This window comes from Streptomyces sp. NPDC054849 (genome assembly GCF_053610945.1).
On sequence record NZ_JBSGZI010000072.1, the window covers coordinates 1 to 41,980 of the forward strand.

Below are 41,980 nucleotides of genomic sequence, written 5' to 3' on the forward strand. Positions count from 1 at the left end.
CCCCGCCACCCCGCGCGTCTGTTTCCGGGCCGTTCCCCAGCGCCGCCGCCCGCTTCGGTGGCAGTCTGCTCAACACCAGGCACGCAGAGAGACAGCTGCTGCACGACAGAAGAAGGCGGAGGTGCCGTTCACGTGGCGTCCAATGTCAATCCCACCGTCCGACGCCGCCGACTGGGCATGGAGTTGCGCAAGCTCCGCGAGGACAAGGGCATGACGGCCGAACAGGTCGCCGAGCGCCTCCTCGTCTCCCAGTCGAAGATCAGCCGGCTGGAGAACGGCCGCCGTTCCATCAGCCAGCGCGACGTCCGCGACCTGTGCGACGTGTACGAGGTCGAGGACCGCCGGCTCATCGACTCCCTCATGCAGATGGCGAAGGACTCCCGCCAGCAGGGCTGGTGGCACGCCTTCGGCGACATCCCGTACAGCGTCTACATCGGCCTGGAGACGGACGCCGCCAGCCTGCGCACGTACGAGCCCCTGGTGATCCCCGGACTGCTCCAGACCACGGAGTACGCCCAGGCCCTCGTCCGCGGCGCGTGGCCGGAGACCGCCCCGGCCGACGTGGACAAACGGGTCCAGGTGCGCATGCACCGGCAGAAGCGGCTCTCGGAGACGGACAACAACAACCCGGAGCTCGGGCCGCTGCGCCTGTGGGCGGTCATCGACGAGGCCGCGCTGTGCCGGCGGGTGGGCGACGCCCAGTTGATGATCCGGCAGCTGGAGTACCTGATAGAGCAGTCGGAGCAGCCACACGTCACCGTGCAGGTGATGCCCTTCTCGCTGGGTGCGCACCCGGGCGTCAACGGTCAGTACGCGATCCTGGAGTTCCCGGACGCGTCCGACTCGACGGTGGTCTACATCGAGGGCGTGACGAGCGACCTGTACCTGGAGAAGGCCAACGACGTGCAGAAGTACAGCGTGATGTACGAGCACCTGCGGGCGCAGGCCCTCAACGTCGACGACACGCGTCAGTTCATCTCCGGGATCATCGAGAAATATGCAGACAAGCACGCATAAGCCCCTGATGCACGGGGCCGGAGGCGAAGGGGCCGGTACGGTACACCGTCACTCCCCGGCCACAGAAGGCCTGAATGGAATATGCCACTCGGTCGGGTGAATGCTTCCTTCACCCGTCAGGAGCTGCCGGTAGCGTCGATCAGGTCAGCCGGAGCAATGGCCGACAAGACACCGGAACTACTCGCTCACCGGAGAGAAACATGGCTATTCGCCAGGGCGCCACGGACAACTGGATCAAGTCCTCCTACTCTGCCAACGGCGCCTGCGTCGAGGTCAAGTCCCCCGTCGTGGAGGCCATCGCCGTCCGCGACTCGAAGGTGCAGGACGGCCCGTCCCTCACCTTCGCGCCCGGCTCCTGGACCTCGTTCGTCGCCGACGTCACCGAAGGCCGGCTGGGACGCCTCGCCTGAAGATCACGACGCGCCCCAACCGTCTCGCCCTCACCTCCGGCAACGGCAGGCCCGGCAGAACGATGTGCCGCACGACCTGCACTGCCAGCATTACCCGAATCACCTGCACCGCCGGCATTACCCGTATCACCTGCACCACTGACTGGAGCCCTCTCGACCGGTCCGCCGTCTTGGCCGAGGGGGCTCGGCCATGTCCGCGTACGGCCGTGATCGGCAGCGCCCGGCCTCCGGTCTCCGCGAAGGTGGCCGGCGCAGGGCCCGCCCTCAGCGCAGTTGGTCGACGTAGCGGTCGGTCCCCGGCACCGTCGGGATGAACGGCGCCACCAGCTCCACCCGCCCCAGTCCCGCCGCCGCGACCTCCGCGTCGAGCCCCAGGAAGCGTTCCCAGCAGGTCCGGGGGTCCTCCTGGAGGAACCACAGCAGCGTGAGGCGGGTGTCCACCCCCTCCACCTGCTTGACGTACGTCATCCGGTCACCGGGCAGCGGGGTGGGCCGGAAGAGCGTCACCATCGCGGCCGGGGATCCTTGCAGCCGCTTCGGCAGGGCGCGTGAGCGCAGCCACTCCAGCAACTCGGCCCGCTGCTCGGGGCTCTCGGCGTCGACGACCTGGACCACGAGGCCGGCGTACGGGTGGTCGAGGGCGTGGAAGTCCCGCGGGCCGGCCGCGCCGTCGCGGTAGACGGTGGCCGCGTGGTCCTGGAACGACGTGAAGACGTGGGTGCGGTCCTGGCAGACCCGGCCGTCGCGGTTCAGGCGCTGGTTGATGCCGACGGTCCACTTCATGTGCTCGTCGTAGCGGCCCTCGGTGACCCAGTACGTGGACAGGTAGCAGCCGGCGGTGACCGGCTGGGCTACGGCCGACTGCTCGGGGTAGCGCAGCTCCTGGAGTTCGCGGGTGGCCACCCACCGGCGCCCCGCGTACATCCAGGGCATGGCCATGGCGCCGGCGTAGTAGTGGTCGTCCTCGTACCAGCGGTTGTACGCGTACTCGTGGCCCGGGTGCGGTTCCACCATGGTGATCAGCGCATGGCCGGGGCGGACGCCGTAAGGGCCGACCGCCGCGAGTGCGGCGTAGTCGTCGACGCGGGTGCCGCGCGGCGGATTCTGCCGGGTGTCCTGCCGGGTGTCCTGCGGGGCGTCCTGCGGGGCGTCCTGGCCGGGGGCCTGCTCTCCTGTCGTCATGGGAACGGTCTAGCTGATGTCGCGTCAGATCGGGAGGGGTCGGGAAGCGGCAGACACGAAAGGGCGGACGGGCAAGGGCGGAGAGGAAAGCGGGGCGAAGCGCGAGGAGGACCGGTCCACCACCTGACATATAGGTGTCGCCTACAACGATGTCTCGCTACGATGCGCGCACCCGTCTCCCGGAGGAGCTGCCCGTGTCTGCTGTCGCCGCCGCTGCCCTTGTGCCGCCGCCCGCGTTCGCCACCCGCGCCACCTCGGTGGAGGGCTCCCCGGTACGCGAGATCCTCGCGCTCACCCAGCGCCCCGGGATCATCTCCTTCGCCGGCGGCCTCCCCGCGCCCGAGCTGTTCGACACCGAGGGCCTGCGGGCCTCGTACGACGCCGCGTTCGGCGTGTCGGCGCGGCGCGCGCTCCAGTACTCGACCACCGAGGGCGCGCCGGAACTCCGCGCGGCCGTCGCGGCCCGGGCGACGGCCCGCGGCCTGCCGACGGACGCCGACGACGTGCTCATCACCTCGGGCTCCCAGCAGGCCCTCACCCTCATCACCGGCACCCTGATCGAACCCGGGGACGTGGTGCTGGTGGAGAACCCCACCTACCTGGCGGCCCTCCAGTGCTTCGGGCTGGCGGGGGCCCGGGTGGTCGCCGTGCCCTGCGACGAGCAGGGCATCCTCCCGGACGCGCTGGCGGAACTCGTCGCTCGGGAGCGGCCGAAGCTGCTCTACACCGTGCCCACCTTCCAGAACCCGACGGGACGCACCCTGCCGGCCGCCCGGCGGGCCGCGGTGGCGGAGATCGCCGCGCGCCTCGGTCTGTGGCTGGTCGAGGACGACCCGTACGGCGACCTCCGCTACGAGGGCTCCCCCATCCCGTGGCTCGCGGCGCATCCGGGTGCGGAGGACCGTACGGCCCTGCTCGGCAGCTTCTCGAAGATCATGGCGCCGGGGCTGCGCCTGGGCTGGCTCCGGGCGCCGGCGGCGCTGCGCGGGGCCGCGGTGGTCGCGAAGCAGGCGGCGGACCTCCACACGTCCACGGTGGACCAGCTGGCCGCGGCGCACTACCTCGCGACGGTGGACCTGGACGCCCACATCGCCACGGTGCGCGCGGCGTACCGCGAACGCCGGGACGCCCTGCAGACGGCCCTGAGCCGGACCCTCCCGGCGGACTGCGAGTGGAACCTGCCCGCGGGCGGCATGTTCGTCTGGGCCCGCCTCCCCGAGGACCACGACGCGACGGCCCTCCTCAAGACGGCCGTGGCCCACGACGTCGCCTTCGTCCCGGGAGCCCCCTTCTACACGGACACCCCCGACCCCCGCACGCTGCGCCTGACCTTCACGACGCACACCCCGTCCGAGATAGCGGAGGGCGCCGCCCGCCTGGGGCGGGCGCTGTCGGAGTACGGCGGACGGCAGGGGACGTGACGGGTGACGGAAACGGGCGGCGGCGGGCGGGGGCCGATCAAGACTTCTCGGCGGTGAGCCCGCGGCACGGGGTGGCGTAGGACTCCGTGACCACGGCGGATCGTCTTCGGCTTGGGGCGCGGGCTGCGCGGCGAAGGTGACCGACAGCTGGAATGCCCTGGTGGTGGCGGGTCATCGCCGATACCTTCCCCTGATCATCCACACCTCAGGAGGACGGTTCCATGCATGAGCGGCGCGCGAGACCGGCGGTCGGCCTCCGTCTCGTTGTGGGGGCAGTCGGCATCGCGCTGACCGTGGTCGGGTGCGCCGCGGGATCCGGGCGGTCTTCGGCCGGGGACGCGGGTGCACCGTCGGCCTCGACTTCGGCCTCGACTTCGGCCTCTTCTTCGGCCTCGGCTCCGGCCTCGCCGTCCGGCTCCCCGTCCGCCCCGGGCGTCACGGGCCGCTGGCTGACCCCCGACCAACTGGTGGCGGCCGCAGTGCCGGACGCGGACGTCCCCGATTCGTATGGGAACCCGGTCGACATCCGGAGGCCCGCGAAGCCGGACCCGCGGTTCAAGCCCCCGTCGGACCTCGCCTGCGGGCGCGTGCTCGACGCCGCGTACGCGCAGATGAACGTGAACACCGCCCCGACCGTGGCCGAGCAGATATTCAACTGGAAGAACGACGCGTTCTCCAGCAGCAGCTTCCTCGCCTCGTACAAAGAATCCCGTGCGCAGATCGTCTTCTCGCTGCTCCGGGACGGCCTGACCACCTGCCGGTACTACGAGCAGGAAGGTCCTTCCGGGATCCAGAAGAACACGGTGGCCGTCGCGCCCGCCCCGCCCCTCGGCGACGAGGCCGTGCAGTTCGAGATCTCGATTCCGACGGAAACGGGCCGGCACGTGACGCAGTACACGATCGTCCGGACGGGGCACTGCGTCGCGACCTTCACCAAGAGCTCGGACGGCCAGGTGGGGCGGGCCTTCCCGCCCGCCGTGATCGCACGGCAGATCGCCCTGCTGGAGGAGGCCCAGCGCTGAGGGGTGGCGGCCGCCCGACCCGTTCGGCCGCCGGTCCCGCGCTCCTCGCGAGCCCTTCCCAGCCCACCCCCTCGCGAGCCCTTCCCAGCCCACCCCCTCGTGGGACCCTTCCCAACCCACCTCGCCTCCCCTAGCCTGACGGCCCGTCAGATACGCCGCGTGCTGGAGGCCGTCATGCTGCTGCAAGGGAAGACCGTCATCGTCTCCGGCGTCGGGGCCGGGCTCGGGCATCAGGTGGCCGCCGCCGTCGTGCGGGACGGGGGGAACGCCGTGCTCGGGGCGCGGACCGAGGCGAATCTGGCCAAGTCCGCCGCCGAGATCGACCCCGACGGGGTTCGTACCGCCTACCGGGCCACCGACATCGGTGACGAGCGGCAGTGCGAGGCGCTCGCGGCGCTCGCACGGGAGCGGTTCGGGGGTGTGGACGCCGTCGTGCACGTCGCCGCCTGGGACTCGTACTTCGGGGGGCTGGAGGACGCCGACTTCGGGACCTGGCAGCAGATCATCGACGTGAACCTCCTGGGGACCTTGAGGATGACTCGGGCCTGCCTGCCCGCGCTCAAGGAGGGTGGTGGAGGCTCGGTCGTGGTCATCGGGACGCAGTCCGCCGTTGCCGCGCCCAACGAGGTGCAGCAGGCGGCCTACGCCGCCAGCAAAGGGGCCCTGACGTCGGCCATGTATTCCATGGCCCGCGAGCTCGGCCCCCACCGGATCCGCGTCAACACCGTGCTGCCCGGGTGGATGTGGGGGCCGCCCGTGCAGGCTTTCGTCACCTTTACCGCCCATACGGAAGGCGTTCCCGAGGCCGAGGTGCACGCCCGCCTCACACAGCGGATGGCCCTGCCCGACCTCGCCACCGACGGGGACGTGGCGGACGCCGCTGTGTTCTTCGCCTCAGACCGGGCGCGGGCGATAACCGGCCAGTCCCTGCTGGTCAACGCCGGTGAGCTGATGAGGTGAGCCACACCACCGCCGGAACATCGGATCGTATGCTCGCCACATGACCACTCCGAGTGACGCTCCGACCGAAAACGCGATGCGCCGCGCGCTCCGGCGGGCGCGAGACGGCGTCGCGCTCGACGCGACCGAGGCGGCCGTGCTCCTCCAGGCGCGCGGCGAGGCCCTGAGGGATCTCGCCGCCTCCGCCGCACGGGTAAGGGACTCCGGGCTCGCCGCCGCAGGGCGGCCCGGCGTGATCACGTACTCGCGCAAGGTCTTCATCCCCCTCACGCGCCTGTGTCGCGACAAGTGTCACTACTGCACCTTCGTCACCGTCCCGGGCAAGCTCCGCAAGAGCGGCCACGGGATGTACCTCTCCCCCGACGAGGTCCTCGACATCGCCCGCCAAGGCGCTGCCATGGGATGCAAGGAAGCGCTCTTCACCCTCGGCGACCGCCCCGAGGACCGCTGGCCCGAGGCGCGCGAGTGGCTCGACGCGCACGGGTACGACGACACCCTCGCCTATGTGCGCGCCATGGCGATCCGGGTCCTGGAGGAGACGGGGCTGCTGCCGCACCTCAATCCCGGGGTGATGTCCTGGTCGGATCTGCAGCGCCTGAAGCCGGTGGCGCCGAGCATGGGCATGATGCTGGAGACCACAGCCACCCGTCTGTGGTCCGAGCCCGGCGGTCCCCACCACGGCTCCCCCGACAAGGATCCGGCGCTGCGGCTGCGAGTGCTGGAGGACGCGGGCCGCTCCAACGTCCCCTTCACCACCGGTGTGTTGATCGGGATCGGCGAGTCCTACGACGAGCGGGCCGAGGCGTTCTTCGAGCTCCGGCGGATCCAGCGTGCCTACCACGGCATCCAGGAGGTCATCGTCCAGAACTTCCGCGCCAAGCCGGACACCGCCATGCGCGGCATGCCGGACGCGGAGCTGGAGGAGCTGGCGGCCGCCATCGCCGTCGCCCGCCACATCCTGGGCCCGAGCGCCCGGATCCAGGCCCCGCCGAACCTGGTGGACGCCGAGTACGCCCTGCTCATCGGGGCGGGCATCGACGACTGGGGCGGGGTCTCGCCGCTGACCCCCGACCACGTCAACCCCGAGCGCCCCTGGCCGCACATCGAGGAGCTGGCCGAGCGCACCGCCGCCGCCGGCTTCGAGCTGCGCGAACGCCTCACCATCTACCCGGAGTTCCTGCAGCGCGGCGAGCCGTGGCTGGACCCCCGGCTGCTGCCGCACGTACGGGCGCTGGCGGATGGCGGCACGGGGCTGGCGGACGAGTCCGCGAAGGTCGAGGGGCGGCCCTGGCAGGAGCCGGACGAGGGGTTCGCCGCATACGGGCGCACCGATCTGCACGCCGCCATCGACACCGAGGGCCGCACCGGCGACCGCCGCGACGACTTCGACGAGGTGTACGGCGACTGGGAGGCGCTGCGGGAGGCGGCGGCTCCCGGGATGGTGGCCGAGCGCATCGACACGGACGTGCGGGGCGCCCTCGCGCAGGCCGCGGACGATCCGGTGAAGCTGACCGACGCGCAGGCGCTCGCGCTGCTGCACGCGGACGGGCCGGCCCTGGACGCGCTGTGCCGGATCGCCGACGACCTGCGCAGGTCGGTCGTGGGCGATGAGGTCACCTACATCGTCACGCGGAACATCAACTTCACCAACGTCTGCTACACCGGCTGCCGCTTCTGCGCCTTCGCACAGCGGCGTACGGACGCCGACGCGTACACGCTGTCGCTGGACCAGGTCGCCGACCGCGCCGCCCAGGCGTGGGACGTCGGCGCGGTCGAGGTGTGCATGCAGGGCGGCATCCATCCGGACCTGCCCGGGACGGCGTACTTCGACATCGCGCGCGCGGTGAAGCAGCGGGTCCCGGGCATGCACGTGCACGCCTTCTCGCCGATGGAGGTCGTCAACGGCGCCACGCGTACGGGGATGTCCGTACGGGACTGGCTGACGGCGGCCAAGGAGGCCGGCCTGGACTCCATCCCGGGCACGGCGGCGGAGATCCTCGACGACGAGGTCCGCTGGGTCCTGACGAAGGGCAAGCTCCCGACGGCGGACTGGATCGACGTGATCACCACCGCGCACGAGCTGGGGATCCGCTCCTCGTCCACGATGATGTACGGGCATGTGGACCAGCCGCGGCACTGGCTCGGCCACTTCCGCACGCTGGGCCGGATCCAGGAGCGGACGGGCGGCTTCACCGAGTTCGTGACGCTGCCGTTCATCCACACCAACGCGCCCGTGTACCTGGCGGGCATCTCCCGGCCCGGCCCGACGGTCCGCGACAACCGCGCGGTGACGGCGATGGCCCGGCTCCTGCTCCACCCGCACATTCCCAACATCCAGACGAGCTGGGTGAAGCTGGGCGCGGAGGGCGCCGCGGAGATGCTCCGGTCCGGGGCGAACGACCTGGGCGGGACGCTGATGGAGGAGACCATCTCGCGGATGGCGGGATCGAGTTACGGCTCGTACAAGTCGGTCCAGGACCTGATCGCCGTCGCCGAGGCCGCCGGCCGGCCCGCGAAGGCCCGTACGACGCTGTACGGGGAGGTGCCGCCGGAGCGGCAGGACGCGGCCCGGGCCTCGGACGGCCACCTGCCGGAGCTGCTGCCCGTACTGGACTGAGCACTGCGGAGGGGAGCCGCGACGGGCTCCCCTCCGTTCGACTGACAAAGCATGTATGCCATCGGCCAGGTCGTGGCCGGAAGTGTTCGGATTCTGGTCGATCTCCGCCCACTTACCGCCCACTTACCGGCCGCTTGGCGAACCACTTCCGAATCCGATCGAAGCTGTCCACTACAGTGCGGATTTCGCATGCGCGGCGGGTACGAGTCAGCTGGGGGCGCGGTGCCGGGGGTGGACGAAGTGAGCGGTACGAACGGCACGATGGGCGGAGCCGGTGGAGCGGGCGGTCCCGGCTCGGGCGCCGGCACGGCCACCGGACCCGCGGGTTCGGCATCCGCCGCGGAACCCGCACCGACGGCCGGCCCCGCAGCCCCGGCCACACCCGCGGCACCCGCCACCGCCCCCGCCACAGCCGCGGCCTCCGCCGCCCCACTCGCACCAGGCGCCGCCCCGACCGCCGCACCCGCCGCCGCGGCCCGCGCCCTCGGCCGGAGTGTCATCACCGGCCTCTGGGGCCGCGTCGAGCAGCAGGACTTCCGCAGCCGCGTCCGCGGCGCCCTCCTCGGCTCCGCCCTCGGCGACGCCCTCGGCGCCCCCCTGGCCGGCCTCTCCCTCGACGCCGTCCGGGCGGCCCACGGCCCGGAAGGTCTGACCGGACCCGCACCCGCGCACGGGCGCCGCGGCAGGATCACCGCCGCCACCCAGCTCACCCTGTTCACCGTGGACGGGCTGATACGGGCCCACGTACGCCGCGACACCGGTGTCTGGCACCCGCCCACCGACATCCACCGCGCGTACCGGCGCTGGGCCGCCACGCAGCACGACTGGGGCCCCGACGAGCGCCGCAAGGACAACGGCTGGCTCGCGCAGGAGGAGTGGCTCTACGCCCGCCGCGGGCCGGAGCGCGCCTGCCTGACCGGCTTCGCCGACGAGGTGCTCGGCACCCTGGATCAGCCCAAGAACCCCCACGCCCGTGATGCGGCCGCCGCCTCGCGCTCGGCCCCCTTCGGACTGCTGGTCGGCTGGGAGCCCGCCCTGGTCCTCCAGCTCACCGTCGAGTGCGCCGCGCAGAGCCACGGCCACCCCTGCGCCACGCTCTCGGCCGGCGCGCTGGCGGTCATCGTCCACGGCCTGACCCGCGGCGACTCCCTCGACTCCGCCGTCCAGCGCACCCTGGGCCTGCTGGGCACGCGCCCCGGCCACCAGCCCGTCACGGACGCCCTCCAGCGCGCGCTGGCCGCCGTGACCCGGGGTCAGCCGGGCGCCGACGCCGTCGAGGCCCTCACCCCGGGCGAGGCCGGTGCCGAACACGCCCTCGCCGTCGCCGTCTACTGCGCGCTGGTCGCCGAGGACGTTTCGCACGGCCTGCGCCTCGCCGTCAACCACGGCGGCGACTCCAGCGCCGCGGGCGCCCTGTGCGGGGCGCTGCTCGGCGCCCTCCACGGCGAGACCGCCCTGCCGGCCGCCTGGCTCGCCGAACTCGAAGGCCGTGCCACGCTGCTGGAGATCTCCGACGACTTCGCCCTGGAGATGACCCAGGGTCCGACCCTCCACAACCCCGCCCAATCCGCGCCGGGCTGGCTCACGAGATATCCCCCGCTCTAGGGCGGTCTTCGGGATCGTGCCGGGCCCGCGCTGCCCGGCACGACCGGAAGGACACGCCCCAGCCGCACTCCGGTCGAAAGCCAATACCGGTCCCTATCAAGACCTTACGGACTTCAGGGTGATTCCACTCATGTCACTCCGCACGCAAGTTCGTGATAAAACGATCGGCACACAAGTGAGTCGATTCGCCGTAACGGGGCGGCGGAATGCGACGCAACATTCCTTGACAGAGAAACGCATGACCGGGCGGAGTTCATGACCACCTCCACACAGCACGTCGCGGCGCCCGGAACCCGACGCGCCGGCAGGCTGATGCGGCGTCAGGCCTCCTGGAAGCCCAGTCTGCTCCCGTTCTTCATCACGGGCATAGCCGCCTATCTCGTTTCATCCTGGCTCTATTACGACGAGAACACCCTCATGGGATGGGCCGTCACCATTCTCTGGACCCTCCCCGTCGCGAGTTCCCTCGTCGGCATCGCCGGAGCCGTGCTGACGCGCCGCCGCATCAAACGCCAGCGCGACTGGGCACCCCCGGAGCCGGTGACGCAGGACCGCCTGATCGTGCTCGTGCCCACCATCGGACGCCACGACACGTATCCCGCCCTCGAACGTTCGGTCCTGTCGTACTGCGAGTTCATGCCCGCCTGGTTCCGGGACCTGCGCATCGAAGTGCTGACGGAGGAGGGGTGCGAGGCCGCCGAGCGCATCGACGCGCTCGCCGCCACGCACCCCCTGATCCGCGTGGTCACCGTCCCCAAGGCGTACAAGACGCCGAACGGCACGCGGTTCAAGGCCCGGGCCAACCATTACTCGCACGAACTGCGCATCGCCGAGGGCGAGGCCCTGGACGACGTCTGGGTGCTGCACATGGACGACGACACCGGGGTGGGCCCCGACACCGCCCAGCAGGTCGCCCGGTTCATCAACGCCCAGCGCCGTGCGGGCGACGACGCCAAGCACCTGGCCCAGGGGATGCTCACCTATCCCCGCGAGAACGCCGTCAACCGCCTCACCTGGCTCGCCGACGCCATCCGCCCCGCCGACGACATCGCACGCTTCGCGGTCCTCACCGGTGGCGGCACCCCGCTCGTCGGCCTCCACGGCGAACTGCTGCTGATCCGCTCGTCGATCGAGGCGACCATCGGCTGGGACTTCGGCCCCGACTCCATCTGTGAGGACGCCCACCTCGCCCTGGTCTTCTCCAGCCGGTACAAGGGCCGCAGCGACTGGTTCTCCGGCCGCAGCTACGGCGCCTCGCCTTCCAACATGCGCGACTTCCTCAAGCAGCGCGAGCGGTGGTCCTGGGGCCTGGTCGGCCTGGCCTTCAACAAGACGCTGCCGCGCCACTCCCGCGCCCTGCTGATGTACAGCGTGACCACGTGGGTCATCGGCCCCTTCCAGCACGTCGCCGTGGTCCTCGCGGCCGGCGCGCTGATGGGCGACGTCAACACCTCGCCCGTCAGCCCCTGGATCCTGCCGCTGTGGGCCATCACCATGGGCTACGCCGTGTGGATGTACTGGGAGGGGCTGAAGATCAACGCCTCCGTGTCGGCCAACGGCCGCCGCCTGTGGTGGGAACCGCCGGCCGTGCTCCTGCTCATGCCCTTCTTCGCGATCTGGGAGGCGTGCGGCTCGTTCAAGGGCCTGCTGCGCTACCTGCGCGGAACCGAGAACCAGTTCGTCGTCATCGCGAAGCCGGCCTGATGAGAGCAGCCATGCGCCCTTCCCCGTACGCCCGCTCCACGTCCCGCGTCGCCGGTCTCGTCGCCGTCCTCGTCCTGGCCCTCACCTCCTGCGGACTCCTCGACGACACGCCGGCCTCGCCCGGGGCCGAGGGCTCGGGCTCCTCCCGGGGCTCCGCGTCCGCCTCCGCGTCCGCGCCCTCGTCCGTTCCGCAGGTCACCAAGCCGTGGAAGGAAGGCGACCCGGAACTGGGCGTCCAGGTCCTCTGGTACGCGGACCCGGCCGAGAAGGACAGCACCGTACGGGCCAAGGCCCGCAAGGTCGTCGACTACGTCGTCGGCCGGGACATGAACTCGCTCTCGGTCTCGTTCCCCTTCGTCACCAAGGGCGTCACGTCCAGCAAGGTCGAGGCCGGACCGATCACGCCGAGCACCGCCCATCTGGCCATCCTGCTCGACGAGGCCGCGGCCAGCGGGCTGCGCCTGACCGTACGACCGCTGCTCGACGAGCAGTCGATCATGGCGCAGGATCGGCTCGCCTGGCGCGGCAAGATCAAGCCCGCCGACCCGGCCGCGTGGTTCGCCTCCTACCAGCAGTTCCTCAAGCCGTACCTGGAGCTCTCCGCCCAGCACAAGGTGAAGACCTTCGTGATCGGGACGGAGCTCTCCTCCCTGGAGACCGACGCCCGGTGGAAGGGCGTCGTCGACACCGCGCAGCAGTCCTTCCCCGGCGAGATCACCTACGCCGTCAACTGGGACATGTACGTCGAGCGCGATCTCACCATGCCGGTCAAGGCCGTCGGCGTGGACGCGTACTTCCCGCTCAAGGAACTCAAGGACGACGCGCCGGTCAGCGCGATCGTCGACGGCTGGCAGAAGTGGCTCGACAAGAAGAAGGCCACCGCGAAGCCCGCCGGCAAGGTCCTGCTGTACGAGGTCGGCGCACCGGCCGAGAACGGCGCCTACGGGCATCCCGGCGCCTGGGCGGGGAAGACCGCCCCCCTCAACCTCCAAGTCCAGAAGAACTGGTTCGACGCCGTCTGCCAGGTGGCCCGCGCCCGCGGCATGTCCGGCCTGTACTGGTGGAAGCTCGACTTCCACCAGGACCCGGCCGCGTTCGACGCACAGGACGACTCCCACGACTCCTTCCTCGGCCGGCCGGCCGAGGAGTCCGTCACCGCCTGCTTCCGGCAGTGGTCGGGCCTCAGCTGAACCGCCGCGCATCGCGCGCCACCCCTGCGCCGCTCCTCTCCTCTTTCCTTTCCGCTCCATAGGAATCAGCACATGAACGAAGCGATCCTCCTGGTCGGCGGCAAGGGCACCCGGCTCCAGCCGCTCACCCTGAGCCGGCCGAAGCCGATGGTGTCCGTTGCCGGCGTCCCGTTCCTCGCCCATCTCGTCGCCCGGGCCCGCGCGGCCGGCATCGAGCGCCTCGTCATGGCCACCTCGTACCTCCCCGAGACGTTCCGCGCGTACTTCGGCGACGGCTCCGCCTTCGGGCTGCGGCTCGAATACGTCACCGAGACCGAACCGCTGGGCACCGGCGGCGCGATCCGTAACGCGGCGCGGCTGCTGACCGGCGGCCCGGACAGCCCGGTGGCCGTGCTCAACGGCGACATCCTGAGCGGCACGGACATCTCCCTGCTCGTCGAGCGGCACCGCGCGGCGGACGCCGACGTGACCCTTCACCTCACCCGCGTCGACGACCCGCGCGCCTACGGCCTGGTCCCGACCGGCCCCGACGGCCGGGTCCTGCGCTTCCTGGAGAAGCCCACCACGGCGGCCGACATCGTCACCGACCAGATCAACGCCGGCTGTTACGTCTTCCGCCGCTCCGTCATCGACTCCATCCCCGCCGGGCGGCCCGTCTCCGTCGAGCGCGAGACGTTCCCCGCCCTGCTGGCCGCGAACGCCCGGGTCCTGGGGGTCACCGACGATGCCTACTGGCTGGACCTGGGCACGCCGCAGGCCCTCGTACGCGGCTCCGCCGACCTCGTCCTCGGCCGGGTCGCGTCGGCCGCGCTGCCCGGGCCCTGCGGTGAGGCGCTGCTGCTCGAAGGCTGCCGGGTCGCCCCGGACGCGACGGTGGCCGGCGGCAGCACGATCGGTCCGGGCGCCACCGTGCACAGCGGCGCCCACGTGAGCGGGAGCGTCCTGCTCGACGGCGCCGTCGTGGAGGCCGGGGCCGTCGTGCGCGACAGCGTCATCGGGGCCGGAGCCGTCATCGGCGCGGGCACGGTGCTGGACTGCGCGGTCATCGGCGACCGTGCCCGGGTCGGCAGCGGCAACGAGCTGACGACCGGCCTGCGCCTGTGGAACGACGCCGTCCTCGCCCCGGACTCGGTCCGCTTCTCGCCGGACCCGCGTTCCTCGATACCCGCCCAGAGCGGAGTGCGCCATGCAGCGGCCCTCTGACGACCGCGCGGCGGACGAAACGTTCCAGCTGCGCGTGGTGCAGCAGCCGCACCCGTACGCCGACAACGAGTGGACCCGGTACGAAGCCCCGCAGCCCCCGACCGCGGAGTGGTACGACCAGTTCACCGAGCCCGCCCCGGCCTCCGCCGGGCAACCCGACGGGCCGGCCCGGCCGGCCGCAGCCCCCGCCTCCGTAGCGGCCGACGTCGCCGCACCCGGCGCCGCACCCGGCGCCATCCCCGTCCCCGCTCCCGCCCGTCGCTTCGCCGCCGTGGACGGACTGCGCGGCGTCGCGATCATCTCCATCCTGCTGTACCACACGAGCTGGTTCGCCAACGGACTCTTCGGCGTCGACGCCTTCTTCGTCCTGTCCGGCTTCCTGGTCACCCTGCTCCTCGTCCGCGAGGTGGAGCTCTCCGGCCGCATCCGCCTCTTCCGCTTCTACAAGCGGCGTTTCAAGCGCCTGATCCCCGGCCTCCTGGTGGTCCTCACCGCCGTGGTCGCGCTGACCTACCTGCTGGGCACCCTGCGCGAGGCCAAGACCGTCTCCCAACAGGCCATCACCTCCCTGTTCCAGTACGCCAACTGGGCCCAGCTCGCGAACGGCAACGCCTACTGGGAGGGCAACGGCACGATCGACCCGCTCGCCGCCATGTGGTCGTTGAGCGTCACCGAGCAGTTCTACGTCGTCTGGCCGCTCGTGCTCGCCGCCCTCTTCCTTATCTGCCGCCGCCGCGTCGAGGCCGTGACCGTGTGCGTCGTCCTGATCTTCGCCGGCTCCGCGGCCGTCGCGCCCCTGCTCTTCACCGGGACGAACACCGACGCGCTGTACCTGAGCACCCACTCCCGGGCCGTCGCCTTCATGGCGGGCGCCGCCGCCGCGTGCATCGTCCACCTCGTCCACCGCAGGGCCGACCGGCGCGAGGCCGCGTCGGACGCGTCCGGTCCAGCCGGCGCATCCACCCCGTCCGGCGCGTCCCCTCCGTCCGGCGCACTCACCACGGTCCTGACCGCGACCGGCATCCTCGCCCTGATCGCCGTCATCGCCCTGAGCGTCCTGGTCGACAGCTACCACAAGCCCTGGCTGTACCAGGGCGGACTGGCCGTCGTCGCTGCCCTGATCGCCCTGCTCGCGAGCGTGCTCTGCACGGATCGCGGTCCCCTGGTCAAGCTGCTCTCCGGGAAGATCATCACCGAGATCGGCCAGCTCTCGTACAGCATCTACCTGCTCCACCTGCCGATCTACTGGCTGCTCCAGAAGGGCCAGCCCGACGTCAAGCCCTGGGCCCTGCTGATCGTGGGCGGCGGCCTGACCTGGTTCCTCTCGCTGCTGCTCCACTACGTCGTCACCGAACGCCTCCGGCTGCGCGACTGGCGGCCGCTGCGCGCGGTCCCCCTCCTCGCCGTCACCTGCCTCGCCGTCACCGCCGGCGCGTACTACCTGCCGACCGTCACCGAGCAGGGCATGCGCCCCGACGGCAAACCGCTCGTCGTCACGGCCGGCGACTCGCTCGCCAACGACCTCGCCACCTCGCTGAGCCGGCACGGAAAGGGCTTCGCGGTCATCGACGGCGGCATCGCAGGCTGCGGCCTCATGGGCGCCGACCGGGTCAAGGACCGGCAGAACCTCGTCGTCGAGAACTCCGACGAATGCCGCCGGTCCGTCGAGACCTGGGCCGGCCTGCTCAGGGAGCACCAGCCGCAGAGCGTGGTCGTCCACGTCGGCTGGGACGCGACCCTGCAGGACATCGAGGGGGACGGTGTGTGGATGTCCCCCTGCGACGCGGGCTTCCGCAGCCGCTACACCGAGCGCCTCAAGGACGCCGTCGACCAGTGGCGGGAGGCGGGTCCCGACGTCACGATCCTGCTGATGAACGAGCGCACCGGTACCGGCGCCACCACCCCCGAGTGGGCGCGCTGCTTCAACGCCGTCGTCGGTCAGTACGTCGCCCGCGCCAACGTGCCGCAGCTCAAGCTGGTGGACTTCGCCGGATACCTGTGCCCCGAGGGCGGCCCGTGCCGGGAGGAGACGCCGCGCGGCAAGCGCATGTACCCGAAGGGCGACGACGTCCACCTGACGCCCGACGGCATGCGGTACGTCGTGCCGTGGCTGGAGGGGGAGCTGCGCAAGGCCGTAGGCGGGGAGGCCGCGTCGTCCTGACACCCCCTCAACATTCGTGGGTCCAGCCCGTACCGTTGCGGGTCCCACGTCTCGGAGGTGCCAGAACACATGCGGATCGCCACGACCATCTTCCTCACCGACCGCACCGTCTCCCCCGTACGCCTGGCCCGCAGCCTCGAGGAACGCGGGTTCTCCGGCCTCTACCTGCCGGAGCACACCCACATCCCGGTCGACCGCGTCACCGCCGCCCCCATGGGCGGCGACCTCCCCGACATGTACGGGCGCACCCTCGACCCCTTCGTGGCCCTCGGCCAGGCCGCCGCCGTGACCGAGCGGCTCCACCTCGGCACCGGCATCACGCTGGTCGCCCAGCACGACCCGATCAACCTCGCCAAGCAGGTCGCCACCCTGGACCACCTCTCGCACGGCCGCTTCACCCTGGGCATCGGCTACGGCTGGAACGTCGAGGAGGCCGCCGACCACGGCGTCGAGTGGCGCACCCGCCGCGAACTGGTCCGCGACCGGATGGCCCTCATGCGCGCCCTCTGGGCCCCCGAACCCACGGCGTACGTCGGCCAGTACTCCTCCGTCCAGGCCAGCAGCGCATACCCCAAGCCGGCCCAGGCTCCGCGCGAACTCGGCCCCGGCGCACCCCTGTACGGCCCCCGCACCCTGATCGGCGGCGCGGCGGGCCCCAAGCTCTTCGCGGCCATCGCCGACCACGCCGACGGCTGGCTCCCGATCGGCGGGGGCGGCCTCGGCGAGTCCCTGCCGGTGCTGCGCCAGGTATGGGAGACCGCAGGGCGCGACCCGAAGTCCCTCCAGGTGGTCCCCTACGCCGTCCGGCCCACCCCCGGCAAGCTGAGCCACTACGCCGACCTCGGCATCGAGGAGGTCGTCCTGCAGCTCCCGTCGGCGTCGAAGCCGGAGGTGCTGCGCGCCCTGGACGACTTCGCCCAGTACCTCTGAGCGGGCCCGCGGGGTCGTCTGCGTACGCTGGGCGGCACTGCACGCGGGAGCTCGGATGGAGAGCGGTATGGACACGGCCCGGATACCCGGACCCATGGGCAAGCCGTCCCCGACGGGGGCCCGGCGCACCCGGAACTCCCTCTTCTGGGCCGTGCTCGTCGCGGGCGGCGGCGTGCTGGGCGGCCTCATCTCCCAGTTCCCGTACGCCATGTACGTCGGCGTGCTCATCATCCTCGTCGCGGCCGGGCTCGGGGCGGGCGTCGCCGGCTCGAACTGGAACCGGGCGGGAGCCGCCGCCATCGTGGGCTTCGGCACCATGGCGCTCGGCATCTTCGCCGGAGTCAACCTGAACGAGTCGTACCTCAAGCTGATCGGCGAGCGGGTGGACGCGGTGGTGATGGAGTCCCGCCAGTACACCAACTCCAAGGGCGACGACCGGTTCTTCTGCCGTGTGGTCGACAGCACTGGCGAGAGCCACGAACTCGACCACGTCCAGAACTGCCACGCCGACGTCGAGCCGGGCGGGCCCGTCGTCCTCTTCAAGGACCGGCTCGGGGCCCTCGACCCGTGGATGGAGACCACCGGCAGCCGCGCCCTCGACCCACTGGCGCTGGGCATCACCGGCGGCCTCTTCCTGCTCATCGGCGGCACGATGTTCACGGCGGGCCAACGCCGCCGCACGGACCGGGACCTCTATGAGGAACACCGCCGCAGGCACGGCCCGCCGTGGCGCTCCCGGCGGTAGCCGGATCCGCCCGCCGGACTTCGCGGCTCACGCCCGCGCCCGACGAGGCCCTGGTCCAGCGCCTCGTCGAGCACGGCGGGACGCGCGTCGCCTCGCACAACCCCTACTGGGACGAGTACGGCGTCACCGTCGCCGACCCCGACGGCTACCGGCTCGTGCTCTGCTCCCGCGCCTGGGGCCAGGCCTGAGGCCTGAGTCGCCTCTAGCCGGCGGCGGCCCAGAACTGCGCCAGGGCCGCCTCCTTGTAGGGAGCCGGGCTCACGCTCAGGTCTCCCGCGAAGGGCCGGTCCAGTGCCACCACCAGGAGCAGGCTGAAGCCGATGAGCCCGGCCACCGCCGACACGAACAGCAGCTGCATCTTCAGACTGCGCAGCCCGAACAGGAAGGTGAGCGGGACGATCACGAACGCACCCCCGTACACCAGCACCTGCAGCAGGATCGGCAGCGAGGTCTCGGCCATCGTGATGCGGGCGCGGCGCTGCGCGGCGACGTCGTTGAGGCGGGTGACCGCTTCGGCGTAGAAGGTCTCGGCCCGGACGCCCTTCGGCTCGTACGCCTGGAGGGCCTCGTACAGGGCGTGTGTCTGGGGCCCGGTGGCGTCGTAGCTCGGCCGCCCCTCGCGCATCAGCGGCCACTGAACCTCGACGACGGCGTGCGCGTACGCGCTCACCGCCTCGTGCACCCTCGCGCGGTCGGCCGGCGGGAAGGCGTCGGCGCTGCGCACGACGAGGGCCAGGTCGGTGGCCTCGGAGGCCACGATGTTCTGGGTGTTCTCCAGCTGCGTCCAGAGCGTGACGACGACGAAGGCGAGGATGATGCCGTAGATCGCCCCGAACATGCCGAGCGCGACCCCGACCATCTCGTTGTGGTCCCCCTGGGCCAGGTGCGGGAAGCGGCGGCGGGCCGCCATGCTGCCGAACACGGCGAGGGCGGTGAGGCCGCCCACGAGGAGGACGGCGATGAGGAACGTGCTGACGTGATTGAGCAACCAGAGGATCATGCGCTGCTCAACGAGCGCCGCCGCCCCTCAGCCGCGCCTTCCGGGCGTCGATGAGCTCGTCCCGGTGTTCGCGCGTCCACTCCCGGGAGCGACGGCCCGCGGGATCCCGTCGGCGCTGGTCACCCGTGCCGGCCGAGGTCACTCGACCTTCGGGGTCTTGGGGAGGTGGTGCAGAGCCGAGCCGGCGCCCGTGACGGCGGATCCGGCGGATCCGGCGGCCGATGTGGTGACCTTGACGGCCGTCTTCGTGTCCTGAACGGTCTGGGCCGGGTGGTCGACGATGCCGACGACACGGCCGACGACCGGGGGCGCCTGACCGGCCGGCTCGTCGGCGTGGGCGGCTACGGGGGTGAGTGCGAGGGCGGCGCCGCCGGAGACGACCAGGGCGGCGAGGGTGCGCTTCATGGCGTTCATGCCCGGCCCAACGACCCGGCCACACCCCGGGTCACCACCCGCCCCCCACTTTGAACGCCCGGGGCCCCGGATCGGGGGATCGATCCGGGGCCGCGGGGGTGACTCGGCAGGTGGGGCGGAGGGGACGGTCAGTCCTCGACCACCAGGGCCGGGGTGGACTTCGTCAGGACCTCGCCCCGGAAGAAGGCCGGGCTGCGGCGCTCGGTGACGAACATGATCACCAGGCCGAGGGCCAGCAGGCCGACGCCGATCACGAAGACGTTGCCGACGCCCACGCCGGGGAGGGTGGAGCCGGATCCGTAGGACGGGTCGTAGGCGTCGTACAGGGTCTTGAAGAAGACCGCGGCCAGCAGCAGCCCGCCCAGGACCGGGAAGACGCCCTTGAAGAACAGGTCGCGTGCGGAGCGGCGCAGGTCGCCCCGGAAGTACCAGACGCAGGCGAAGGCCGTCAGCGAGTAGTAGAAGCAGATCATCAGGCCGAGGGCGAAGATCGTGTCGGTCAGGACGTTCTCGCTGACCAGGGTCATCACGGTGTAGAACGCGCCGGTGGCGACGCCCGCCATGACGGTGGCGCGGCCCGGGGTCTTGAACTTCGGGTGGACCTTGGCGTACGAGGGCGGCAGGGCCTCGTAGGTCGACATGGCGAGGACCGTGCGGGCCACCGGGATGAAGGTGGTCTGCAGGGACGCCGCGGCGGAGGCCAGGACGGCCACGAAGAGCAGGATGCCGAGCATCGGGCCCATCACAGGGCCGGCGAGGGCCGCGAAGACGTTGCCGGAGGTCTCCTCGTTGGCGAGGCCGAGGCCTTCGCCGCCCGCACCGACGGCCATCTGGGCGGCGATGCCGGTGGCGAGGTAGGAGCCGACCAGGACGACCATCGCGATGAGGGAGGCCCGGCCCGGGGTCTTCGTGGAGCCGGTGGTCTCCTCGTTGGTGGCCAGGCATGCGTCCCAGCCCCAGTACATGAAGATCGAGAGCGAGAGTCCGGCGGTGAAGGCCGCCATGGACTCGACCGCGAACGGGTTCATCCAGGACCAGGAGAAGTCCAGGCCGGTGTCGAAGGTGCCGGCGGAGGCCTTCTGGAAGGCCATGACGACGAAGACGGCCAGCACGGCGAGTTGGAGGCCGACCAGCGCGTACTGGACGCCCTTGGTCGCGGTCATGCCGCGGTAGCTGATGGCGGTCGCGACGGCGATCAGCGTCAGGCAGGTGGCGATGTGGACGAGCTTGTCGTCGTCCAGGGCGGCGATCGACGGATTGTTCGTGATCTCGCCGGCCAGCAGCCAGAAGTAGGAGGTGGCGACGCCCGCGAGGTTGGAGAGCACGATGATCGTGGCGATCACCAGCCCCCAGCCGCACATCCAGCCGATCCGCGGGCCGAAGGCCTTGACGGTCCAGGTGAAGGAGGTGCCGCAGTCCGGCATGGCCTTGTTGAGCTCGCGGTAGGCGAAGGCGACCAAGAGCATCGGCAGGAAGCCGGCGAGGAAGATCGCGGGCATCTGCATGCCGACTTCACCGGCGGTGGAGCCGAGGGTCGAGGTCAGGCAGTAGACGGGGGCGACGGTGGAGATGCCGATGACGGCGCTTCCCACCAGTCCGACGGACCCCTTGCCGAGGCCCTTGCCGCGAACGTCGCCCTCGGCAACGCCGCTTACCGTGTCTCCGGCCTGAGGCCGAACGTCCAGCTGAGTCATGAGTCAGGACGTTAGATGCTGCGTATTCCACATCTGGAGGATCGAAGTCCGGAAAGAGAGGCCCCAGAACGCCTTGGAATCTTGAGGCCGAGGCGGTTCACGGGCGCGCAATACAAGGTTCACATAGGGATCGGCCCGCGCTTCAGCAGGCTCCAGAGGGAAGCTTTCGGCATGCGGAAACCGCAGGCGTGTCCGTTTTGAGAGTTTTCAAAGTTTCCCTCGTGACTTTGCGGTGACCACTGGTAACCGCCGCCGAGCGGGCAGCCGCGGCCACATACGGATCCACATCCACATCCACATCCACATCCGCAACACTGTCCCCATGCCCACGGCCGATGAGCTCCTCAGCGCGGAAACCGTCCATACCCTTGCCCGGCTGCTCGCCCAAGCCGGTGGGCGCCGGTCCGCGCCCGCCCTGACCGCCCGCGCCGACGCCCTCGACGGGCTGACGTACAGCGGCCGGGTCGCCGCCGTCCGCGACGCCGTGCTCGCCGACCTCCCCGCGCACTGGCCCGCCTTCGAGGCCGTTGTGCGCACCGCCCTCGCCGACCCCGCATTCGAGGGGTGGATGACCTTCCCCGTCAACGAGGCCGTCGCCGTCCGCGGGCTGGAGGTGTTCGAGCCCGGGCTGGCGCTGCTGCACGACCTGACCTCCCGGCTGACCGCCGAATCCGCCGTACGGCCCTTCCTGCGCGCCGACCCGGCCCGCGCCCTGGCCGTCGTACGGAAATGGACGGACGACCCGGACCCGCACGTCCGCCGCCTCGCCAGTGAAGGCACCCGGCCCCGGCTGCCGTGGGCCCCGCAGCTGCCCGCCTTCGTGGCCGACCCGCGCCCGGCCCTGCCCGTCCTGGACGCCCTCCGCGGCGACGAGTCCGAGTACGTGCGCCGCTCCGTCTCCAACCACCTCAACGACATCAGCCGGGACCACCCCGCTCTCGCCGTCGAGACCGCCGCCCGCTGGCTGGCCGGGCCGACGGCCACCACGGACCGCGTCGTACGGCACGGGCTGCGCACCCTGATCAAGGCCGGCCGGCCCGAGGCGCTGACCCTGCTCGGCCACTCCCCGGACGTACCGGTCACCGTGCGCGGGCCGTCGGTCACCACCCCGCGAGTCGCCGTCGGCGACTACCTCGTCTTCGACTACGCGGTCACCAACACCGGCGAACTGCCGGCCGAGTTGGTGGTCGACTACGTCGTGCACCACACGAAGGCGAACGGCACCCGCACCCCCAAGGTGTTCAAACTCGTCACCCGTGCCCTGGCACCCGGTGAAACCCTCACCGGCACCAAGCGCCACTCCTTCAAGCCGATCACCACCCGCCGCTACCACTCGGGCGAACACCTGGTGCAGCTGCAGATCAACGGCCGGGTGCGCGGAGAGGCCGTTTTCTCGCTGGACGCGTCCTGACCCCGCCTGGCAGGCTCCTCCCATGATCTACGGAATCGAGTCCCACCCCGCCCGATGAGCGTCCGCGACGAGCGCGAGCCGCTCGCCCCCCGGACGACCTCTCTGTACGACTACGCCCTCTTCCGGCACGGCATCGAGCCGGAGGGCCGGATCCCCTCCGGCGGCTTCCCCCTCCCCGAGGGGTTCCCCGACATCGACGAGGACGACGAACTCGACTACAGCCCCGCCGAAGCGGCGGTCACCGAGGCCCTCGCCCCGCTGCTGGCCGACCCGGACACCGACCGGGCCGCCGAATCCGCAACACTGCGGCTGGCCGCGCTCCCCGTCGAGCCCGGAACCGTCCACCGGATCACCTACTGGATCGGCCGCCGCCTCACACCGGCCGACCCGATCACCGGCACCGCCCGGTGCCTGGCCCGCCGACTGGCACGCACGAGCAGCCACCCGGCCGCGGTCAGCGCCGGTCTCGGCCTGCTGACCTGGCTCGGCGGGCCCGAGGACGTCCCCTGCATCCGCACCCTGGGCATGCTCGAAGGCTTCGCCGACCCGGCGGTCGAGGCCCTCGAACGAATCGACCGCCATGCGGCCGCGCTGCTGTGGCTGACCCGCCGCAATGACGAACCCTCCGTCCAGCAGCTGATCGAAGCGGTGACCAGCGAGGACTCCGACGCCGTACGGGCCCTGCTGCTCCCGCCGGCGGACCCGCCGCCCGCACCCTGGCCCATACCCGTCGCCCGGCTCGCCGAGGTCGTCCGGCTCGACTCCCTGCTGCATGCGTACCCGCAGGACGGGCGGCTGGTCGGACTGGCCGGACGCATGCTCGCCGTGATGGCCGACCCCTACGTCCAAGGGCCGCGGTTCCCCGACTACTCACGTCCCGTGCCTCTGTACGAGGCGGTGGTCGCCGGGGCGCACCGGCTCACCCCGGAGCTGGACGCCCACGCCATGCTGCTGTCGCTCGCCATCGACCTGTACAGCGGTGCGGGCGCGGTCCTCCACTGGCCCCCGCGGCGCCGCGAGGAGCTGCTCGACACCCTGGGCCGGCTGCTGGCGCGACCCGCCTGGTCGGCCGTGACCGGAAAGGCGGCGGACGGCGAGGGCGGCGCCGGGCTCCGGGCCGGCTGGATCCGCCGCACCGGGCGGCGGCCGTTCGCCCGCCCCGGCGGGCCGGACCGGTTCCGCCTGGAGGTCGTCGTGACGGACCCGGCCGTCCGGAGCCTGGTGGAGACGCGCATCCTGGTCGACGGACTCCCCGTGGTGGCCGCGCTGTTCCCCGTAGGTGTCTGCGAGGGTCCGGGGGCCCTGCTCGACAACGGCCTACTGCGGGCCGGGGCCGAGCCCCGCGAGGTGCAGCTCGCCTGGCCGCACTGCGGCGAGTCGTGCTGCGGCGCGCTCCACGTCACCATCCGCCGGGAGGGCGACCAGGTCGTGTGGGACGGCTGGCGGGGCGCGGAGGGGCCGCAGCCCGCAGCGCTGCGATTCGACGCCGCCGCCTACGACGCCGAGATCACCCGAGCCACGCAGGACCGGGAGTGGGAGTGGCCGGCCCACACGACCGCTCTGCTCATCGCCAGAGGTCTGCGGGACCGGCCCGAGCTGCTCTCCGCGTGGGACTGCGGGGAGGTCCGGGCGCACCCCTCGTGGGCCGATCCGGGGACGGTCCTGGTCTCGTTCGCCCACGAGCGCGGCCTGGGGGCCGGAACGCAGGTCCCGGACGGACCGCGGCTGCACTTCGAGTGGCTCGTCCCGGACGACGGCTCCCCGCCGCAGGCGCAGGCAGCCGCAGCGCTCCGGCGGCTCGCGGCCGGCGATCCCCGGTTCCTGGCCAGTCTGCGTCATGCCCGCCGGGAGGACGCCGAGGCCCTCGGTTTCCCCTGGCCCGAGGAGGAAGAGGAATAGGGGGTCGGGCGGGCGGCCTTCCCGGGTGCCCGCCCGCAGTCCGCGGGTGCGGGACCTACGCCGTCCAGACGATCGACTGCGTCTCGCTGTACGCGTGCAGGGCGTACGAGCCCACGTCGCGCCCCACGCCGCTGCGCTTGAAGCCGCCGAACGGGGCCTCCATGTTGCGGCCGATGGTGTTCACGCCGACCCCGCCCGCCCGCAGCCGCCGCGCCACGCGGAACGCGCGCGCCGAGTCCCCGGACCACACGTAGGACAGCAGTCCGAAGTCGCTGTCGTTGGCCAGCCGGATCGCCTCGTCCTCGTCGCCGTCGAAGGGGACGACCACGACGACCGGGCCGAAGATCTCCTCCCGCACCACGCGCATGTCGTTCGTGCAGTCGACGAGGAGGGTCGGGGCGACGTAGAAGCCGCGGCCGTCCCCCACCACCGGGCGCTCGCCGCCGTGGGCGATCCGCGCGCCCTCCTTCTTCCCCAGCTCGATGTAGGACTCCACCCGGTCCCGGTGGGCCGCCGAGATCACCGGCCCCACCACCGTCCCGGCCTCCGCCGGGTCGCCGACCTTCATGAAGGCCAGATAGCCGGTGAGCTTCTCGATCAGCCGGTCGTAGACCGACCGGTGCGCGATCACCCGCGTCGGGGCCGTGCAGATCTGTCCGGAGTAGAAGGAGAAGGTGGTGCCGATGCCCATCACCGCCGCGTCCAGGTCGGCGTCCTCGAAGACGATCGCCGCGCCCTTGCCGCCCAGCTCCATCAGCTGCCGCTTCATGGTCCGCCCGCACACCTCGGCGATGCGCTGTCCGACGGCCGTGGAGCCGGTGAAGGACACCATGTCCACGTCCGGGGAGTCCACGGCGGCCTCGCCGACCTCCACCGACCGGCCGTTCACCACGTTCACCACGCCCGCCGGCACCCCGGCCTCCGCGAGCGCCTCGGCCATCTTGAACACCGACAGAGGGTCCTGCGGGGCCGGTTTGACCACCACCGTATTGCCCATGGCCAGGGCCGGGGCCACCTTGCCCGCCGGGTTCGCCCACGGGTTGTTGTACGAGGTGATGCAGGTGACGACCCCGACCGGCTGGCGCACCTCCAGCGCGCCCAGGATGCTCGCCTTCCCCATCGGGCCGGCCTCGGTGACCTGCGGGGGCAGGCCCCTCTCCACGGGTTCGAGGGCTCCCCTCGCGTACCGCCGGAAGCGGGCGACCCCGACCCCGACCTGCATGCCGCGGGCGATCCCGGTCGGCGCGCCCGTCTCGGCCCGGGCCAGCGCCGTCCACGGCTCTAACTCCCGCTGCATGACGTCCGCGGCCCGGTCGAGGATCGCCGCCCGCGCCTCGGGCTTCGTACGTGACCAGCTCTCGAAGGCCTCGGCCGCGGCGCGGGCCGCCTCCGCTACCTGTGCGCGCGAGGCCTCGGGTGCGAGCCCGACCACCGACTCGTCCGCCGGGTCGACCACCTCGTAGTGGCCGCCCGCCGGCTCCACCCACTCCCCGCCGATGTAGAGCCTCTGTACCGTCATCGGGTGCTCACCGTCCTCGTGTCACGGCCCGACCGGAGCACGATTCCGGGGATCGCCCCCGTGATCTCGTCGTCGCGGATGGTCTCCACGCCGTTGACCCGTACGGAGACGATGCCGACGGCCCGTGCGTCGAGCCGCGGGCTGTCCCCGGGCAGGTCGTGGACCAGGGTCGCCGGGCCCGCCTCGATGCGCTCCGGATCGAAGAGGACCAGGTCGGCGTGGTAGCCCTCGGTGAGACGGCCGCGCTCGCGCAGCCCGAACAGCCGGGCCGGGTCGTCGGTGAGCATCCGTACCGCCTGCTCCAGCGGCACCAGCCTGCGGCCGCGCAGGCAGTCGCCGAGGAAGCGGGTGGTGTACGGGGCCCCGCACATCCGGTCCAGGTGGGCGCCGGCGTCGGAGCCGCCCAGCATGACGTCCTCGTGCTGCCAGGTCTCGGCGCGCAGGGCCCAGCTCGCCGGGTCGTTGTCGGTGGGCATCGGCCAGAGCACCGTGCGCAGGTCGTCGTGGGCGCAGATCTCCACCAGGCAGTGGAAGGGGTCCTGGCCGCGCTCGGCCGCGATGTCGTTCACGACCCGGCCGGAGAGTCCCTCGTTCTCCTTGCTGTACGTGTCCCCGATGACGTACCGCCCGAAGTTCGCGAGGCGCCGGAAGACTCCGGCCTCCTTGCTGTCGGCGCGGCGCAGCATCTCGGCCCGTACGCCGGCGTCGCGCAGCTTCTCGATCCGCTCGGGGACGGGCAGGCCGAGGATCTCGCCCCAGCCGGGGATGAGGTTGAGGGCGCAGAAGGTGCCGAGGGACATGTTCATGGGGGTGAGGATCGGCATCGTCAGCGCGACGATCCGGCCGCCGGCCTTGCGGGCGCGCTCGCTGGGGACCAGCTGGCGCGGGACCCGCTCGGGGACGGAGGCGTCGATGGTGAGGACGTTCCAGTTCAACGGCCGTCCGGCGGCCGCGCTCATGCCGACGAAGAGGTCGATCTCCTCGTCGGAGAACTGGTCGAGGCAGCCCGCGACGATCGCTTCGAGCTGCGTGCCCTCGTGTTCGGCGACCGCCCGGGAGAGGGCGAGGAGTTCGGCCGGCTCGGCGTGCCGGGAGGCGACGGGGGCGCCGGAGCCGTCGGAGTGGGTGGAGGACTGGGTGGTGGACAGGCCCCAGGCGCCCGCGTTCATGGCGTCGTGGAAGAGGTCGAGCATCTGCTGCATCTGCTCGGACGTGGGCTGCCCGCCGACGGCGTCCTCGCCCATGACGTGGCGGCGCAGGGCGCAGTGGCCGACCATGAACCCGGCGTTGACGGCGATCCGGCCGTCGAGCGCGTCGAGGTACTCGCCGAAGGTGGACCAGGTCCAGTCGACGCCCTCTTCCAGCGCCTTGAGGGCCATGCCCTCGACCCTGCTCATCATGCGGCGCGTGTAGTCGGCGTCCTGCGGGCGGTCCGGGTGGAGCGGGGCCAGGGTGAAGCCGCAGTTGCCGCCGGCGACGGTGGTCACGCCGTGGTTCATGGAGGGCGTGGCGTACGGGTCCCAGAAGAGCTGGGCGTCGTAGTGCGTGTGGGGGTCGATGAAGCCGGGGGTCAGGACGAGGCCGGTGGCGTCCTCGCTGGTGCGGGCCGCTTCGGTGACGGTGCCTGGTTCCGCGATGACGGCGATCCGCCCGTCCCGTATCCCGACGTCTGCGATGCGGGCGGGGGCGCCGGTGCCGTCCACGACGGTCGCGCCCTTGATCAGGTGGTCGAGCATGACGTCCCTTCGCGCTGGATTGGGCTCGTGCCCCGGCCGGAGGCCGCCGGGCCGGCCGCGGCCTCGGCACGGCCTCCGGCCGGGGCGGGTGCGGGACGGCGGTCCGGGAAGGCGCCGTCCCCGTACGGGGGTTCCGGGTCCGGGGCGCCGGGCCGGGTGCGGCCGGGGTCGTCGCCTGTCACCCGTCACCCGCCACCCGTCACCCGTCACCCGTCACCGGGGCAGCAGCTAGGCGGATTCCCGGAAGCGGGTCGTGCGGTGGACCGGGTCCGTGTCGATGTGCGGGATCACGTGCTCGCCGATGAGCTTGACCGTGGTCATCGTGTCCTCGTATGACACGCCGGTCGGCAGACCGAAGGAGAGCTGGTCGGCGCCCGCCTGCTCCCAGCGCTTGCACTGGGCGCGGACCTCCGACGGGTCGCCGCAGATCAGCAGTTCCTCGGCGATCAGCAGCTCGATGATCTCCGCGTTGTACTCCGGCAGGGTCTCGGGCCACTGGGGGATCGCCTCGGGCCGCGGGAAGGTGTCGTGGTAGCGGAAGACCAGCGACTGGAAGCGGTTCATCTGGGCGTTCACGGCGATCTCGACGGCCTTGTCGTGCGTCTCGGCGCAGATCGCGGTCGAGGTGACCATGACGTTGTCGTTGACGAAGGCGCCTATGGCGTTCGCCTCCCGGATGGCCGTCTTGTACTGGTCGAGGACCCACTCCATGTCGGAGACTTTCTGCACGCTGAAGCCCAGCACGCCCAGGCCCTTCTTCGCCGCCATGGCGTAGGAGGACGGGGACCCGGCGGCGTACCACATGGCCGGGTGCGCCTTTCCGTACGGCTTGGGAAAGATCTTCCGCGGCGGCAGCGACCAGTGCTTGCCCTGGAACCCCTCGTATTCCTCCTGGAGGAACATCTTGGGGAACTCCGCGATGGTCTCCTCCCAGATCTCCTTGGTGCCGTTCATGTCCTCGATGCCGGGCAGGAACCCGAGGATCTCGTGGCTGCCGGCCCCGCGGCCGGTGCCGAATTCGAAGCGGCCCTTGGAGAGGTGGTCGAGCATGGTGACCTTCTCGGCCACCTTGACGGGGTGGTTCACCGGGGCGAGCGGGTTGAAGATGCCGGAGCCGAGGTGGATGCGTTCGGTGGCGTGGGCGAGGTACCCGAGGAACACCTCGTTCGCCGACAGGTGCGAGTACTCCTCCAGGAAGTGGTGCTCGGAGGCCCAGGCGTACTTGAAGCCGGACTTGTCCGCCTGGATGACGTACTCGGTCTCCTCGATCAGCGCCTTGTGCTCTGCCTCGGGGTCGACCTTGGACCGCGCCTCAGGCACGTATCCCTGCACAAAGAGCCCGAATTCCAAGGGGTTCACCGTCCTTTGGTTTCTGACGTAGCGTCAGATTTGATGCCCCGACTGTTCCACCGCGGGGGCGGGAGCGTCAATACCTGACGCCTCATCAGATAGCGCAGGACGGCTACAGCACGCTCACGCCCGCCATCCAGCCGCCGTCGATCACGAACGGCTGACCGGTGATGTACGAGGAGTCCTCGCCGGTCAGGAACAGCGCCAGCCTGGCGATCTCCTCCGGCTGCCCCACCCGCCCCATCGGGACCACACGCTTGTAGAGCTCCGCCATCGCGTCCCTGGCCTCGTCGGTCATGTTGGCCGGGTCCAGCAGGCCGGGATTGGCCATCGGGGTGTCCACGGCGCCCGGGCACATCGCGTTGACCCGGATCCCCTTGCCCGCCAGCTCCAGTGCTGCCACCCGGGTGAGGCCGAGAATGGCCGCCTTGGTCGCGGCGTAGGTGCCGACGTACGCCATGCCCGTCAAGCCGGTGTACGAGGAGGTGTTGACGATGGTGCCGCCGCCGGCCGCCTCGATCTCGGGGGCCACCGACTTGATGCCGAGGAAGGCGCCCACCTGGTTGACCTGGACCACCTGCTGGAACTCTTCCAGGGGGGTCGCGGTCAGCTCGTTGAAGCGCAGGATGCCGGCGTTGTTGACCAGGCCGTCCACCGGGCCGAAGGTCTCCTTCGCGGCGGCGATCGCCGCCGCCCAGTCCTCCTCGCGGCTCACGTCCATCCGGACGTACCGGGCCCGGTCCTCGCCGATGTCCTTGGCCACCGCGGCGCCCTGCTCGTCCAGCACGTCGCCGAGCAGCACCCTGGCGCCCTCGGCGGCGAAGAGGCGGGCCTCCTGCTCGCCCTGACCGCGCGCCGCGCCGGTGATGATGACGACGCGCCCGTCCAGCTTGCCCATGTCCGTGCTCCTAGTCGCTGGTCACTGATCGTGGTCCTCAGTCGTTGAGGTGGGGGGCCACATCGGCCCCGAACGCGGTGATCTGATCGACGAGCTCGGTGCGGTCGCGGCTGCGGAAACGGACCTGGATCTGGTCCACGCCGAGCATCTTGTACTCCCGCAGCGACTCGGCGAGCGCCTCCGCCTTGCCGGTGAGGGTGCGCCGCCCGGTGTCCCAGCCGGGCTCGCCGACGTACAGCGCCTCGGTGATCGCGCCGAACTCGATCGGGCCCGCCACCCCGGCCTCGGCGCGCAGTTCCCTGATACGGGCGATCTGCGCCGGAAGCCTGTCCCTCGGGTCGCCCTGCGGGAGCCAGCCGTCCCCGCGGACCGCGGCCCTGCGGACGGCGGCGGGCGAGGAGCCGCCGACCCAGACGGGGACCCGCTCCTGGACGGGGCGCGGCAGCTGGCCCAGGTCCTTGAAAGAGAACAGCTCGCCCTCGAACTCCGGGTACTCCTCGGGACCCAGCGCCGCCCGCAGCGCGTCCAGGGTCTCGTCGAGGACGGCCCCGCGGCGCGCGAAGTCCACGCCGAGGACCTCGAACTCCTCCTGGACGTGCCCCGCGCCGACGCCGAGGATCAGCCGGCCGCCGGAGAGGTGGTCGAGGGTGGCGTACTGCTTGGCGCTGATCAACGGGTGGCGCAGGCCGAGGATCGCCACGTGGCTGAGCAGCCGCACCTGCTCGGTGACCCCGGCGAGGAAGGACAGGGTGGCCACCGGGTCGTACCAGACGGTGCTCATGGGCCCGGCGAGCCGCCGCGGGATGGCCACGTGGTCGCAGGTGGCCACGTACCCGAAGCCGGCCCGGTCGGCGGCCCGCGCGACCGCGGCGAGGTCGGATGCGGTGGCCGACGCCTCCCAGGGCTCGGCGTAGAGGGTGCTCTGCGACTGGACCGGGAGCTGCATCCCGTAAACCAGCCGACCTTCCGGAAATACGCGCGCCATGCCGGGCCCGCCTCGCCTTCGTCTGCCGATGCGTATGTCGGTGCCGGGCCATCGTCGTAGCTGACGGTCAGTCAGACAAGGGGGAGGGCCGGTCCGGTCGGACGAAGGTTGCGGGTACGGGTCCGTACCGAGAGCGAGTTGGACCGGGGCGCCTGGCGGAGGCGAGGAACCGGTGACGGAAACGCACATCGTGCTGGATGAGACGGCGATGCCGGCAGCAGGGCAAGGCAACATCCTCGCCTCCCGCCTCATCCACCGCGCGCACGCCGAGGCCGGCTGGTATCCCTACGCGCCCTCTTGCGCGCTGGTCGAGGCCGACCGCGCCCGGCCCGGCACCGCTGAGCACCTCGCCGCCCTGCCGGGCATCACCGTCCTCGGCCTGGACCTGCCCGCCGCACCGGCCGTCGCACGGCAGGAGACCTGGGCCGCGGCACACACCCGGCACGCGGCCCAGCCCACGCCCGAGCGTCCGGAAGGCGCCGTCATCGCCAGCACGCTCCCCAAGCGGTGGGAGTGCGAGCCGGTCCGCGTCCTGGACCTGGGCGGCGTCTGACCGGCACTCCGGTCAGAATCCCTCCGGACCCATCACGATGACCGGCTTCGCCGCCGGGTCGAGGGTCTCCAGAACCTTCTTCATGGCCTCCTTCGGGATGCCGACGCAGCCCTGCGAGGGGCCGTCGTGGTCCACGTGCAGCCAGATGTTGCCACCCTTGCGCTCCCCCTCCGGCTTGACCTGGTTCAGCGGGGAGGTGCCCGGTTTGCGGTTGTAGTCGATGGCGACCACGTAGTCGAAGGAGCCCGCCAGGGACTCGCCGTTCACCCCGCGGCCCGTGGCGACGAAGGAGGCGTTCTTGTCGTACGGGAGCCGGGTACCGGGCGGCTTCGGCAGCAGACCGCCCGCGTCGCTCAGCGCGAAGACGCCCTGGGGGGAGGTCAGATCGCCGTACGTGCGCTCCGTGGACCAGCCCTTGGCCCCGTTGCGCGCCGGCCAGCTCTCGCCTCGGACCCAGTCGGCGCCGGCCGCGGGACGGGTGTAGAAGACGGCGGTGGACTCCGAGGACTCCCTGCCCTTGCCGGTGACCAGGATGAGCTGGCGGGACTCGGCCGGGATCCTGGCCCGGGTCTGCCCGCTGATCCCGGTCAGGCCCTGGAGGGCGGCCGGGGCAGAGTCCTGGGCCGCGTCGCGGGGGGCGCCCTGCGGTGCGTCCCGGGGGGCGTCGCGCGCGGCTCGTTCCGCGGCCGGCGGGCGGGAGTCGGCGCGCGCCTGCGACGCGGTCCCGACGGCCTTCTCGTCGAGGGCGTACACCCAGCCCGCCGCGAAGGTCAGCAGGCCGAGGGTGGCGGCGAGGGCCACCCGACGGGATGCGGGCGCGGACGTACGCGTGCGTCCCGGACGGCGCGTACGCGACGTACGGAGGGTGCGGGAGCGGGCTCGGCGGTGCTTGCTCATTGAACCGACCGTACAGCAGCCGCCCTTCACTCCGGCTGAACGCTGCCCTGCAGCCGGGAGCGTGCCACCGGGAAGCGGACGCGGACCGTCAGGCCGCCGGGCGGGGCCGGGTTGGCTTCGGCCGCCGGCTCCGCCCCGTGCGCCGGTGCGATCGACGCCACGATCGAGAGCCCCAACCCGGCGCCCTCACCTGCGGCGTGCTGCCGTTCGGCGCGCCCGCGGAACGGCTCCAGGAGCTGCGGCACGTCCGCCGGACCGATCACCGGGCCGGTGTTGGACACCGTCAGTTCCCCGTCGGGAGAGGTGGCCACGGCGATCCGGCCTCCGGCGCGTTTGTGACGTACCGCATTGATCAGCATGTTCCGCAGGAGGTGGCCCAGCAGGGCCCGGTCACCCGTCACGGTGAGCGGCGCGAGGGTCCGTACGACGGTCAGCCCCTGGTGCGGGCAGGCCGCCGGCTCTGCCGCCGCGAGCGCCGCCAGGTCCACCGGCACCGGCTTCGCGTCCAGCCTCGTGATCGGCGCGCTGGCCGGCCTCTACCCGGCGGTCCGGGCGGCCCGGCTGTCGCCGACGCTGGCACCGTCGGCGGCGTAGGGCGGGGCGGGGCGGAAGAGGCCGTCGTACCGGACAGGCAGGGACGATCGAGGCGCGGTGAGCGGGCCTCGGTGAGCAGGCGGCGGTGAGCAGGCCTCGGGGAGCGGGCGGCGAAAGGCCAGGTGCAAGCCCATCCCCCGGATCCGATCACCGGCGTACTCTGAATCGATGAGGCGAACTCCACGTCACGCGGCGCGCGTTGTCATCCTGTCCCCGGCCGGATCCGTGTTCCTCTTCCGCGAGGACAACGTGGAGGTCGGCATCCACTGGCTGCCGCCCGGCGGCGGCATCGACCCCGGCGAGAGCCCCGAGGAATGCGTGCGGCGCGAGCTGCGCGAGGAGACCGGGTGGACCGACTTGGAGCCGGAGCGGCTGCTGTGCACCTGGGAGCACGACTTCACGCATCAGGGAGTCCCGGTCCGCCAGCACGAGCACATCTACCTCGCCCGGGGACCCCACCGCGAACCGGTGCTGGAGGCACCCGGCATCCACTGGCAGTGGCTCCCCGCGGAGCGCCTGGCCACACTCGGCGAACCGCTGTGGCCGCCGAGCCTGCCGGACCTCCTGGCGAACGCCCCGGCGGAGCCGGTCCACCTGGGACTGCTGGCCTGACAGCCGACGGGCGAGAGGGAGTGTCGTCGCAGGCGCGCCGGCCATCCGCAGGGCCGGCCGGACGGTGCTGTGCCCGACGGCCGGACGGGTCCGTGCCGACGGGCCGACCCGTATCGTGCCGACGGCCCGACCGGACTGTAGCGATACGACCTAGCGAGCCGCGCCGGAGGAGGCCTTCGTGTACAGCGAGGCCGCGTACTCGCCGAGGACCGTACTGGTCGACACATCGTCGGTGTCCCCGCCCGTGAGGATGCCGACGATCTTCCCGTCCCGGGCGATCCACGCACTGCCGCTGGTACCGCCCGGGAAGTCGGCGCAGTCGAAGCGCTGTTGGGTCGCGCTCAGGCGGACGGCCACCGACGTGCAGGTACGGGGAACCTTGCGGTCGGCGGGGTAACCGGTGACGGTGACCTCCTCGCCCGCGCGACCGCTGGTGTCCAGCGAAGCCGCACCGGTCACGTCCTCGATGGTGCGGCCCTTGGCGTCGGGGGCGAGGCGGGCGAAGGCGAGGTCGTAGTCGTCGTCCGTACCCTCGGCCCAGCGGTCGTCCTCGAAGACCTCCTCGATCTTCCATGTGCCGTACGGAGCAACCCCATTGGCGTACGCGGGTGCGAAGACGGCCGTTCCATCGCCCTGCCGGCCGTCGAGCAGGCAGTGTCCGGCGGTGATGATCAGGTTGCGGCCGGGGCTGCTCACCACGGTGGCGGTGCAGAAGTGATCACTGTCCAGGCCGTTCGTGAACAGGGCTCCGGTGAAGGCCGCGGGCCCACCGGGCGGAGGCGTGACGGCCAGCGGCAGCGTGGTCGCGGGAGGGGGGGAGAGCTGAGGCTTCGCCGCTTGCGATCGCGAGGGAGCCGTCGGCGACAACGTCGGCGCGGCCTGCGCCCGCGCGGCCGGAACCTCCCCGGGCGGCGGCGCCAGCTTGGCGACCGCGGCGGAGGCCCCGAGAGCCGCCGCAGCACACAGCACCGCCGTCACGGCGGTCCGCTTGTCCACCGGCATGATGATCCTCCTGCTTTGCCCCGGCGAAGCATGCCTCGGGGGCGGGGGCGGGTGCAAGGGGAGGGCCCCGCCCGCCCGCCTACGGCCGTCAGCTGCCCGGTTGCACCGCGGCGGCTTCCCGCAGGCGGCGTACGAAGCCGACGCCCGGGCGCCCGTCCACTTCGACGTCGCCGGCCGGCGTGAAGCCGGTGCGGGCCAGTACGGCGCGTGAGCCGGGGTTGTCGAGCGTCGTGACCGCCCGCAGCGCCGTCAGGCCGTACTCCGCGGCAGCCAGTGCGCAGACCTCGTGGACGGCGGCCGTGGCCAGTCCCCGGCCGGCGGCCTTCTCGGCGATCCGGTATCCGAGCTCGGCCGAACCGTCCGCCACGTCGACGAGGTTGACCCGCCCCACGACCTCGCCGCTGACGTCCACCAGGACGTGGAAGAGGCACGACCCGGCGGCCTGCTCGGCCATCAGGGCGTGGTGCCGCTCGTCGAAGTGGGCGAAGTAGTGATCGCCGCGGTCGGGGACGGATGCGGCGAAGTAGGCCCGGTTCTCCCGTTCGAACGCAAGCAGGGCCGGAGCGTGGTCGAAGCGCAGCAGCTGGAGTTGAGGCACGGCTCGATGCTAAGCGCCCGAGCCGGCGCCGCCCCTACGCCAACTGCGGCTTGGAGATGTGCATTTGGCGTATTGATCTATCATCGCTTCGATTTCCGCCGCCCCTGCCATCGCCGGGCCGGTGGGAAGTGATCTCCGACGAGAGGCAACAAGCACGTGCGACTGACAGGCAAGCACCGGATATCCCTGGTTGCCGTGGCGGCCGCGGCCGCGATCGTGGGAAGTCTGCAGCTGCCCTCCACCGCGTTCGGCACCGAGGACACCGGGAGCACCGTGCCGCCGGCCGCGGAGGCGTCCGACTCCCCTGCACAGGCGCCGGGCTCCCCCACCGAGGCGCCCGATGGCCACACGGAGGACTCCGCCACCTACGGCAGCGACGGCACGGCCTTCAAGGACGGCGTCATGTCGCTCGGCGCGGAGCCTGCCCGGACCGCCGCGAGGACGGCCGCGGCCGCCGCGGCCGCACCGCCCCAGGGCGAGGGGTGGAAGCTGAGCGGTGCGACCAAATGGCTGCAGACCGGCTACACGATCAAGTTCTACGACCAGAAGTCCGCCGACTGGCTGGCCCCCTACGTCCAGGCGTCCGCCGCCGACCTTCGGCGCATCACGAACCTGCCGGTCACCGTCGACACCAAGCCCGTCGGCTGGGACTACGTACGGCCCAAGGGCGAAGTGATCGTCGGCGTCCTGCACCGCCCCTGCCTGCCCCCCGCCGGCGAAGGCAGCATGGGCAGCACCGGCTGGAAGGTGGTCCGCGACGGGTCGGGCAGCGCGAACCTCAGCTGCGGGTTCACCAACTCGTCCGTGGCCGAGACGGTGACCAGCGGCCACGCCTACATCGACAGCGAGTTCTTCACCTCGGCCGGCAAGCCCACCGCCGCCATGGGCGAGACGTACATGCGCAACCACATCAGCCACGAGCTCGGGCACACGCTGGGCCTGACGCACGCCAACCGGAGCCTCAACAAGAGCGACTGCGTCAAGGGGACCGACTCCGGGCAGTTCCCGGTCATGTGCTCGCCGGCGTACGCCTACCAGGACAAGCGCGCCGGCACATACGTCCAGCAGTTCGACGTCCAGGGCCTGCGCCGCCTCGCGGCCGGTGCCGGAGCCGCGCTCTCCCCGCAGGGCCGGGTGACCGGAATCGGCGCCAAGTGCCTGGACGTCAAGGGCGGCAAGGCGGCCAACGGCACGCAGATCCAGCTCTACACGTGCAACGGCTCCGCGGCCCAGTCGTGGATCCTGGGCAAGGACGGCACGTTCCGCGCGTTCGGCAAGTGCCTGGACAACGCGCGCAACGCGAGCACCGACGGCAACAAGATCAGCCTCTACGACTGCAACGGATCGGCCGCACAGCGCTGGTCCGTCAACGCCAAGGGCCAGATCGTCCACGTGGCGTCGGGCAAGGTCCTCGACGTGACCGGCGGCGCGACCGCCAACGGCACCGTGGTCCAGCTCTACACGGCGAACACGAACAAGCGCCAGGTCTGGGTCACCCCGAAGTAGCCCGGCCCCGCGCACCCAGAACGGGCGGCTCCCCCACGTCGTGGGAGCCGCCCGTGCGCCGGATCGTGCGCGGCGGAGCCGGGCGGGGCCTACGGGCTCAGGTCCCCGGACCCGCCCACAGGCCGTCCGGCGTGAGCCCCAGCAGGTCGATCGCGTTGCCGCGCACGATGCGGTCCACGACGTCCGGAGCCAGGTGGCCCATCTGGGCCTCGCCGACCTCGCGGGACTTCGGCCAGGTCGAGTCCGAGTGGGGGTAGTCCGTCTCGTAGAGGACGTTCGCGACGCCGATCGAGTCGAGGTTCTTCAGGCCGAAGGCGTCGTCGAAGAAGCAGCCGAAGACGTGTTCCGCGAAGAGCTCCGACGGCGGGCGGAGTACCTTGTCGGCGACTCCGCCCCAGCCGCGGTTCTCCTCCCAGACCACGTTCGCGCGTTCGAGGATGTACGGGATCCAGCCGATCTGGCCCTCCGCGTACATGATCTTCAGGTGGGGGAAACGCTCGAACTTGCCGCTCATCAGCCAGTCGACCATCGAGAAGCAGCAGTTGGCGAAGGTGATGGTGGAGCCCACCGCCGGCGGTGCGTCCGCCGAGGTGGACGGCATGCGCGAGGACGAACCGATGTGCATGGCGATGACCGTGCCGGTCTCGTTGCACGCTTCCAGGAAGGGGTCCCAGTCGTCCGTGTGGATGGAGGGGAGGCCCAGGTGCGGGGGTATCTCCGAGAAGGCGACCGCGCGCACGCCGCGCGCCGCGTTGCGGCGGACCTCCGCGGCGGCCAGGCGGGCGTCCCAGAGCGGGATCAGGGTGAGCGGGATCAGGCGGCCGCGGGCGTCCGGGCCGCACCACTCCTCCACCATCCAGTCGTTGTAGGCCCGTACGCCGAGGAGTCCCAGCTCACGGTCCTTGGCCTCGGTGAAGGTCTGGCCGCAGAAGCGGGGGAAGGTCGGGAAGCAGAGCGCCGACTGGACGTGATTGACGTCCATGTCCGCGAGCCGGTCGGGAACCGAGAAGGACCCCGGGCGCATCTGCTCGTAGGTGATGACTTCCAGTTTGATCTCGTCGCGGTCGTACCCGACGGCGGTGTCGAGGCGGGTGAGCGGCCGGTGCAGGTCCTCGTACACCCACCAGTCCCCGATCGGGCCGTCGTCGCCCTTCGCACCCATGACGGGGGCGAACTTGCCACCGAGGAAGGTCATCTCCTTCAACGGGGCGCGGACGACGCGGGGGCCGGTGTCCCGGTACCTGGACGGGAGACGGTCCCGCCAGACGTGGGGAGGCTCAACCGTGTGGTCGTCCACCGAGATGATCTTCGGGAAGGTCTCCATGTCTCATACGGTAGCGCTGATCTGACGTACCGTCAGCTACTTGGTCCGTGATCGGCCATGGACGGGCTGACGTGTACGCGCAAGACAGGGCAGACTGACCCTTACACCGAACGGAAGGCAGGGGGACGACAGATGGACGGCGTACCGGCCATCCCGCACCCGCGGAAACACCCCGAGGCCCCTACGGCCGCCGCCGTACGCGGAACCGGCCCGGGGACGACCCCCGCACCCGGCTCCGGTCCGGCGGCGGACGGGACCGCCCCGCGCCCCGCCGCCCCCGTCCGCGCACCCGCACCCCCCGTCCGCGCAACGGCCGCGGCCGAAGCCACCCCCGTCCGCGCAACCGCCACGGCCGACGCCACCGCCGCCCCCGGCGAGTCCCGCTTCGCCGTCCTCGGGCCCGTCCGCGCCTGGCGAGGCGCCGAGGCCCTGCCCTCCGGCACCCCCCAGCAGCGCGCTCTGCTCGCCGTCCTCCTGCTGCGCGACGGCCGCACCGCCACCGCGCCCGAGCTCATCGACGCCATCTGGGGCGAGGACCCGCCGCAGCAGGCCCTCGCCACCATCCGGACGTACGCCTCCCGCCTGCGCAAGGTCGTCGCCCCCGGGCTGCTCGTCACCGAGTCCGGCGGCTACGCCATCCGGCTGCGCTCCGCCGCCACCCTCGACCTCGGCATCGCCCGCAGCCTCGCCGCCGACGCCGAGGCGGCCCGCGCCGCCGGCGACCGCGTCCTCGCCCGCACGCTGCTGGCCCGCGCCCTCGACCTGTGGGAGGGCGAGCCGCTCGCCGGAGTCCCCGGCCCGGCGGCCTCGACCGAGCGCACCCGGCTCTCCGAATGGCGCCTCCAGCTGCTGGAGACCCGCCTCGACCTCGACCTGGAGGTCGGCCACCACGCCGAGGCCGTCTCCGAGCTCACCGCCCTCACCGCCGCCCACCCGCTGCGCGAACGCCTGCGCGAGCTGCTGATGCTCGCCCTCTACCGCAGCGGCCGGCAGGCCGAGGCCCTCGCCGTCTACGCCGACACCCGCCGGCTCCTCGCCGACGAACTGGGCGTCGACCCTCGCCCCGAGCTCGCCGCGCTCCAGCAGCGCATCCTGAACGCCGACGCCGACCTCGCCCGCGCGGAGGACCCGGCCCCGGCCACCGCAACCGTTCTTGTAAGGCCCGCCCAACTGCCCGCGACCGTACCCGACTTCACGGGCCGCTCCAGCTTCGTCGGCGAGCTCGGCGCCATCCTGTCCGGCGGCGCCCAGGATCAGGTCATGGCCGTCTCCGCGCTCGCCGGGATCGGTGGCGTCGGCAAGACCACCCTCGCCGTGCACGTCGCCCACGCCGCGCGCCCGCACTTCCCAGACGGCCAGCTCTACGTCGACCTCCAGGGCACCGAGGCCCGCCCCGCCGAACCGGAGGCCGTCCTCGGCTCCTTCCTGCGCGCCCTCGGCACCCCCGACACCGCCATCCCCGACTCCCCCGCCGACCGGGCCGCGCTCTACCGCTCCACCCTCGACGGCCGGCGCGTCCTGGTCCTCCTCGACAACGCCCGCGACGCCGCCCAGGTCCGCCCGCTGCTGCCGGGCACCGCCGGCTGCGCCGCCCTGGTCACCAGCCGGGTCCGCATGGCGGGCCTCGCCGGGGCCCACCTCGTCGACCTCGACGTCATGAGCCCCGAGGAGGCCCTCCAGCTCTTCACCCGGATCGTCGGGGAGGAGCGCGTCCGCGCCGAACGCCAGGCGGCCCTCGACGTCGTCGGCGCCTGCGGCTTCCTGCCGCTCGCCATCCGCATCGCCGCCTCCCGCCTCGCCGCCCGCCGCACCTGGACCGTCTCCGTCCTGGCCGCCAAGCTCGCCGACGAGCGCCGCCGCCTCGACGAACTCCAGGCCGGCGACCTCGCCGTCAAAGCCACCTTCGAGCTGGGGTACGGCCAGCTGGAGCCCGCCCAGCAGCGCGCCTTCCGCCTCCTCGGGCTCGCCGACGGCCCCGACATCTCGCTGTCCGCGGCCGCCGCCGTGCTCGACCTGCCCGAGCACGCCACCGAGGACCTGCTGGAGGCCTTAGTCGACTGCTCCCTCCTCGAATCCGCCGCCCCCGGCCGCTACCGCTTCCACGACCTCGTACGCCTCTACGCGCGTGCCTGCGCCGAGCGCGACGAGCAGCCGCCGAGCGGGCGCGAAGCGGCCCTGGACCGGCTGCTGGACTTCTACCTGGCCACCGCGTCGGGGGTGTACGCCCTGGAACGCCCCGGCGACCGGCTGCCCGCGCACCTGTCCGACACCCACTACCCCGGGCTGGTCTTCGCAGAACCGCGCGCCGCCCTGGACTGGCTGTACGCCGAGGCCGACCCGCTGCTGGCGTGCGTACGCCAGGCCGCCGTGCGGGGCGGCGAGACGCTGGTCCTGCGCCGGGCCGTGGACCTGCTGTGGGCGGCGAAGGACCTCGCCGAGTCCGGGGCCAACTCCAAGCAGTACGAGTCCGCCGCCGCCGCCCTGCGCGACGCCGCCCAGGCCGCCAAGGACCCGTACGCAGAGGGACGCGCCCGCACCACCCTCACCAACGTCCACCTCGTCGCGGGCCGCTTCACCGAGGCCGACGACGAGGCCCGCCAGGCCACCGCCCTCGCCCGCGAGGCCGGCGACCCGCTGCCCAGCTGCTGGGCGCCCAACGACCGCGGGATCATCGCCCTCTACGAGGGCCGGTACGCGGACGGCGAGCGGTACCTGCTGGAGGCCATCGAGAACTTCCGCGCCGACGCCAACAACGTCGGTGAGGCCAGTGCCCTGTGCAACCTCTCCCGCATCCACGTGGAGCTGGGCCGCCTCACCAGCGCCATAGACCTCGCCCAGCAGGGCATCGCCGTCTACGACCGGATGGGCCTGACCCTGCGCCTGGCCAACGGCCGCTACGCGCTGGGCATCGCCCTGACCCAGGCGGGCCGGCTCGGCGAGGCCCTCGCGCAGCTCACCGAGGCGTTGTCCCTCTTCCACGAGAACCGCCAGCCGCTGTGGGAGGGCGTGACCCACTTCCGGCTCGCCGAGGCCCACCTGGCCGCCCGCCGGCCCACCCTGGCCGCCTCGCACGCCGAACAGGCCATCGCGCTGCGCGGAATCGGCGGGGAGTGGCGCCGGGCGACCGTGCTGACCGTGCTGGGCAAAGCGCTGCGCCGACTGGGCCAGACCGACCGCGCACGTGCGTGCTGGCGGGACGCGGAGACCGTCTTCCAGCAGCTGGGGTCCGCCGAACTGGCCGAGGTGCAGGCTCTGCTGGCCTCGGAGGTCGCAGCCTGACCTGCGGCGGAGCCGGATGAGCGAGGCGTTCATCGTTCGTTTATCACCCCGCGGCACGATAAGTGCATCGACCCGGAGCAACGGGGGAAGCCCGGGCCGGTTGGAGGACTACCCGTTCGGCGGTCATCGGGGGAATCGCCGAACGGGCCCTACCCATCCATCAGGAGAATCGATGACGACGAACGAGAACATCCTGCCGAACGACGGTGGCGTCAAGCCGCTCGACAACCACGCCTCGGGCGTCGAGATCGAGACTCTGGACAATCACGCGTCGGGCATCGAGATCAAGCCGACCGAAGAGCCCGCTGCCGGCGAGGAGATCCAGACGCTGGACAACCACGCGTCCGGTCCGCGCCCGTAGGACGCACACGGCACCACGCAGAACGCATGACGCAGGACGCACGACGTACGGGGGATCAACGGGGGATCAGCGTACGGGGGATTCGACGGGGGGACGGGGGTGGGCGGGGGGGGCGGGGGGGGGGCCCCCCCGCAACGGCGCGGCACCGCACCACCGACCGCACCCCGGCAGGGACAACCCC

34 protein-coding genes and 1 pseudogene are annotated in these 41,980 nt (G+C 72.0%); 21 read left to right on the forward strand and 14 right to left on the reverse strand.

All coding sequences use genetic code 11. The features are described 5' to 3' along the window. The first annotated feature begins 132 nt into the window (after positions 1–132). Positions 133–1,017 (forward strand): helix-turn-helix domain-containing protein, encoded by an 885-nt coding sequence (locus ACWGIF_RS26340; RefSeq protein ID WP_453501057.1) that lies wholly within the window; start codon positions 133–135, stop codon positions 1,015–1,017. 200 nt (positions 1,018–1,217) lie between these two features. Then, on the forward strand, positions 1,218–1,427 hold the full coding sequence (locus ACWGIF_RS26345) for a DUF397 domain-containing protein (RefSeq protein ID WP_453501059.1): 210 nt from the start codon (positions 1,218–1,220) through the stop codon (positions 1,425–1,427). 264 nt (positions 1,428–1,691) lie between these two features. Here the strand turns inward: ACWGIF_RS26345 and ACWGIF_RS26350 are convergent, their stop codons facing one another. Then, positions 1,692–2,609 (reverse strand): hypothetical protein, encoded by a 918-nt coding sequence (locus tag ACWGIF_RS26350; protein ID WP_453501061.1) that lies wholly within the window; start codon positions 2,607–2,609, stop codon positions 1,692–1,694. A gap of 149 nt (positions 2,610–2,758) precedes the next feature. Between ACWGIF_RS26350 and ACWGIF_RS26355 the strand changes: the two genes are divergently transcribed. The 12 genes and pseudogenes from ACWGIF_RS26355 to ACWGIF_RS26410 all read left to right on the forward strand — a co-directional run. Further along, positions 2,759–4,030 carry an aminotransferase-like domain-containing protein gene (locus ACWGIF_RS26355; protein WP_453501062.1) on the forward strand — a complete coding sequence of 424 codons (1,272 nt, stop codon included), beginning with the start codon at positions 2,759–2,761 and terminating at the stop codon, positions 4,028–4,030. Between the two features lie 467 nt (positions 4,031–4,497). After that, positions 4,498–5,052 carry a hypothetical protein gene (locus ACWGIF_RS26360; RefSeq protein ID WP_453501064.1) on the forward strand — a complete coding sequence of 185 codons (555 nt, stop codon included), beginning with the start codon at positions 4,498–4,500 and terminating at the stop codon, positions 5,050–5,052. Positions 5,053–5,226: 174 nt separating this feature from the next. After that, positions 5,227–6,012 (forward strand): SDR family oxidoreductase, encoded by a 786-nt coding sequence (locus ACWGIF_RS26365; RefSeq protein WP_453501066.1) that lies wholly within the window; start codon positions 5,227–5,229, stop codon positions 6,010–6,012. 40 nt (positions 6,013–6,052) lie between these two features. Next, positions 6,053–8,629 (forward strand): bifunctional FO biosynthesis protein CofGH, encoded by a 2,577-nt coding sequence (locus ACWGIF_RS26370; RefSeq protein ID WP_453501068.1) that lies wholly within the window; start codon positions 6,053–6,055, stop codon positions 8,627–8,629. A gap of 240 nt (positions 8,630–8,869) precedes the next feature. After that, positions 8,870–10,234, forward strand: a complete 1,365-nt coding sequence (locus ACWGIF_RS26375; RefSeq protein ID WP_453501070.1) for an ADP-ribosylglycohydrolase family protein — start codon at positions 8,870–8,872, stop codon at positions 10,232–10,234. Between the two features lie 255 nt (positions 10,235–10,489). Then, positions 10,490–11,938: a glycosyltransferase family 2 protein gene (locus ACWGIF_RS26380; protein WP_453501072.1), complete on the forward strand. Its 1,449-nt coding sequence runs from the start codon at positions 10,490–10,492 to the stop codon at positions 11,936–11,938. An 11-nt stretch (positions 11,939–11,949) separates the two neighbouring features. Then, positions 11,950–13,128, forward strand: a complete 1,179-nt coding sequence (locus tag ACWGIF_RS26385; RefSeq protein ID WP_453501074.1) for a glycoside hydrolase family 113 — start codon at positions 11,950–11,952, stop codon at positions 13,126–13,128. 72 nt (positions 13,129–13,200) lie between these two features. Then, a complete protein-coding gene (locus ACWGIF_RS26390; protein ID WP_453501076.1) occupies positions 13,201–14,331 on the forward strand; it encodes a sugar phosphate nucleotidyltransferase in 1,131 nt (376 codons plus the stop codon). Further along, entirely contained in the window at positions 14,315–16,492 is a 2,178-nt protein-coding gene (locus ACWGIF_RS26395) for an acyltransferase family protein (RefSeq protein ID WP_453501078.1), read from the forward strand. The genes ACWGIF_RS26390 and ACWGIF_RS26395 overlap by 17 nt, the downstream gene beginning before the upstream one ends. Before the next feature lie 69 nt (positions 16,493–16,561). Next, a complete protein-coding gene (locus ACWGIF_RS26400) occupies positions 16,562–17,422 on the forward strand; it encodes a TIGR03619 family F420-dependent LLM class oxidoreductase (RefSeq protein WP_453501080.1) in 861 nt (286 codons plus the stop codon). Positions 17,423–17,489: 67 nt separating this feature from the next. Beyond that, positions 17,490–18,167: a hypothetical protein gene (locus tag ACWGIF_RS26405; RefSeq protein ID WP_453501082.1), complete on the forward strand. Its 678-nt coding sequence runs from the start codon at positions 17,490–17,492 to the stop codon at positions 18,165–18,167. 41 nt (positions 18,168–18,208) lie between these two features. Continuing rightward, a pseudogene (locus tag ACWGIF_RS26410) lies at positions 18,209–18,355 on the forward strand (VOC family protein); the annotation flags it as partial. A 14-nt stretch (positions 18,356–18,369) separates the two neighbouring features. On the opposite strand, the gene ACWGIF_RS26415 reads toward ACWGIF_RS26410, so the two are convergent. From ACWGIF_RS26415 to ACWGIF_RS26425, 3 genes are all read right to left on the reverse strand, one after another. Next, entirely contained in the window at positions 18,370–19,167 is a 798-nt protein-coding gene (locus tag ACWGIF_RS26415) for a bestrophin-like domain (RefSeq protein WP_453501084.1), read from the reverse strand. 138 nt (positions 19,168–19,305) lie between these two features. Continuing rightward, positions 19,306–19,581, reverse strand: a complete 276-nt coding sequence (locus tag ACWGIF_RS26420) for a hypothetical protein (RefSeq protein WP_453501086.1) — start codon at positions 19,579–19,581, stop codon at positions 19,306–19,308. Between the two features lie 128 nt (positions 19,582–19,709). Next, positions 19,710–21,275, reverse strand: coding sequence for an APC family permease (locus tag ACWGIF_RS26425; protein WP_453501088.1), 1,566 nt, complete (start codon positions 21,273–21,275; stop codon positions 19,710–19,712). A 322-nt stretch (positions 21,276–21,597) separates the two neighbouring features. Between ACWGIF_RS26425 and ACWGIF_RS26430 the strand changes: the two genes are divergently transcribed. Together ACWGIF_RS26430 and ACWGIF_RS26435 are read left to right on the forward strand one after the other, a co-directional pair. Further along, the gene (locus ACWGIF_RS26430; RefSeq protein WP_453501090.1) at positions 21,598–22,686 is read left to right on the forward strand and encodes a DNA alkylation repair protein; all 1,089 of its coding nucleotides are present in this window, start codon (positions 21,598–21,600) and stop codon (positions 22,684–22,686) included. 54 nt (positions 22,687–22,740) lie between these two features. Beyond that, positions 22,741–24,585 (forward strand): hypothetical protein, encoded by a 1,845-nt coding sequence (locus ACWGIF_RS26435; protein ID WP_453501092.1) that lies wholly within the window; start codon positions 22,741–22,743, stop codon positions 24,583–24,585. A 55-nt stretch (positions 24,586–24,640) separates the two neighbouring features. On the opposite strand, the gene ACWGIF_RS26440 is transcribed toward ACWGIF_RS26435, so the two are convergent. The 5 genes from ACWGIF_RS26440 to ACWGIF_RS26460 form a co-directional block, all read right to left on the reverse strand. Continuing rightward, on the reverse strand, positions 24,641–26,104 hold the full coding sequence (locus tag ACWGIF_RS26440; RefSeq protein WP_453501094.1) for an aldehyde dehydrogenase family protein: 1,464 nt from the start codon (positions 26,102–26,104) through the stop codon (positions 24,641–24,643). Beyond that, positions 26,101–27,840 carry an N-acyl-D-amino-acid deacylase family protein gene (locus ACWGIF_RS26445; protein ID WP_453501096.1) on the reverse strand — a complete coding sequence of 580 codons (1,740 nt, stop codon included), beginning with the start codon at positions 27,838–27,840 and terminating at the stop codon, positions 26,101–26,103. Before ACWGIF_RS26445 ends, ACWGIF_RS26440 begins: the two co-directional genes overlap by 4 nt. 228 nt (positions 27,841–28,068) lie before the next feature. After that, on the reverse strand, positions 28,069–29,190 hold the full coding sequence (locus ACWGIF_RS26450) for an LLM class flavin-dependent oxidoreductase (RefSeq protein ID WP_453501121.1): 1,122 nt from the start codon (positions 29,188–29,190) through the stop codon (positions 28,069–28,071). Between the two features lie 112 nt (positions 29,191–29,302). Then, a complete protein-coding gene (locus tag ACWGIF_RS26455) occupies positions 29,303–30,088 on the reverse strand; it encodes an SDR family NAD(P)-dependent oxidoreductase (RefSeq protein ID WP_453501098.1) in 786 nt (261 codons plus the stop codon). A gap of 37 nt (positions 30,089–30,125) precedes the next feature. Then, positions 30,126–31,034, reverse strand: a complete 909-nt coding sequence (locus ACWGIF_RS26460; RefSeq protein ID WP_453501101.1) for a TIGR03619 family F420-dependent LLM class oxidoreductase — start codon at positions 31,032–31,034, stop codon at positions 30,126–30,128. A 247-nt stretch (positions 31,035–31,281) separates the two neighbouring features. Between ACWGIF_RS26460 and ACWGIF_RS26465 the strand changes: the two genes are divergently transcribed. After that, complete coding sequence (locus tag ACWGIF_RS26465; RefSeq protein WP_453501123.1) at positions 31,282–31,626, forward strand: hypothetical protein; 345 nt, start codon at positions 31,282–31,284, stop codon at positions 31,624–31,626. A gap of 12 nt (positions 31,627–31,638) precedes the next feature. Here the strand turns inward: ACWGIF_RS26465 and ACWGIF_RS26470 are convergent, their stop codons facing one another. Together ACWGIF_RS26470 and ACWGIF_RS26475 are read right to left on the reverse strand one after the other, a co-directional pair. Next, positions 31,639–32,523: a L,D-transpeptidase family protein gene (locus ACWGIF_RS26470; RefSeq protein ID WP_453501103.1), complete on the reverse strand. Its 885-nt coding sequence runs from the start codon at positions 32,521–32,523 to the stop codon at positions 31,639–31,641. Positions 32,524–32,549: 26 nt separating this feature from the next. Next, on the reverse strand, positions 32,550–33,017 hold the full coding sequence (locus ACWGIF_RS26475) for an ATP-binding protein (protein WP_453501105.1): 468 nt from the start codon (positions 33,015–33,017) through the stop codon (positions 32,550–32,552). A 268-nt stretch (positions 33,018–33,285) separates the two neighbouring features. Here ACWGIF_RS26475 and ACWGIF_RS26480 point away from each other — a divergent pair, with 268 nt between their 5' ends. Then, on the forward strand, positions 33,286–33,729 hold the full coding sequence (locus tag ACWGIF_RS26480; RefSeq protein ID WP_453501107.1) for an NUDIX hydrolase: 444 nt from the start codon (positions 33,286–33,288) through the stop codon (positions 33,727–33,729). 150 nt (positions 33,730–33,879) lie between these two features. Here the strand turns inward: ACWGIF_RS26480 and ACWGIF_RS26485 are convergent, their stop codons facing one another. Then, positions 33,880–34,731, reverse strand: a complete 852-nt coding sequence (locus ACWGIF_RS26485) for a trypsin-like serine protease (RefSeq protein ID WP_453501109.1) — start codon at positions 34,729–34,731, stop codon at positions 33,880–33,882. Positions 34,732–34,819: 88 nt separating this feature from the next. Then, positions 34,820–35,329, reverse strand: coding sequence for a GNAT family N-acetyltransferase (locus tag ACWGIF_RS26490; protein WP_453501111.1), 510 nt, complete (start codon positions 35,327–35,329; stop codon positions 34,820–34,822). A 156-nt stretch (positions 35,330–35,485) separates the two neighbouring features. Between ACWGIF_RS26490 and ACWGIF_RS26495 the strand changes: the two genes are divergently transcribed. Then, positions 35,486–36,835 carry a ricin-type beta-trefoil lectin domain protein gene (locus ACWGIF_RS26495; protein ID WP_453501113.1) on the forward strand — a complete coding sequence of 450 codons (1,350 nt, stop codon included), beginning with the start codon at positions 35,486–35,488 and terminating at the stop codon, positions 36,833–36,835. Positions 36,836–36,932: 97 nt separating this feature from the next. Here the strand turns inward: ACWGIF_RS26495 and ACWGIF_RS26500 are convergent, their stop codons facing one another. Then, positions 36,933–38,159 carry an amidohydrolase family protein gene (locus tag ACWGIF_RS26500; protein WP_453501115.1) on the reverse strand — a complete coding sequence of 409 codons (1,227 nt, stop codon included), beginning with the start codon at positions 38,157–38,159 and terminating at the stop codon, positions 36,933–36,935. Positions 38,160–38,291: 132 nt separating this feature from the next. On the opposite strand from ACWGIF_RS26500, the gene ACWGIF_RS26505 reads away from it, so the two are divergent. Together ACWGIF_RS26505 and ACWGIF_RS26510 are read left to right on the forward strand one after the other, a co-directional pair. Next, positions 38,292–41,438, forward strand: a complete 3,147-nt coding sequence (locus ACWGIF_RS26505; protein ID WP_453501117.1) for a BTAD domain-containing putative transcriptional regulator — start codon at positions 38,292–38,294, stop codon at positions 41,436–41,438. 172 nt (positions 41,439–41,610) lie between these two features. Beyond that, positions 41,611–41,799, forward strand: a complete 189-nt coding sequence (locus ACWGIF_RS26510; RefSeq protein ID WP_453501119.1) for a hypothetical protein — start codon at positions 41,611–41,613, stop codon at positions 41,797–41,799. Positions 41,800–41,980: the final 181 nt, after the last annotated feature.

What these genes read in the sequence shown, in the direction of transcription:
- ACWGIF_RS26345 (WP_453501059.1), top strand. Translation starts at nt 1,218, where the DNA reads ATGGCTATTCGCCAGGGCGCCACGGACAACTGGATCAAGTCCTCCTAC.
- ACWGIF_RS26350 (WP_453501061.1), bottom strand. Translation starts at nt 2,609, where the DNA reads ATGACGACAGGAGAGCAGGCCCCCGGCCAGGACGCCCCGCAGGACGCC.
- ACWGIF_RS26355 (WP_453501062.1), top strand. Translation starts at nt 2,759, where the DNA reads ATGTCTCGCTACGATGCGCGCACCCGTCTCCCGGAGGAGCTGCCCGTG.
- ACWGIF_RS26365 (WP_453501066.1), top strand. Translation starts at nt 5,227, where the DNA reads ATGCTGCTGCAAGGGAAGACCGTCATCGTCTCCGGCGTCGGGGCCGGG.
- ACWGIF_RS26370 (WP_453501068.1), top strand. Translation starts at nt 6,053, where the DNA reads ATGACCACTCCGAGTGACGCTCCGACCGAAAACGCGATGCGCCGCGCG.
- ACWGIF_RS26380 (WP_453501072.1), top strand. Translation starts at nt 10,490, where the DNA reads ATGACCACCTCCACACAGCACGTCGCGGCGCCCGGAACCCGACGCGCC.
- ACWGIF_RS26385 (WP_453501074.1), top strand. Translation starts at nt 11,950, where the DNA reads ATGCGCCCTTCCCCGTACGCCCGCTCCACGTCCCGCGTCGCCGGTCTC.
- ACWGIF_RS26390 (WP_453501076.1), top strand. Translation starts at nt 13,201, where the DNA reads ATGAACGAAGCGATCCTCCTGGTCGGCGGCAAGGGCACCCGGCTCCAG.
- ACWGIF_RS26395 (WP_453501078.1), top strand. Translation starts at nt 14,315, where the DNA reads ATGCAGCGGCCCTCTGACGACCGCGCGGCGGACGAAACGTTCCAGCTG.
- ACWGIF_RS26400 (WP_453501080.1), top strand. Translation starts at nt 16,562, where the DNA reads ATGCGGATCGCCACGACCATCTTCCTCACCGACCGCACCGTCTCCCCC.
- ACWGIF_RS26405 (WP_453501082.1), top strand. Translation starts at nt 17,490, where the DNA reads ATGGACACGGCCCGGATACCCGGACCCATGGGCAAGCCGTCCCCGACG.
- ACWGIF_RS26415 (WP_453501084.1), bottom strand. Translation starts at nt 19,167, where the DNA reads ATGATCCTCTGGTTGCTCAATCACGTCAGCACGTTCCTCATCGCCGTC.
- ACWGIF_RS26420 (WP_453501086.1), bottom strand. Translation starts at nt 19,581, where the DNA reads ATGAACGCCATGAAGCGCACCCTCGCCGCCCTGGTCGTCTCCGGCGGC.
- ACWGIF_RS26425 (WP_453501088.1), bottom strand. Translation starts at nt 21,275, where the DNA reads ATGACTCAGCTGGACGTTCGGCCTCAGGCCGGAGACACGGTAAGCGGC.
- ACWGIF_RS26430 (WP_453501090.1), top strand. Translation starts at nt 21,598, where the DNA reads ATGCCCACGGCCGATGAGCTCCTCAGCGCGGAAACCGTCCATACCCTT.
- ACWGIF_RS26435 (WP_453501092.1), top strand. Translation starts at nt 22,741, where the DNA reads ATGAGCGTCCGCGACGAGCGCGAGCCGCTCGCCCCCCGGACGACCTCT.
- ACWGIF_RS26440 (WP_453501094.1), bottom strand. Translation starts at nt 26,104, where the DNA reads ATGACGGTACAGAGGCTCTACATCGGCGGGGAGTGGGTGGAGCCGGCG.
- ACWGIF_RS26445 (WP_453501096.1), bottom strand. Translation starts at nt 27,840, where the DNA reads ATGCTCGACCACCTGATCAAGGGCGCGACCGTCGTGGACGGCACCGGC.
- ACWGIF_RS26455 (WP_453501098.1), bottom strand. Translation starts at nt 30,088, where the DNA reads ATGGGCAAGCTGGACGGGCGCGTCGTCATCATCACCGGCGCGGCGCGC.
- ACWGIF_RS26460 (WP_453501101.1), bottom strand. Translation starts at nt 31,034, where the DNA reads ATGCAGCTCCCGGTCCAGTCGCAGAGCACCCTCTACGCCGAGCCCTGG.
- ACWGIF_RS26465 (WP_453501123.1), top strand. Translation starts at nt 31,282, where the DNA reads ATGCCGGCAGCAGGGCAAGGCAACATCCTCGCCTCCCGCCTCATCCAC.
- ACWGIF_RS26470 (WP_453501103.1), bottom strand. Translation starts at nt 32,523, where the DNA reads ATGAGCAAGCACCGCCGAGCCCGCTCCCGCACCCTCCGTACGTCGCGT.
- ACWGIF_RS26480 (WP_453501107.1), top strand. Translation starts at nt 33,286, where the DNA reads ATGAGGCGAACTCCACGTCACGCGGCGCGCGTTGTCATCCTGTCCCCG.
- ACWGIF_RS26485 (WP_453501109.1), bottom strand. Translation starts at nt 34,731, where the DNA reads ATGCCGGTGGACAAGCGGACCGCCGTGACGGCGGTGCTGTGTGCTGCG.
- ACWGIF_RS26500 (WP_453501115.1), bottom strand. Translation starts at nt 38,159, where the DNA reads ATGGAGACCTTCCCGAAGATCATCTCGGTGGACGACCACACGGTTGAG.
- ACWGIF_RS26505 (WP_453501117.1), top strand. Translation starts at nt 38,292, where the DNA reads ATGGACGGCGTACCGGCCATCCCGCACCCGCGGAAACACCCCGAGGCC.
- ACWGIF_RS26510 (WP_453501119.1), top strand. Translation starts at nt 41,611, where the DNA reads ATGACGACGAACGAGAACATCCTGCCGAACGACGGTGGCGTCAAGCCG.